This window comes from Citricoccus sp. K5, from assembly GCF_902506195.1.
In the GTDB taxonomy this organism is placed as follows: Bacteria; Actinomycetota; Actinomycetes; order Actinomycetales; family Micrococcaceae; genus Citricoccus.
The window spans coordinates 2,096,635-2,153,041 of sequence record NZ_LR732817.1; the positions used below are offsets into that span (position 1 = coordinate 2,096,635).

Annotated in this window: 55 protein-coding genes (2 of these 55 running past the window's edge); 10 read left to right on the forward strand and 45 right to left on the reverse strand. The window is 69.2% G+C overall.

Annotation, left to right across the window (positions count from 1 at the left end):
• The 3 genes in view from BOSE125_RS09270 to BOSE125_RS09280 are tightly spaced (at most 35 nt apart) and all read right to left on the reverse strand, a layout consistent with a single transcriptional unit that may run on beyond the window.
• Positions 1-169 carry the beginning of a glycerol-3-phosphate dehydrogenase/oxidase gene (locus BOSE125_RS09270; protein WP_159551957.1) on the reverse strand. Its footprint begins 1,709 nt before the window's first position, so only the first 169 of its 1,878 coding nucleotides appear in the window; the start codon lies at positions 167-169; its stop codon lies off the left edge, out of view.
• 35 nt (positions 170-204) lie between these two features.
• Complete coding sequence (locus tag BOSE125_RS09275; protein ID WP_159551959.1) at positions 205-1,341, reverse strand: GuaB3 family IMP dehydrogenase-related protein; 1,137 nt, start codon at positions 1,339-1,341, stop codon at positions 205-207.
• Between the two features lie 31 nt (positions 1,342-1,372).
• Entirely contained in the window at positions 1,373-2,317 is a 945-nt protein-coding gene (locus BOSE125_RS09280) for a LysR family transcriptional regulator (protein ID WP_159551961.1), read from the reverse strand.
• A 134-nt stretch (positions 2,318-2,451) separates the two neighbouring features.
• On the opposite strand from BOSE125_RS09280, the gene BOSE125_RS09285 reads away from it, so the two are divergent.
• Positions 2,452-3,729, forward strand: coding sequence for an enolase C-terminal domain-like protein (locus tag BOSE125_RS09285; protein ID WP_159554987.1), 1,278 nt, complete (start codon positions 2,452-2,454; stop codon positions 3,727-3,729).
• 2 nt (positions 3,730-3,731) lie between these two features.
• Positions 3,732-4,814, forward strand: a complete 1,083-nt coding sequence (locus BOSE125_RS09290; protein WP_159551963.1) for a 2-hydroxyacid dehydrogenase — start codon at positions 3,732-3,734, stop codon at positions 4,812-4,814.
• Between the two features lie 97 nt (positions 4,815-4,911).
• On the opposite strand, the gene BOSE125_RS09295 is transcribed toward BOSE125_RS09290, so the two are convergent.
• The 7 genes from BOSE125_RS09295 to BOSE125_RS09325 form a co-directional block, all read right to left on the reverse strand.
• Entirely contained in the window at positions 4,912-5,292 is a 381-nt protein-coding gene (locus BOSE125_RS09295) for a hypothetical protein (RefSeq protein WP_159551965.1), read from the reverse strand.
• 152 nt (positions 5,293-5,444) lie between these two features.
• Positions 5,445-6,161, reverse strand: a complete 717-nt coding sequence (locus tag BOSE125_RS09300; protein ID WP_159551967.1) for a sulfite exporter TauE/SafE family protein — start codon at positions 6,159-6,161, stop codon at positions 5,445-5,447.
• Positions 6,162-7,361: an ABC transporter ATP-binding protein gene (locus BOSE125_RS09305; RefSeq protein WP_236557905.1), complete on the reverse strand. Its 1,200-nt coding sequence runs from the start codon at positions 7,359-7,361 to the stop codon at positions 6,162-6,164.
• The gene (locus BOSE125_RS09310; protein WP_159551969.1) at positions 7,358-8,461 is read right to left on the reverse strand and encodes an ABC transporter ATP-binding protein; all 1,104 of its coding nucleotides are present in this window, start codon (positions 8,459-8,461) and stop codon (positions 7,358-7,360) included. Before BOSE125_RS09310 ends, BOSE125_RS09305 begins: the two co-directional genes overlap by 4 nt.
• Before the next feature lie 5 nt (positions 8,462-8,466).
• Positions 8,467-9,525: an ABC transporter permease gene (locus tag BOSE125_RS09315; protein WP_159551971.1), complete on the reverse strand. Its 1,059-nt coding sequence runs from the start codon at positions 9,523-9,525 to the stop codon at positions 8,467-8,469.
• Between the two features lie 9 nt (positions 9,526-9,534).
• A complete protein-coding gene (locus BOSE125_RS09320) occupies positions 9,535-10,596 on the reverse strand; it encodes an ABC transporter permease (RefSeq protein WP_159551973.1) in 1,062 nt (353 codons plus the stop codon).
• Between the two features lie 60 nt (positions 10,597-10,656).
• Entirely contained in the window at positions 10,657-12,273 is a 1,617-nt protein-coding gene (locus BOSE125_RS09325) for an ABC transporter substrate-binding protein (RefSeq protein WP_159551975.1), read from the reverse strand.
• A gap of 331 nt (positions 12,274-12,604) precedes the next feature.
• Here BOSE125_RS09325 and BOSE125_RS09330 point away from each other — a divergent pair, with 331 nt between their 5' ends.
• The 3 genes from BOSE125_RS09330 (at position 12,605) to BOSE125_RS09340 (ending at position 14,970) form a co-directional block, all read left to right on the forward strand.
• Positions 12,605-13,603, forward strand: coding sequence for a 2-hydroxyacid dehydrogenase (locus tag BOSE125_RS09330; protein ID WP_159551977.1), 999 nt, complete (start codon positions 12,605-12,607; stop codon positions 13,601-13,603).
• Positions 13,604-13,665: 62 nt separating this feature from the next.
• Entirely contained in the window at positions 13,666-14,088 is a 423-nt protein-coding gene (locus tag BOSE125_RS09335) for a universal stress protein (RefSeq protein ID WP_159551979.1), read from the forward strand.
• Positions 14,089-14,136: 48 nt separating this feature from the next.
• Positions 14,137-14,970 carry an IclR family transcriptional regulator gene (locus tag BOSE125_RS09340; RefSeq protein ID WP_201301169.1) on the forward strand — a complete coding sequence of 278 codons (834 nt, stop codon included), beginning with the start codon at positions 14,137-14,139 and terminating at the stop codon, positions 14,968-14,970.
• 38 nt (positions 14,971-15,008) lie between these two features.
• Here the strand turns inward: BOSE125_RS09340 and guaB are convergent, their stop codons facing one another.
• Together guaB and BOSE125_RS09350 are read right to left on the reverse strand one after the other, a co-directional pair.
• A complete protein-coding gene (gene guaB / locus BOSE125_RS09345) occupies positions 15,009-16,553 on the reverse strand; it encodes an IMP dehydrogenase (protein WP_305764255.1) in 1,545 nt (514 codons plus the stop codon).
• 160 nt (positions 16,554-16,713) lie between these two features.
• A complete protein-coding gene (locus BOSE125_RS09350) occupies positions 16,714-17,439 on the reverse strand; it encodes a class E sortase (protein ID WP_159551981.1) in 726 nt (241 codons plus the stop codon).
• A gap of 234 nt (positions 17,440-17,673) precedes the next feature.
• Here BOSE125_RS09350 and BOSE125_RS09355 point away from each other — a divergent pair, with 234 nt between their 5' ends.
• On the forward strand, positions 17,674-19,050 hold the full coding sequence (locus tag BOSE125_RS09355; RefSeq protein WP_159554993.1) for a dicarboxylate/amino acid:cation symporter: 1,377 nt from the start codon (positions 17,674-17,676) through the stop codon (positions 19,048-19,050).
• 88 nt (positions 19,051-19,138) lie between these two features.
• Entirely contained in the window at positions 19,139-20,053 is a 915-nt protein-coding gene (locus tag BOSE125_RS09360; protein WP_159551983.1) for a M23 family metallopeptidase, read from the forward strand.
• Positions 20,054-20,164: 111 nt separating this feature from the next.
• On the opposite strand, the gene groL is transcribed toward BOSE125_RS09360, so the two are convergent.
• The 3 genes from groL to BOSE125_RS09375 all read right to left on the reverse strand — a co-directional run bounded on the left by groL (position 20,165) and on the right by BOSE125_RS09375 (position 23,050).
• Complete coding sequence (gene groL, locus BOSE125_RS09365; RefSeq protein WP_159551985.1) at positions 20,165-21,760, reverse strand: chaperonin GroEL; 1,596 nt, start codon at positions 21,758-21,760, stop codon at positions 20,165-20,167.
• Positions 21,761-21,964: 204 nt separating this feature from the next.
• On the reverse strand, positions 21,965-22,261 hold the full coding sequence (groES, locus tag BOSE125_RS09370; protein WP_115931766.1) for a co-chaperone GroES: 297 nt from the start codon (positions 22,259-22,261) through the stop codon (positions 21,965-21,967).
• 258 nt (positions 22,262-22,519) lie between these two features.
• Positions 22,520-23,050 (reverse strand): hypothetical protein, encoded by a 531-nt coding sequence (locus tag BOSE125_RS09375; RefSeq protein ID WP_159551987.1) that lies wholly within the window; start codon positions 23,048-23,050, stop codon positions 22,520-22,522.
• Between the two features lie 178 nt (positions 23,051-23,228).
• Here BOSE125_RS09375 and BOSE125_RS09380 point away from each other — a divergent pair, with 178 nt between their 5' ends.
• Positions 23,229-24,599 (forward strand): class I SAM-dependent methyltransferase, encoded by a 1,371-nt coding sequence (locus BOSE125_RS09380; RefSeq protein ID WP_159554995.1) that lies wholly within the window; start codon positions 23,229-23,231, stop codon positions 24,597-24,599.
• Between the two features lie 78 nt (positions 24,600-24,677).
• Here BOSE125_RS09380 and BOSE125_RS09385 read toward each other — a convergent pair whose 3' ends face one another.
• The 6 genes from BOSE125_RS09385 to BOSE125_RS09410 form a co-directional block, all read right to left on the reverse strand.
• Positions 24,678-25,625: a hypothetical protein gene (locus tag BOSE125_RS09385; protein ID WP_159551989.1), complete on the reverse strand. Its 948-nt coding sequence runs from the start codon at positions 25,623-25,625 to the stop codon at positions 24,678-24,680.
• A 294-nt stretch (positions 25,626-25,919) separates the two neighbouring features.
• Positions 25,920-26,675 carry an ABC transporter ATP-binding protein gene (locus tag BOSE125_RS09390; protein ID WP_159551991.1) on the reverse strand — a complete coding sequence of 252 codons (756 nt, stop codon included), beginning with the start codon at positions 26,673-26,675 and terminating at the stop codon, positions 25,920-25,922.
• Complete coding sequence (locus BOSE125_RS09395; RefSeq protein ID WP_159551993.1) at positions 26,672-27,820, reverse strand: iron chelate uptake ABC transporter family permease subunit; 1,149 nt, start codon at positions 27,818-27,820, stop codon at positions 26,672-26,674. The genes BOSE125_RS09390 and BOSE125_RS09395 overlap by 4 nt, the downstream gene beginning before the upstream one ends.
• Positions 27,813-28,793 (reverse strand): ABC transporter permease, encoded by a 981-nt coding sequence (locus BOSE125_RS09400; protein ID WP_371300770.1) that lies wholly within the window; start codon positions 28,791-28,793, stop codon positions 27,813-27,815. The genes BOSE125_RS09395 and BOSE125_RS09400 overlap by 8 nt, the downstream gene beginning before the upstream one ends.
• 282 nt (positions 28,794-29,075) lie before the next feature.
• Complete coding sequence (locus tag BOSE125_RS09405) at positions 29,076-30,113, reverse strand: siderophore ABC transporter substrate-binding protein (RefSeq protein WP_159551995.1); 1,038 nt, start codon at positions 30,111-30,113, stop codon at positions 29,076-29,078.
• A 161-nt stretch (positions 30,114-30,274) separates the two neighbouring features.
• Positions 30,275-32,167 (reverse strand): glycoside hydrolase family 3 N-terminal domain-containing protein, encoded by a 1,893-nt coding sequence (locus tag BOSE125_RS09410; protein ID WP_236557906.1) that lies wholly within the window; start codon positions 32,165-32,167, stop codon positions 30,275-30,277.
• A gap of 113 nt (positions 32,168-32,280) precedes the next feature.
• Between BOSE125_RS09410 and BOSE125_RS09415 the strand changes: the two genes are divergently transcribed.
• Positions 32,281-33,501, forward strand: a complete 1,221-nt coding sequence (locus tag BOSE125_RS09415; protein ID WP_159551997.1) for a glutamate--cysteine ligase — start codon at positions 32,281-32,283, stop codon at positions 33,499-33,501.
• Here the strand turns inward: BOSE125_RS09415 and BOSE125_RS09420 are convergent.
• The 8 genes from BOSE125_RS09420 to BOSE125_RS09455 form a co-directional block, all read right to left on the reverse strand.
• The gene (locus tag BOSE125_RS09420) at positions 33,498-34,610 is read right to left on the reverse strand and encodes a hypothetical protein (RefSeq protein WP_159551999.1); all 1,113 of its coding nucleotides are present in this window, start codon (positions 34,608-34,610) and stop codon (positions 33,498-33,500) included. The genes BOSE125_RS09415 and BOSE125_RS09420 overlap by 4 nt on opposite strands.
• 188 nt (positions 34,611-34,798) lie before the next feature.
• Positions 34,799-36,115, reverse strand: a complete 1,317-nt coding sequence (locus BOSE125_RS09425; protein ID WP_159552001.1) for a hypothetical protein — start codon at positions 36,113-36,115, stop codon at positions 34,799-34,801.
• 156 nt (positions 36,116-36,271) lie between these two features.
• Complete coding sequence (locus tag BOSE125_RS09430; protein WP_159552003.1) at positions 36,272-36,775, reverse strand: hypothetical protein; 504 nt, start codon at positions 36,773-36,775, stop codon at positions 36,272-36,274.
• Between the two features lie 86 nt (positions 36,776-36,861).
• Positions 36,862-38,070, reverse strand: coding sequence for a tRNA (adenosine(37)-N6)-threonylcarbamoyltransferase complex transferase subunit TsaD (gene tsaD / locus BOSE125_RS09435; RefSeq protein ID WP_159552005.1), 1,209 nt, complete (start codon positions 38,068-38,070; stop codon positions 36,862-36,864).
• A gap of 49 nt (positions 38,071-38,119) precedes the next feature.
• Entirely contained in the window at positions 38,120-38,551 is a 432-nt protein-coding gene (locus BOSE125_RS09440) for a hypothetical protein (RefSeq protein ID WP_159552007.1), read from the reverse strand.
• 108 nt (positions 38,552-38,659) lie between these two features.
• Positions 38,660-39,157: a hypothetical protein gene (locus BOSE125_RS09445; RefSeq protein ID WP_159552009.1), complete on the reverse strand. Its 498-nt coding sequence runs from the start codon at positions 39,155-39,157 to the stop codon at positions 38,660-38,662.
• An 88-nt stretch (positions 39,158-39,245) separates the two neighbouring features.
• Positions 39,246-40,544: a hypothetical protein gene (locus BOSE125_RS09450; protein WP_159552011.1), complete on the reverse strand. Its 1,299-nt coding sequence runs from the start codon at positions 40,542-40,544 to the stop codon at positions 39,246-39,248.
• Positions 40,522-42,582 (reverse strand): flagellar biosynthesis protein FlhA, encoded by a 2,061-nt coding sequence (locus BOSE125_RS09455; protein WP_236557907.1) that lies wholly within the window; start codon positions 42,580-42,582, stop codon positions 40,522-40,524. Before BOSE125_RS09455 ends, BOSE125_RS09450 begins: the two co-directional genes overlap by 23 nt.
• Positions 42,583-42,952: 370 nt before the next feature.
• Between BOSE125_RS09455 and BOSE125_RS09460 the strand changes: the two genes are divergently transcribed.
• Positions 42,953-43,942 carry a hypothetical protein gene (locus tag BOSE125_RS09460; RefSeq protein WP_159552013.1) on the forward strand — a complete coding sequence of 330 codons (990 nt, stop codon included), beginning with the start codon at positions 42,953-42,955 and terminating at the stop codon, positions 43,940-43,942.
• 75 nt (positions 43,943-44,017) lie between these two features.
• On the opposite strand, the gene BOSE125_RS09465 is transcribed toward BOSE125_RS09460, so the two are convergent.
• From BOSE125_RS09465 to BOSE125_RS09540, 16 genes are all read right to left on the reverse strand, one after another.
• A complete protein-coding gene (locus BOSE125_RS09465) occupies positions 44,018-45,148 on the reverse strand; it encodes a flagellar biosynthesis protein FlhB (protein WP_159552015.1) in 1,131 nt (376 codons plus the stop codon).
• A 7-nt stretch (positions 45,149-45,155) separates the two neighbouring features.
• On the reverse strand, positions 45,156-45,917 hold the full coding sequence (locus BOSE125_RS09470; RefSeq protein WP_159552017.1) for a flagellar biosynthetic protein FliR: 762 nt from the start codon (positions 45,915-45,917) through the stop codon (positions 45,156-45,158).
• Positions 45,918-45,928: 11 nt separating this feature from the next.
• Complete coding sequence (gene fliQ, locus BOSE125_RS09475; protein WP_159552019.1) at positions 45,929-46,201, reverse strand: flagellar biosynthesis protein FliQ; 273 nt, start codon at positions 46,199-46,201, stop codon at positions 45,929-45,931.
• A 1-nt stretch (position 46,202) separates the two neighbouring features.
• A complete protein-coding gene (gene fliP, locus BOSE125_RS09480) occupies positions 46,203-47,057 on the reverse strand; it encodes a flagellar type III secretion system pore protein FliP (RefSeq protein WP_159552021.1) in 855 nt (284 codons plus the stop codon).
• Positions 47,054-47,488: a flagellar biosynthetic protein FliO gene (locus tag BOSE125_RS09485; RefSeq protein ID WP_159552023.1), complete on the reverse strand. Its 435-nt coding sequence runs from the start codon at positions 47,486-47,488 to the stop codon at positions 47,054-47,056. The genes fliP and BOSE125_RS09485 overlap by 4 nt, the downstream gene beginning before the upstream one ends.
• 1 nt (position 47,489) lies before the next feature.
• Positions 47,490-48,212, reverse strand: coding sequence for a FliM/FliN family flagellar motor switch protein (locus BOSE125_RS09490; protein ID WP_201301171.1), 723 nt, complete (start codon positions 48,210-48,212; stop codon positions 47,490-47,492).
• Positions 48,209-49,156 carry a flagellar motor switch protein FliM gene (locus BOSE125_RS09495; protein ID WP_159552025.1) on the reverse strand — a complete coding sequence of 316 codons (948 nt, stop codon included), beginning with the start codon at positions 49,154-49,156 and terminating at the stop codon, positions 48,209-48,211. The genes BOSE125_RS09490 and BOSE125_RS09495 overlap by 4 nt, the downstream gene beginning before the upstream one ends.
• Positions 49,157-49,226: 70 nt before the next feature.
• Complete coding sequence (locus BOSE125_RS09500; RefSeq protein WP_159552026.1) at positions 49,227-50,039, reverse strand: flagellar motor protein MotB; 813 nt, start codon at positions 50,037-50,039, stop codon at positions 49,227-49,229.
• Positions 50,040-50,927 (reverse strand): motility protein A, encoded by an 888-nt coding sequence (locus tag BOSE125_RS09505; protein WP_159552028.1) that lies wholly within the window; start codon positions 50,925-50,927, stop codon positions 50,040-50,042. It abuts the gene before it with no gap.
• Between the two features lie 3 nt (positions 50,928-50,930).
• On the reverse strand, positions 50,931-51,227 hold the full coding sequence (locus tag BOSE125_RS09510) for a flagellar FlbD family protein (RefSeq protein ID WP_159552030.1): 297 nt from the start codon (positions 51,225-51,227) through the stop codon (positions 50,931-50,933).
• Positions 51,228-51,314: 87 nt separating this feature from the next.
• The gene (locus BOSE125_RS09515; protein ID WP_159552032.1) at positions 51,315-52,493 is read right to left on the reverse strand and encodes a flagellar hook protein FlgE; all 1,179 of its coding nucleotides are present in this window, start codon (positions 52,491-52,493) and stop codon (positions 51,315-51,317) included.
• A gap of 66 nt (positions 52,494-52,559) precedes the next feature.
• Positions 52,560-53,021, reverse strand: coding sequence for a flagellar hook assembly protein FlgD (locus tag BOSE125_RS09520; RefSeq protein WP_159552034.1), 462 nt, complete (start codon positions 53,019-53,021; stop codon positions 52,560-52,562).
• Between the two features lie 68 nt (positions 53,022-53,089).
• A complete protein-coding gene (locus tag BOSE125_RS09525) occupies positions 53,090-54,418 on the reverse strand; it encodes a flagellar hook-length control protein FliK (protein ID WP_159552036.1) in 1,329 nt (442 codons plus the stop codon).
• The gene (locus BOSE125_RS09530; RefSeq protein ID WP_159552038.1) at positions 54,415-55,173 is read right to left on the reverse strand and encodes a C40 family peptidase; all 759 of its coding nucleotides are present in this window, start codon (positions 55,171-55,173) and stop codon (positions 54,415-54,417) included. Before BOSE125_RS09530 ends, BOSE125_RS09525 begins: the two co-directional genes overlap by 4 nt.
• Positions 55,173-55,622: a flagellar export protein FliJ gene (locus BOSE125_RS09535; protein ID WP_159552040.1), complete on the reverse strand. Its 450-nt coding sequence runs from the start codon at positions 55,620-55,622 to the stop codon at positions 55,173-55,175. The genes BOSE125_RS09530 and BOSE125_RS09535 overlap by 1 nt, the downstream gene beginning before the upstream one ends.
• Positions 55,622-56,407, reverse strand: partial view of a FliI/YscN family ATPase gene (locus BOSE125_RS09540; protein WP_159552042.1) — the 3' portion only. It continues 588 nt past the right edge of the window; only the last 786 of its 1,374 coding nucleotides appear in the window; its start codon lies off the right edge, out of view — the gene reads right to left on this strand; its stop codon occupies positions 55,622-55,624. Before BOSE125_RS09540 ends, BOSE125_RS09535 begins: the two co-directional genes overlap by 1 nt.

Consider the following 56,407-nt stretch of genomic DNA (forward strand, 5'->3'; position numbering starts at 1 on the left):
CGACCAGTGCCGTGGACAGTCCCCGCGTGGCCGCGTCCAGGGCGCTCCCGGCGCCGACGACTCCCCCACCGACGACCAGCACATCCAATGGACGCTCGGGCGTGGTGGCCCGCAGCGCCACGAGCGTGCCGGCTCGGTGTGCGGGTCCCAGTGCGCCGGTGGTGGTCATCTCGCTCAGGCGTCTCCGGTTCCGTCAGGTCCCGCTCAGCGGTCCCCGGTCGGGGCCACGAGGACCTCGACCTTCTGGAACTCCTTGATGTCCGAGTAACCAGAGGTGGCCATGGCCCGCTTGAGGGCGCCCATCAGGTTGGAGGTGCCATTGGTGTGGTGGCTGGGTCCCCACAGCACGTCGTTCAGGCTGCCGACGGTGCCGACGTGGGTGCGGTCCCCGCGTGGCATGTCCTCGTGGGCGGCTTCCCCGCCCCAGTGCCAGCCACGGCCCGGGGCCTCCTGCGCGCGGGCCAGCGCGGCGCCGAGCATCACGGCGTCGGCGCCCATGGCCAGGGCCTTGACGATGTCCCCCGAGTTGCCCACGCCGCCGTCGGCGATCACGTGGACGTAGCGTCCGCCGGACTCGTCCATGTAGTCCCGGCGTGCCTCGGCGATGTCCGAGATGGCCGTGGCCATCGGCACCCGGATGCCCAGGGCACGGCGGGTGGTGGAGGACGCCCCGCCGCCGAAGCCGACGAGCACGCCGGCCGCACCGGTGCGCATCAGGTGCAGCGCCGGGGTGTAGCCGGCCGCACCGCCGACGATCACGGGAACGTCCAGTTCGTAGATGAACTTCTTCAGATCCAACGGCTCACGGTTCTGGGACACGTGCTCAGCGGACACCGTGGTGCCGCGGATGACGAACATGTCCACCCCGGCGGCCAGCACGGTCTCGTAGTACTCCTGCGTGTGCTGCGGGGTCAGGGACCCGGCCACCACCACGCCGGCCTCACGGATCTGGGCCAGGCGCTCGGTGATCAGCTCGGCCTGGATCGGCTGCGAGTAGATCTCCTGCAGGCGCCGCGTGTTCACCGGCGAATAGTTGCTGGGCTCGAAGGAGGCGATCTCCTCGAGCACGGAGGACGGATCCTCGTAGCGGGTCCACAGGCCCTCGAGGTTGAGCACACCCATGCCGCCGAGCTGGCCCAGGGCAATGGCGGTGTCGGGGCTCATGACCGAGTCCATCGGGGCGCCGATCACCGGCATGTCGAACTTGAAGGCATCGATCTGCCAGTTGATGGACACGTCCTCGGGGTCCCGGGTCCGGCGCACGGGCACCACCGCGATGTCATCCAGGGCGTAGGCCCGACGTCCCCGCTTGCCGCGGCCAATTTCGATCTCGTTGCTCACGCTTTCCAGCCTAGTGCAGGCACTGGACGGGTTAGTCCCCGGAGACGGGGGGCGCACCTTCCCCGAGGACGCCCTGCGGCGAGAGACTCCCCAGGATGAGTTCACGCAGCCGCTCGGCGGCGGGATTGTCCCCGTTCTCATTCCACGCCAGGTGCAGGTCGGCACGGTTGAGGTCCTCGAGCCCGGCGTGCCCCTTCAACTCCTCGGCCACCACTCCTGGAGGGGCGAAGTCCATGGCGGAGGCCGGCACCATCGTGATGCCCAGCCCGGCCGCCGCGAACGCCAGCAGAGCGGGCACCTGGCTGGCCAGCTGCGTGATGGTCGGCGTCATGCCGGCGCTCTCGTAGAGCCGCATCACGAGGTCATAGAAGTACCGCGCCTCAGCGGTCGAGTACATCATGAGCGGATGACCGTCGAGGTCCTTGAGCCGCACCCCCTGGCCGGTGGCGAGCGCATGCCCCTCCGGCAGAGCCACCACGAGCCGGTCCTTGAAGATCAGCTCGGTGCGCACGCCGGGGCGGGACACGATCGGACGGAGCAGTCCGAGGTCCACGGCACCGCGGGACAACGCCTCCAGCTGGTCGGCGGACACGGCCTCCCGCAACACGAGGGACACGCCGGGCATGTGCTCCCGGGCCAGCCGCAGCAGCCACGGCAGTGCGGCCTGGCCGGCGATCGCCGTGTAGCCCAGCACGATCGAGCCGGCGTCACCCGTGGAGACCCGGCGGACGTCCAGCTCGGTCTTGGTGCACAGGTCCAGGATCCGCCGGGCGCTGGGCAGCAGGGTCTGGCCGGCCGCGGTGAGCTCGACCTTCCGGCTGCTGCGCACGAACAGCTGGGCGCCCAGTTCCCTCTCCAGAAGCTGGATCTGCCGGCTCAGCGGCGGCTGGGTCATGTTGAGCCGGGTGGCGGCCGCGCCGAAGTGCAGTTCTTCTGCCACCGCCACGAAGGACTCCAGTTGGATGAGCGAGAACATCAATCCACTCCTTGAATGATTGTGTGCACATATTAGCTTGGACGAGCATCGATCCACCGACCTAGGTTGAAGGGGTGAACGCACCGAACCCCGCCCAGGACACCGCCCCTCGCCGCCTCGCCAATACCGGCAGCATCACGGGCACCGGCCCCGCCATCACCGGCACCACCATCACCCCGGTGGCCTTCGCGGACCCACCCCTGCTGAACACGGTCGGCGTACACGAGCCCTTCGCCCTGCGCGCCATCGTCCAGGTACACACCGACGCCGGGGTGACCGGCCTCGGCGAGACCTACGGGGACGCCGCCCACCTGGCCCGGCTGGAGCTCGCCGCCCGCGCGGTGATCGGCGCGGACTCCTTCAACACCAACGAGCTACGCGCCCGGATCGCCCGGGCCCTGGCCGCGGACACCACGCAGGGCGGCCACGGCATGTCCGGCATGGTCACCGGCTCCGCCACCGCGGACCGGGTCCTCTCCCCCTTCGACGTGGCCTCCCTCGACATCCAGGGCAAGGTCCTCGGGGTGCCCGTCAGCGCCCTGATCGGCGGGGCCGTGCGGGACTCCGTGGACTTCAGCGGCTACCTGTTCTACAAGTGGGCCGGGCACCCCGGTGCGGAGGCAGACCGGTACGGCGAGGCCCTGGACCCGGCCGGCGTCGTGTCCCAGGCCCGCTGGCTCGTGGACACCTACGGCTTCTCCGCGCTCAAGCTCAAGGGCGGGGTCTTCGCCCCCGAGGCGGAGTGCGAGGCGATCGAGGCGCTGCGCGCCGAGTTCCCGGACCTGCCCCTCCGGATCGACCCGAACGGCGCCTGGACCGTGGAGACCTCCGTGCGGGTGGCCGAGCGCCTCGGCGGGGTGCTGGAGTACCTCGAGGACCCCACTCCCGGCATCGAGGGCATGGCCGAGGTCCGCCGCCGCACCGGCATGCCCCTGGCCACCAACATGTGCGTGGTGGGCTTCGCGGACATCCCACCGGCCGTCGCCGCCGGGGCGGTCGACGTGGTGCTTTCCGACCACCACTTCTGGGGCGGATTGCGCCGGTCCCAGATGCTCGGCGGGATCGCCGAGACGTTCGGCTGGGGACTGTCCATGCACTCCAACTCGCATCTGGGCATCAGCCTCGCCGCCATGGTCCACCTGGCCGCCGCCACGCCCAATGTGGACTACGCCTGTGACACGCACACCCCGTGGAAGGAGCCGGAGGACGACATGGTGGTCCCCGGCGTGCTGGACCTGAAGGACGGTGCCGTGGCGGTGCCGACCGGGCCCGGGCTCGGCGTCGAGCTCGACGAGGACGCCCTGGCCCGCCTGCACGAGCAGTACCTGCGCGCCGGGCTGACGGAGCGGGACGATACCGGCTACATGCGCCAGTTCCAGCCCGATTTCGACCCCTCCCCGGCCCGGTGGTGACGGTGGCACCGGCGTCCGGAGCCGCGGCGACCCCTCCGGAACACCAGGGCACGACGCCGGCCCGCCGGCTTCGCGTGCTCGTCACCGACCCGATCATCGCCCGGTGGTCCACGGTGCTCACCTCGGGTGCCCCGGGCCACGACTGGGCGTTCCTCACCGACACCCCGACCACCGCCGACGGCGAGGACGGCGAGGCGACCCAGCGGGCCGCCGTCGCCGACTGTGATGTCCTGATCTGCTCGCGACTGACCGACGCGGTGGCCCCGCACGTGCGGGCCGCGCTGGTGCAGGTCACCGGCGCCGGGCTGGACCGGGTGGCGGTGGACGCCTTGCCCGCCGGCACCGAGGTCACGACCACCGCCCACCATGAGCGCTCGATCGCCGAGCACGTGCTGCTCTCCGTCATGGCCCTCGAGCGGCAGCTGCTCGTCCGGGACCACGCGCTGCGCTCCGGGACCTGGCGCACGCTGGCCACGGATCCCGCGGTGCCGGCCTTCCGCACCCTGGACACCATGGTGCTGGGCGCCGTGGGGCTCGGCGGGATCGGCGCGGAGACACTCCGGCTGGCGAGCGCCTGGGGCATGGACACGATCGCCGTGCGGGGCAACCCGGCGGCCGCGCTGCCGGCGGGGGTGGCGCCGACATGGGTCGGCGGCTCGGGTGAGCTGCCGCGCCTGCTGGCCGAGGCCGACGTCGTGCTGGTGTCCGTTCCGCTCGGTCCGGACACCGAGGGGCTCATCGGAGCCGATGAGCTGGCCACGATGAAGCCGGACGCCTACCTGGTCAACGTGGCCCGCGGGCCCGTGGTGGACCAGGCCGCGCTCTACGCTGCGCTCACCGCAGAGGCCGGGAGCCCGACGGCGATCGGCGGCGCCGCGATCGACGTCTGGTGGGGTGCCCCGAGCCCCGGGCGCACTCCCCCGGCCGACCACGACTTCGCCGCCTTGGACCATGTGGTGCTCACCCCGCACTGCTCCGGCCATGCCGACTCGACCTTCGCCGGGCGAGCCGCAGACCTCGCTGCGAACGTGGAGCGGTTGGCCGCGGGTGCGCCGCGGACGGGCGTGGTGCGGTCGGATACCTGAGCGCGGGTCAGGAGACTGACAGTGACCACGCCGAGATTGGCGCCGCCTGGGATGAGGTCATCGACCGCAGTCGCACTCACCTCGGGGTCAGGCTGCGTCAATACGGCAGTTCGCTGGGGAAGCAGGATCGATAGTCAGGCGCGGGCGTGACGACGAAGCGCACAGCATCGATCTGGGCCCGACCTTCCAGCAGGGCGCGCGCGATCCGGTGCATGCCGTCCATGAGCCGACCATCCTGGCCCAAGATGATCGGGAAGGAGATGTCGACCTCGCTGATCAGCCGAGCATGCTCGACGACCTTGCGAACCGTGGCCACTTCGTCACTGCCCTCGAACCAGTACGCGGTGTCGATCTCGCTGATCGCGTCCACAGCCACGCGTTCGATCGGCAGGCCTCGACTCAGCACGATCAGACGATCGACGTCCCAGGCATCGAATCCCCGCTCGGCTGCCGGCCAGAAGTGGTATTGCTTGCGCATCTACCCAGTCTCGCTGACGGAACTGGACAGCGCCTCCCAGTGGACGATCTCCACAGACAGAACCAGCAATTCCAGATGTCGCTTGCACGAACCGCAGCCGAAGTCCGAGGGCGTGGGCGTGGGACACCTTGATGACGCTGGCGAGACTGGGGTTACAGCAACAGCCGCATCACCAGCAGCGCCGCCCCGCCGAGGGCCAGGATCAGGCCGGCCAGGCGTAGCCGCTCGGCGTTCATCCACCGGTTGAGACGGCGGGACAGGAGGAAGCCGGCGGCCACGGCGGGGATGAGCCAGAGGACCACCTCCACCGCGTGCCACGTCACGGAGCCCACGAGCGCCAGCAGCAGCACGGAGGTGACGGAACCCACGAGGAAGAACGCGCTCATGGTCCCGCGCAGCCGAGCCGGCTCCTGGCCCTGCCAGACGATGGCCATGGGTGCGCCGCCGATCGAGGTGGAGGTGCCCATGATCCCGGACAGGGCTCCAGCGGTGACCAGCGCCGTGCGGGTGGGGGCGGGGCGCCACCCCAGGAAGGCCGAGCCCACGCCCACGATCACGGAGGCGACCACCACCCAGGACAGCGCGGCCACGGGCAGCACCAGCACCAGCAGGGCTCCGAGGACACTGCCCGGCAGCCGTCCGGCCAGCGCCCACGCGGCGCCGCCGAGGTCCAGGTGGGCGCGCTCGCGCAGCGTGACCATCAGCGCCAGCAGGCAGGCGAACATCACCACCAGGGCTGGCAGCAGTTCAGGTTCCACGAGGGCGATGACGGGGGCAGCGACCATGCCGGCGCCGAAACCGATAGAGCCCTGCAGCGCCGATCCGACGAAGACGACCGCGGCGATGAGTGCGAAGGAGCCCGGGTCCACCTAGCCCACCGTAGCGGGCTGCTCCGGTGCCGCCGGTTCCTCCATCGGGAAGTGGCATTCGGCCAGGTGCGTGAAGTCCGCCATCCCCACCTGCTCCGGCACGGGAGTGCCGTCCGGCCACGCAGTGCCGGTGCCGGGTCCGGCACCGTGACCGGATCCCAGGCTCCACACCGCCCCGGGCTGGCGGAGCCCGGGAGCCGGCAGGGCCGCCGTCGTGCGCCCGGCCTCTTCCGCGGTCCGCGCGGCGGGCCGCTCGGTGGCGCAGATGTCCTGGGCCTTCCAGCAGCGGGTGCGGAACCGGCAGCCCGAGGGCGGGTCCAGTGGGGAGGGCAGCTCGCCGCGCAGCACGATCCGCTCCGCAGGCCGTTCAGCGGGGTCCAGCTTCGGCGAGGCGGACATCAGCGCCGCCGTGTAGGGGTGCAGCGGGCGCTCGAAGACGTCCTCCGTGGTGCCGGTCTCGATGATCCGGCCCAGGTACATCACGGCCACCCTGTCGGCGACGTGGCGGACCACGGAGAGGTCGTGGGAGATGAACAGGTAGCTGACCCCGAGCTTCTGCTGCAGCTCGTTGAGCAGGTTCAGCACCTGGGCCTGCACGGAGAGGTCCAGGGCGGAGACAGGCTCGTCCAGGATGATCAGGTCCGGGTTCAGGGCCAGCGCCCGGGCGATGCCGATGCGCTGACGCTGCCCGCCGGAGAACTCCTGCGGGGACTTCTTCAGGTCCGAGGGGCGCAGGCCCACGAGCTGGAGCAACTCGCGCAGCCGGGCGTCCCGCTCCCGGGCAGTCTTGTACAGGCTCCGGTGGGTGGCCCACGGCTCGGAGATGATCTCCCCGGCCGTCATGCGCGCGTTGAGGGAGGCGAAGGGGTCCTGGAACACCATCTGCACGCGGCGGCGCCAGGCCATCAGCTCCTTACCGCGCAGCGAGAACGGGTCCCGCCCCTCGAAGGTGATGGACCCGGAGTCCGGGGTCTCCAGCAGCATCAGGGTGCGGGCCAGGGTGGACTTGCCACAGCCGGACTCCCCCACCAGGCCTACGGTCTCGCCGCGGCCGATCGAGAGGCTGACCCCGTCCAGGGCCTTGAGCCGATCATTGCCGGACGCGCTGCGCTGGACCTGGAAGGTCTTGGTGACGTTCTCGACCTCGAGGGCGGTGCCGGAGGTCGGGGCCGGGGCGCTGTGGGTCAGGGTGGCGGTCATGCTCGGACCTCCGGTTCGGTGGGTGCGGCAGGGTCGGTGGGTGAGCCGGGCGTGGCATCCGTGGTGGTGACGGCCGGCGGGTGGTCCGCGAGCAACTCCTCGGAGAAGTGGCAGGCCGCGAACTGGCCGGGCGTGGTCTCGCGCAGGGCGGGCCGCTCGGCGCGGCAGACTTCCCGGGCCAGCGGGCAGCGGTCCTGGTAGACGCAGCCCGGCGGGATGTCCTTGAGCTCGGGTGGGTTACCCGGGATCGAGTTCAGGTCCCCGCCGCGCTCGGCCCCGGTGGGCACGGAGTCCAGCAGGCCTTTGGTGTAGGGGTGGGTGGGGGTGGCGAAGACCCGCTCCACCGGCCCCTGCTCCACCACGTTGCCCGCGTACATGACGCACACGGTGTCCGCCTCCTCGGCCACCACGGCGAGGTCATGGGTGATGAGCACCACGGCCATGTTCTCCTCCGCGCGCAGCCGGCGCAGCAGCTCCATGATCTGGGCCTGCACCGTGACGTCCAGGGCGGTGGTGGGCTCGTCCGCGATCAGCAGCCGCGGCCCCAGGGCCACCGCCATGGCGATGAGGATGCGCTGGCGCATGCCGCCGGAGAACTGGTGCGGGTAGGCGTCCACGCGGGACTCCGGCTCCGGGATGCCCACGCGGCGCATCAGCTCGATCGCCTCGACCTTGGCCTTCTTGGCGTTCAGGCCCCGGTGGATCCGGAAGGCCTCGCCGAGCTGGGTGCCCACGGTGTAGACCGGGTTCAGCGCGGTCAGGGCGTCCTGGAAGACGATCCCGAGCTCCACCCCGGCGATCGCGCGCCGCCGCTTGGCACTGACGGTGTTGAGGTCCTCCCCGCCCAGCATCACGGTACCGCCGGCCACGTGGGCCACGGCCTCCAGCTGGCCGGCGATCGCCTTGGCGGTCATCGACTTTCCGCAGCCGGACTCGCCCAGCAGGGCCAGGGTGCGCCCGGCGAAGGCGGTGAAGCCGACGTCGCTGACGGCCCGGACGGTGCCGGCCGGGGTGCGGATGTCCACGTCCAGGCCGGTCACCTCGAGGACGGTCTCCGGGCCGTGCGTGCCGTCTCGGGTGGGGGCGGGTGCGGAGGTCATGGTGATCACTGCTTCTCCTGGGTGGTCTGGGTGGACGCTGTGGACGCGGTGGCCACTGCGGCCGGATCAACGGCGGCGGTGGCGGGCACGCGGCGGATCAGCCTCTTCCGGCCGGGCAGGGACAGCCGCCAGCGCTGGGCCGGATCGGTGGCGATGCGCAGCCAGGCGGCCAGCATGTTCGCGGCGATCGCCGTGATGACGATGGCCAGTCCCGGCAGGATGGACAGCCACCAGGCGGTCTGCAGGTACTGCCGCCCCTGGGCGACCATCAGGCCCCAGGAGACGTCCGGCGGCTGGATGCCGATGCCCAGGAAGCTCAGGGAGGACTCCGCCAGCATCACGTAGCAGAATTCGAGGGTGGCCAGCGTGAGGATGGTCGGCGTGACGATCGGGATCACGTGCCGGCGGATGATCGAGTTCGGCCGGGTGCCGAAGGTGCGGGCCGCGTCCACGAACGTCCGGCTCTGCAGCTCGGCGGACTCGGCGCGGGCGGTACGCAGATAGATGGGGATGCGCGTGATCGCCAGGATCAGCACGATGTTGGCGATCGAGGGGCTGAAGACGTACAGCACCACCACGGCCAGCAGCAGGGACGGGAAGGACATGATGATGTCCGCGATGCGCATGGACACGGTCTCGCGGACCCCGCGGTGGTAGCCCGCCCAGACCCCCCACAGGGAGCCGATGACCATGGCGATCAGCACGGCGGGCAGAGCCACCAGCAGGGTGGTGCGGGTGGCGACCACGAGGCGGGCGAGCATCGAGCGGCCCAGGGAGTCCGAGCCCAGGATGAACTCCCAGCCGTTGGACAGGTCGAACGGCGCCTGGTTGGCGAACATCAGGTCCTGCCGGGTGGCGAGGTCGCCCATCAGCATGGGGCCGAACACGGCGGTTGCGCCCACAACCAGCAGGATGAGCGCGCCCGCGGTGGCGAACGGGTCCCGAAGCAGCATGCGGAACATGCTGGGACGGCCCGAGGGCTTGGACGAGGCGGCCTTCTCGAGCTTCCCGGTCTGGTTGGACTTCTCGGCCGGGGTGGCCGGCGAATCTGGGGTGGTGGACATGGTTGCCTCCTAGGCCCGTGCGGTGGTGAGGTCGGTCGGGGAACCCGGGCGGGCCGGCGTCGGGGACTGATCTGTGCCATCCGTGCCGGAGGGCACGACGCCGGCCCCGTCACCTCCGGCGTCCGAGTTCGCCTTCCGACGCCGGCGGCCGGCCGCGGCGGGCCGTACGCGGGGATCCAGCAGGGCGTAGAGCAGATCGATGACGATGTTGAGGATGAAGATGGCGATGGCCGTCAGCAGCACGCAGGCCTGCAGGACGGCGAAGTCGCGCTGCAGGATCGAGTCGATCATCAGCTTGCCGATGCCGGGCCAGCCGAAGATCGTCTCCACCACCACGGCCCCGTTGACCAGACCCACTGTGAGGTCGCCAGCGACCGTCAGCCCCGGGGCCGCTGCGTTGCGCAGGGCGTGCCGGGTGACGACCCGGGTCTGCGAGGCGCCCTTGGAACGGGCGAGCTTGATGTACGGCTCGGACAGGGCGGAGACCATGGCCCCGCGGATCACCTGGACCAGGGCCCCGAAGGGCCGCAGGGCCAGGGTGGCGATCGGCAGCACCCACGCCTCGGCGCCGATGACGCCGGAGGTCGGCAGCCAGCCGAGGGTGATGGCGAAGATCCAGATGCCCACGATGGCCAGCCAGAAGTCGGGGATGGAGGCAGCCGCCATGGAGAAGAAGCTCGCGATCCGGTCCACCACGCCGTTGGGCCGCAGGGCCGCCCAGCTGCCGACGATCACGGCCAGCACGATGGCGATGACCATGGTCGTGGCCGCCAGCTGGAGGGTGGCGGGGAAGGCGCGCAGGGCCATCTCGCCCGCCGCCTCCCCCGTCCTCAGGGAGGTGCCGAAGTCCAGCCGGAGGACCCCGCCGAAGTACTCTCCCATCTGCACCCAGAGGGGCTGGTCCAGGCCGTTGCGGCTGATGAAGTCCTCCCGCATCTGCTCGGTCGCGTTCAGGGGCAGGTAAAGCGCCGCGGGGTTGCCCGTCATGCGGGCCAGGGCGAAGACGCCCACCACCACGACCACGAGGGGCAGCGCGCTGGAGATGATGCGCTTGCGCAGATACGTCAGCATGGGTCCTCCCAGGGATCCTCGTTCAATGCGGGTGTCGGCCGGTCCGTCTCAGTCAGCCGGTCAGCCGGCCGGGGTGACCTCGGCCAGGCGCAGCTCGTCGCCCGAGGAGGAGTTCGGCTCGTAGCTCACCGACTCCGCGATGCCGAGCATGCCCGTCTGGTGGGCGAGATGGGCGAACTGCACGACTTCCTCGTTCTGGTACTTGAAGACCTCCTCGTAGGCCGCGGCCCGGTCCTCACCGCTCTGCTGGCCGGCCTCCGTGATCATCTGGTCGAACTCGTCGGTGCCGAAGGCGCTCTGGGCGCCGTCGGAGAGCATGTACTGGTCCACGGTGAAGGCGGCGTCACCGGCCTGGTTTCCGTGCTGGGTCAGGTGCAGGATGGCTCCCTCGTCCTCCACGAACGGACGGACCTGGTACGTCAGGTGCTGGCTGGTCTCCATCATCTTGAGATTGACGTTCAGGCCGGCCTGGCTGAGCTGCTCCTGCAGGACCTGGCCCAGTTCCTCGACCCGCGGGAACTGCGCCGAGCGCACGATCAGGCTGATCGGGGCGGAGGTGTCCACCCCGTCCGCCTTGGCCTCCTCGACCAGCTTCTTGGCCTCGTCCGGGTCATACGGCCAGCCCTCCAGGGACTCGTTGTGACCGACCACGCCTTCCGGCACCAGCTGGGCGGCCACCGTGTCCCGGTCCCCGTAGAGGCTGGAGACGATGCCCTCCTTGTCGATCGCGAAGTTGACGGCCTGGCGGATCCGGATGTCGTTGAACGGCTCCGATTCGGCATGCATGCGCAGCGCGATCGTCTCATTGTTCGGGTACGGCACGCCCAGGTCGCCGATCTGGTCCTCCGGGCTCAGGCCCGTGGCGATCTCGGCCTCACCGGAGGTGATCATGGCGGCCCGGACGGAGGACTCCTCGCGCCACTGGTACTGCGCCGTCGGGAAGGCCGGAGCCTCGCCCCAGTACTCCGCATAGGCCGAGACATCGATGCTCTGGCCGGCGTTCCATGCGTCCAGCTGATAGGGGCCGGTGCCGATCGGCTCGCGCACCTTCTCCGTGTCCGAGGTCTCCGCCGGGACGATCTCGAGGAAGGACAGGCGCAACGGGAGGATGGGGTCTGCCTGCGCGGTGGTGACCTCCAGGGTGGTGTCGTCCACGACCTCGACCTCGAGGTCGTCGTCACCGAAGACGTAGCCCTCCACGTTGCAGCCGAGGTCCGAGTTCACGGCCCGCTCGATGGTGTGGGCGGCGTCCTCGGCGGTGAACTCGGAGCCGTCGTGGAACGTCACGCCCTCGCGGAGGGTGAACGTCCACGTGGTCTCGTCCTCCGAGGACCATTCGGTGGCCAGCTTGGGCTCGAGCTCTCCGGAGGTGGGGTTCCGCTCCAGGAGCGGCTCGGTGATGGTGGAACGGTCCACCACGCCGGTGCTGGTCAGGTTCGCCTCGCACGGTTCAAGCGTGGGGGGCTCCTGCTGGAGGACCACGCGGAGGGTCTCCGGCGTGCCCCCTTCGCCCGAGCCGCCGGCGGCATCCTCCGAGTTGGCCACGCCGCAGCCGCTCAGGACCAGACCGGAGCCCATGGCCACGGCCAGGGCGGCCAGCGGCAGGCGACGGTTTCGCCGGACGCCGGCGGTACGGGTGCTCACGGTGCGGGGTGTCACGGTGGTGTGTTCACGCATGATGGTCTTCCTTCGAAACGGTGGAACGGGTGCGAATGGCGGGAGTGAGGTGTACGGCGAGCGAATGCGGGGCATCTGCGGTCTACAGATGTAGACGTCCGATGCGGACTAGGCACAAGCCTGTGATGCCCATCACGGCGAGTCAAGGCCTCTGACCGGTCGATCTGACGCCCCACGGCGCCGAGTTCCCGGAGAAGCCGCCCGCTCTGCCCCCGCACCGCCCGGAGAGCCGCGAGATTCCGCGGTTGACGGGTCAATCATGCCCTCGGGGTATTGATCAATGCGTTCTACGTGTTGGACGCGGGCTGGACCACGTTCCTAGGGTCAGGGCATGACCACTCACACCTCCGCCGCCGGCGTTGCCGCCACGGCTCCCACCGCCGCCACCGCCCAGCACATCCTGCGCGTCGGTCCCGTGAACCCGCAGGTGGCCCGGGCCCTCGACGAGGAGTTCGACGCCCTGGTGCTGCCGACCGACCCGGCGGAGCGGGCCGCGTTCCTCGCCGAGCAGGCCGACGGCATCCGGATCGCCGTGTGCTCCGGCCGCATCGGCGTGGACGCAGAGCTCATGCGCTCCCTCCCCGCCCTGGAGGCCATCATCAACTTCGGCGTCGGCTACGACGCCACCGATGTGGCCCAGGCCGCCGAGCGAGGCATCCCCGTGAGCAACACCCCGGATGTGCTCAACGACTGCGTGGCGGACACCGCCCTCGCCCTCTACCTGGACACGCTGCGACAGGTCTCCGCCTCGGACCGCTTCGTCCGCGACGGCCGGTGGGCCGCCGGCGAGGGATTCCCCCTGACCGCACGCGCCAGCGGACGCACCGTGGGCATCCTCGGACTGGGCCGCATCGGCACCGCCATCGCGCAGCGGCTGGAAGCCTTCGGTTGCCGGATCCACTACCACAACCGCAACGAACGCCCGGAGTCCGGCTACACCTACCATGCCTCCGCGCGCGAGCTGGCGGAGGCCGTAGACGTTCTCGTCATTGCGGCCTCCGGCGGGCCGGACAGCGTGGGGATCGTCGGCGCAGCCGAGCTCGCCGCGCTCGGCCCGCAGGGGTACCTCATCAACATCGCCCGCGGCACCGTGGTGGATGAGAGTGCCCTCGTGACGGCCCTGACCGAGGGCAGCATCGCCGGTGCCGGACTGGACGTCTACGCCCAGGAGCCGCAGGTCCCCGAGTCCCTGTTCGGGCTGGACACCGTGGTGCTCCTGCCCCACGTGGGCAGCGGCACCCGTGAGACCCGGTCGGACATGGCGGAGCTGGTCCTGTCCAACCTGCGCCAGTACCTGGCGGACGGCACGCTGGTCACCCCGATCAGCTGACGCTCCTCGCCCGCCACCACCTGTCCGAACCGCAGCCGTTCTCGTCACCCCGGAGGTTCTTCGTGAACATCGTCGTCGGCTTCACCGCCACCCCCGAGTCCCAGGCCGCCACCTACGCGGCGATCGATGAAGCGGCGCTGCGCGGGGCCGGCGTCGTGCTCCTTCCGGAGCAGGCAGCACCGGCGCAACAGACGGGGAACGACGCCGGCCCGCCGGCTTCCGCTGCCACCCCGGATCCCGAGGTGGTGCGGTATGCGCAGGAGCACGGGGTCGGCCTGTCCGTCAGCGAGCTGCCCACCGACGCAGATTTCGGGGACGCACTCATCGATGCGTCCTACCAGGAGGACACGGCCATGATCGTCATCGGGCTGCGCCGCCGCTCCCCCGTGGGCAAGCTCTTCCTCGGCTCCACCTCTCAGCGGGTGCTGCTCGAGGCCGGCTGCCCGGTTCACGCCGTCAAGGTGAGGGTGGGTCCGCGCCGTTGAGCACGGTGCTGAGCCTAGGATGAGCCCACCAGCGGAAGGAGGGCGACGTTGACCACACAGCACACGTCATCCCAGCACGCGCATCTGCCGCCCTCCGGTCCGCCCGGCCCACCCCACGGCGCCCTCCACGGGGTGCGGGAGGTCAAGTCCGCCGCCCGGACCATCGAGGTCCTGGAACTGCTGGCCGAGCGGGGCAACGCTCCCGTGACCATCCGAGACCTCTGCGAACGCATGGGCGCCCCGCGCAGCAGCGTCTACGCCCTGCTCCGCACGCTCGTGGACGCAGGGTGGGTCCGGACCGACGCGCTGAACACCGAGTACAGCATCGGCATCCGTGCCCTGTTGGCGGGCACCACCTATCTGGACGCGGATGCCACTCTCACCGCAGTCCGGCCCATACTGGCCGAGGTCGGCAAGGAATTGAGTGCCACGGTGAACTTCGGCCGCCTCGACGGCGGAGACATCGTCTACCTCGCCACGTGGGAGGCGCCCGGGCGTGAACGGTCCGCGCCGCGCGTGGGCCGCCGGCTGCCCGCCCACGCCACCGCGATCGGCCAGGCCGTCCTCAGCGCAGTAGAGGACCCGGGGTCCCGGCTGGTCCCCCCACTGGCCCGGCTCACCGACGCCACCGTGACCGACCCGGTGGAACTGCGGCGCATCCTGCAGGTGACCCGGGAACGCGGTTACGCCCGTGAAGACGGCCAGAATAGTCCCGAGATCGCCTGCGTGGCCGTCCCCATGCCGGACACGACGCCGGCCGAGCGCCCCCTGGACGGGCTCTCCGTGTCCTTCCGCGCGGCCTCCCTGACCGCCGCCCGCGAACGGGAGGCAGCCCTGGTGCTCCGCGAGGCGGCCCGGAGGATCCTCGACGGGCTGAGCTGACGGGGTCCCCGCAGGGGTCTACGGTGTGTCTGGAGGGGTCAGCGCGTGCGGTAGTTCGGCGCCTCCACCGTCATCATGATGTCGTGCGGGTGCGACTCCTTCAGCCCGGCCGGGGTGATGCGCACGAAGCGACCGTTCTGCTTGAGGTCTCCGATGGTGGAGGCACCCGTGTAGAACATGGTCTGGCGCAGACCGCCGACGAGCTGGTGCACCACGGCGGACAGCGGGCCCCGGTAGGGCACCTGGCCCTCAATGCCCTCGGGGATCAGCTTGTCCTCGCTCGGCACATCGGCCTGGAAGTAGCGGTCCTTGGAGAAGGAACGCTGGCCGTTGCGGGTCTGCATGGCACCCAGGGAGCCCATGCCGCGGTACGCCTTGAACTGCTTGCCGTTGTAGAACACCAGATCACCCGGGGATTCGGCGGTGCCGGCCAACAGCGAGCCGAGCATCACGGAATCGGCACCGGCGACCAGCGCCTTGCCGATGTCACCGGAATGCTGCAGGCCGCCGTCGGCGATCAGGGGTACGCCGGCGGGGATGGTGGCCTTGGCCGCCTCGTAGATGGCGGTGATCTGCGGGACCCCGACGCCGGCCACCACGCGGGTGGTGCAGATCGACCCCGGGCCCACGCCCACCTTGACGGCGTCCGCGCCGGCGTCGACGATCGCCTTGGCACCGGCATAGGTGGCGGCCTGGCCGCCGATGACGTCCACGTGCGCTGAGGCCGGGTCCTTCTTCAGGCGGGCGATCATGTCCAGCACGCCTTGCGTGTGGCCGTTGGCGGTGTCCACCACGAGCACGTCCGCGCCGGCCTCCACGAGCGCCATGGCCCGCTCGTAGCCGTCACCGAAGAAGCCGACGGCGCCGCCGACGCGCAGTCGCCCTTCCTCGTCCTTCGTGGCCTCCGGGTACTGCTCGGCCTTGTCGAAGTCCTTGACCGTGATCAGGCCCTGGAGCTTGTTGTTGCCGTCCACCAGCGGGAGCTTCTCGATCCGGTGCTCGGAGAGCAGGCGGACGGTGTCCTCTCGGGAGATGCCGACCCGTGCGGTGATGAGAGGCATCCTGGTCATGGCGGAGGCCACGGTGCGGTGGTCGAACTCGGCGTCGGGGATGAAGCGGATGTCCCGGTTCGTGATGATGCCCAGCAGCGTGTTGTCCGCATCCACCACGGGCAGGCCGGAGACGCGGTAGCGGGCACAGAGGTCATCCAGCTCGGCCAGGGTGGCCTCCGGACCCACGGTGAGGGGGTCGGAGATCATGCCGGATTCGGAGCGCTTGACGCGGTCCACGTGGGCGGCCTGGTCCTCGATGGACAGGTTGCGGTGGATGATGCCCATCCCGCCCTGCCGGGCCAGGGAGATGGCCAGCGGGGCCTCCGTGACGGTGTCCATGGCAGCCGAGACGATGGGGGTCGTCAGGGTGATGCGCTTGGTCAGGCGGGTGGAGGTGTCCGCCTCGGCCGGAATGACATCGGTCATGTTCGGGAGCAGGAGGACGTCGTCATAGGTCAGGCCGACGAATCCGAAGGGATCGGCGGCGGTGGCCACCGGGTCTACCGAGGGACCGGGAATCTGTGCACTCACGGGCGAGGGGCCTTTCAGTCAGCGGGGTTGGGCCCAGTCTAGGCCCGCCAGCAGTGAACGGACTGTTCGAAGTAGTGGCTCGTGCAACGCCCCGGACCGTCCCTCGTATTCCGGCGGTGAGCCGTGCCACAGAAACCCCACAGGCCCGGCCCGTTTCCGCTCAGGAGGCCAGGGCCGGCGGCAGGCCTTCGCTCTTCGGGGTCCAGTAGTCGGCCTCGGCCCAGACGATGTAGCGGTCGGTGATGCCGAAGATGGGATCGCACGTGGTCAGGGTGAGGTAACGGCCCTGGGTGGCGCCCTCGAACGGCGGGATGGGATCCAGCACCTCGGACTGGTGCGGCTTGACGATGTCCTTGGCCACCACCTTGTAGACGAACCAGTGGTCCGCGGACTCGACCACGATCTCGTGGCCCTGCTCCAGGTGGTGGACCTCGCGCAGGGGCTTGCCGTGAGTGGTCCGGTGGCCGGCGAGTCCGGCGTTGCCCATGGCACCGATCGGCTGGGTGGCGTCATAGTGGCCCACCTGGCCGGCGTCCAGCACGTCCGCGCCGTCGCCGGAGCCGATCGGGACCTCGAAGTCGTCCCCCCAGCTGGGCACGTGCAGCATGCCCAGGGTGCCATCGCCCTCGACCACCGGGAAGTCGTCCCGGTACTCCGCGCCGATGCCGTCATCCACCGGGGCCTGCTCGGCGCGCCACTGCGTGGCGACCTCGGTCCGGTCCGACTCGGCGATGACATCCGTGATGAACAGCTCGTAGACGCCGTACAGACCCACCAGGATGCCGAGGATGATGAACAGCCTTCCCAGCACGGATAGCACCCCGCGCCGCGGCTTCTTCCGCCGAGAGGCCCGGCGCGAGGGCGGCCGGTCAAGGGTGCTGGTCATGCCTCGAGGGTACCCTCGCCGCGTCCGCTCACCTTCGTCGAATGAGACGGTGACGAGGTGGCTCCATCCGCACCAGCTCGGCACCTGTCGCCGTCGTCACAGCCGCGTCACATGAAGACACGTACCTCCACAGACGTGGTATAGGAGGTCTACGCTAGGCCGGTGAGTACTCCAGCAACCTCCAGCGCAAGCCAACCTGTCCAGCCGTCGCCCACCCGGCGCCTGCCCGGCTGGATGACCAATTTCGGCGTGCAGATCCTCGCCGCCCTGGTCCTCGGCCTGGTCCTGGGCCTCACGGCCCGTTCCACCGGGCACACGGCGGACACCCCGAACGGCCTCGGCACCACCCTGGAGGTGCTCGGCTCCAGCTACATCTCTCTGTTGCGCGCCGCCGTCGTGCCGCTGGTGTTCTTCGCCGTGGTCGCCTCGATAGCCAACCTGGCCAAGGTGACCAACGCTGCCCGGCTGGCCGCCAAGACGCTGCTCTGGTTCGCCATCACCTCGCTGATCGCCGTGGTCATCGGCATCGTCCTCGGCGCCGTCATGCAGCCAGGTGTCGGCACCGGACAGTCCGCGCCGCCGGAGTACGAGGGCAATACCGGCAGTTGGTGGGCCTTCCTGCAGGGGCTGATCCCGTCCAACTTCCTGGGGCTCTCGGCCAGCACCACCGCCGGCGAGGACGGCTCGCTGTCCACCTCCGTCAGCTTCAACGTGCTGCAGGTGCTGGTCATCTCGATCGCCGTGGGCGTGGCCGCCCTGAAGCTCGGCGAGAAGGCCAAGCCGTTCCTGGACTTCTCCGCCTCGATGCTGGAGGTCATCCAGAAGGTGCTGTGGTGGATCATCCGCATCGCCCCGATCGGCACCGTCGGCCTGATCGGCAATGCCGTGGCGTCCTACGGCTGGGACACCATGGGCACGCTGGCCAAGTTCGTGGCCGCCATCTACGTGGGCCTGGCGATCGTGCTGCTCGTCGTCTACCCGCTGCTCGCGAAGTTCCACGGGCTGTCCATCCGCCAGTACTTCACGGGTATGTGGCCGGCCTTCCAGATGGGCTTCGTCTCCCGCTCCTCCATCGGCACCCTGCCGGTGACCCAGCGCGTGGCCGAGCGGAACTTCGGCGTCCCCCGCGGCTACGCCTCCTTCGCCGTCCCCCTCGGCGCCACCACCAAGATGGACGGCTGCGCCGCGATCTACCCGGCCATCGCCGCGATGTTCGTGGCCCAGTTCTTCGGCATCGACCTGGCCTGGAGCGACTACCTGCTGATCATCCTCGTCTCCGTGCTGGGCTCCGCGGCCACCGCGGGCACCACCGGCGGCGTCGTGATGCTCACGCTCACCCTCTCCACGCTGGGACTGCCGCTGGCCGGCGTCGGGCTCCTGCTCGCCGTGGACCCGATCGTGGACATGGGGCGCACCGGCGTGAACGTGGTGGGTCAGGCGCTCGTGCCCGCGCTGGTGTCCAAGCAGGAGGGCATCCTGGATGAGGAGAAGTACAACGCGTCCCGCACCGGCGGCAACCTGCTCGCCGATGATGAGGCCCCGCTGGAGACCAATGACGACGGCGGCGCCGGCACCGGTGCGGAGCGCGAGAGCGAGTCGTCCCGCGCCTGAGTGACCCGGTGGTCGCTGTGGGCCGGACGTCTACGGCCGTTACTGTGGAACTCATGAGTCCGCAGAGAACCGCGTCTGACCAGACCTGATGCCGACCAGCACTCCGGGGGGCGGCGGCACGTTCCGACGGGCTATCGCCCGATGGCAGACCTGGTGGGTCCGGCTCTTCATCCTCATGGTGGTGGTGATGTCCGTGGCGCCGGTCCCCCGCCTGTGGGCCCTGGTGTGCATGGTGGTTCCCCTGCTGCTGTTCTGCGTGCGTCCACCGGCGCAACGGCCGAAGCCGGTCACCGTGCATGTTCCCGTGCGCGGCCGGTGGATCGCCTGCAACAGCCCAGGTTCGAAAGTCCCCAGCCACGGGGTGCGTGCCCACGGGCAGATGTATGCCGTGGACCTCGTCCAAGAAGCCGCGGACGAGGCCACGGACACAGTCCCATCCCTGGGCTGGTCCCTCCGCGGGCGCAAACCCGAGGACTTCCCGAGCTACGGGGCGCCGGTCTTCGCCATGGCCCCCGGAACGGTGGTCCACGTGACCGGCCAGGTGCGGGACCACCGGGCCCGCGACTCCTGGCCCACCCTGATCTGGATGCTGACCCTGGAGGGTTTCCTCCGCGTCCTCGGTGGGGCCCGGAACATCCTGGGCAACCGGGTGATCGTCCAACACGGCGATGGCACCTATGCGGCGTACGCGCATCTGCGGCAGGGCTCTGCAGTGATCCGCGCCGGCGACCGCGTGGACACCGGGCAACAGCTCGGGCAGGTCGGCAACACCGGGAACACCTCCGAGCCGCACCTCCACGTCCAGCTCATGGATCGGCCCCACCCGGAGACCGCTGCCGGCCTGCCGATGCACTGGACCGGAGTGGAGATCGACGACCAGCGGCTCAGCCATCGCTGGGCCACCGGATACGCGAAGCCCAGCGCAGTGCCGGGCTTCCCGGCCAATGGTCAGATCTTCGAGGCCACAACCCCGCAGGGAGCCGCGTCCATTGACGCCACCTGACGCCCGAGCCGGCTCCGGCTGCCGCGAGGCGGCCGGACAACACAGAGGGGCCCCGGCATGCGCGATGCATGCCGGGGCCCCTCTGCGTTGGACCTCAGGCGGGACTCGAGGTTACTTCTCGTCCTCGTCAGCCACCTTGTCCGCCACCAGGGTCTCGGTGGTCAGCACCAGCGCGGCGATGGACGCGGCGTTGAGCAGAGCGGAGCGGGTGACCTTGACCGGGTCGATGACACCGGCGGCCAGCAGGTCGCCGTACTCGCCGGTCTTGGCGTTGAAGCCGAAGTTCGGCTCCAGCTCCGCGACGCGCGAAGTGACGACGTAGCCGTCCTCGCCGGCGTTCTGGGCGATCCAGCGCAGCGGCTCGACCAGAGCCCGGCGGACGATGCCGACGCCGGAGACGGCGTCACCGGACAGGGCCTTGATGGCCTCGTCCTCATCCAGGGCGGTCAGGGCGTTGATCAGCGCGGTACCGCCGCCGGCCACGATGCCCTCCTCGAGCGCCGCACGCGTGGAGGACACGGCGTCCTCGATGCGGTGCTTGGCTTCCTTCAGCTCCACCTCGGTGGCGGCGCCGACCTTGATGACGCCCACACCGCCGGCCAGCTTGGCCAGGCGCTCCTGCAACTTCTCGCGGTCCCAGTCCGAATCGGTGTTCTCGATCTCGGAGCGGATCTGCGAGACGCGGCCGGCCACCTCATCGGCGGAGCCTGCGCCCTCGACGATGGTGGTGTTGTCCTTGGTGACGGTCACGCGGCGGGCGGAACCGAGCACCTCGAGGCCGACCTGGTCCAGCTTCATGCCGAGGTCCGGGGAGACGACCTGCGCACCGGTGAGGGTGGCGATGTCCTGCATCATGGCCTTGCGGCGATCACCGAAGCCGGGGGCCTTGACGGCCACGACGTTCAGGGTGCCGCGGATCTTGTTGACCACCAGCGTGGACAGGGCCTCGCCCTCTACGTCCTCGGCGATGATGAACAGCGGCTTGTTGGCCTGGAGGACCTTCTCCAGCAGCGGCAGGAACTCCTGCACGTTGGAGATCTTGCCGGAGTTCAGCAGGATGTAGGGGTTCTCCAGGACGGCTTCCTGGCGCTCGGCGTCGGTCACCATGTACGGGGACAGGTAGCCCTTGTCGAACTGCATGCCCTCGGTGATGACCAGCTCGGTGGAGGTGGTCGAGGACTCCTCGATGGTGATGACGCCGTCCGTGCCGACGGTGTCGAACGCGCGGGCCAGCAGCTCGCCGATCTCGTCCGACTGGGCGGAGATGGCGGCCACGGCGGCCACCTGGTTGCCGGAGACATCCACGGCGTTCTCGCCCAGACGCGTGTCGATGGCGGCCACAGCCGCCTCGATGCCGCGCTTGATCTCGTTCGGGGCGGCACCGGCGGCCACCTGGCGCATACCCTCGTTCACGAGGGCCTGGGCCAGCACGGTGGCGGTGGTGGTGCCGTCGCCGGCCACGTCGTTCGTCTTGGTGGCCACTTCCTTGGCCAGCTGGGCGCCCATGTTCTCGTACGGGTCATCCAGCTCGATGTCACGGGCAATCGTCACGCCATCGTTGGTGATGGTCGGGGCGCCCCAGGACTTGTCGAGGACCACGTTGCGGCCCTTGGGGCCGAGCGTGACCTTGACGGTGTTGGCCAACTTGTCGATACCGGCCTGCAGTGCGCGGCGGGCCTCATCGTTGAAAGCAAGCTGCTTCGCCATGAACGAAGCTCCTTTCGTAGAGGAAATCTGCGAATTCCAATGAAAACTGCGGGGAAAAGCTCAAGGTGCGCGGCCGGCGTCGTGCGCTGGTTCGGTTCAGAACCACCACGGACGACGGCGGCGCGGGACGCCCGCAGGCCCGGCCGGCTCAGGTGCCTGGCCGGGCCTGGGCGCGTCAGCCGGACGCTCGGGTCCGGCGAAGAGTCACTTGGTGACGATGGCCAGCACGTCGCGGGCGGAGAGCACGAGGTACTCCTCGCCGCCGACCTTGACCTCGGTGCCGCCGTACTTGGAGTACAGGACCACGTCGCCCTCGGCCACGTCGACCGGGATGCGGTTGCCCTTGTCATCGATGCGGCCGGCGCCGACGGCCACGACCTGGCCCTCCTGCGGCTTCTCCTTGGCGGTGTCCGGGATCACCAGGCCGGAAGCGGTGGTCTGCTCGGCTTCCAGCGGACGGACAACAATACGATCCTCAAGGGGCTTGATAGAGACAGACACGTCTGTACTCTCCTTCTTTTGGGTGGGCCACCCGAGCGTGCGGGCAGCCAGCGTCTATGGATGGTGTTGTGCGCCGGAGGCTGGCCAACCGTCGTCGCGGGAGCCGGATGGCAGGTCCTTCAGGCTTAGCACCCGGTGCCCCGGAGTGCCAGAAATGACTCTAGGCCGGGTTTAGCACTCGGTCAAGGTGAGTGCCAGAGAGCGACGTCGTGGACAGGAGCGTGGTCGGCTGACCATGGAGTCCGCCACACGAGACGGTCAGGCGTTCCGGCGGGCCCGGAAGATCCCGACGGCGGCCACGCACAGTCCCGCGAACGCGGCACCGAGCACGATGAGCGGTCCGGCGAGGGGAACCCAGACCACGTCCCGGCGGATGGCATCCGCCGCCTCGGAGTCGGAGAGCATGTCCCCGCCGCCGAGCGTGAAGGTCCCGGCCACGAAGACCTGGGCGATCACGGTGACGATCAGCAGCAGTGCCGCCACCACGCCGACGGCCATGGACGCGTACAGCAGGATCTTGCACCACAGGGGTGCGGTCGCCGCCTGCAGGGAGGCGCGGGAATCACGCCCGACGTCGGCCCGGCCCGCACCCGAGGCGAGGTCACCGAAATGGTGGGGGCCGTCGTCGTACCCGTCCTGCCGGTGCTTCGTGTCCCGGTGCTCGTCCTCGAAGCGACCGAAGAAGTCGAAGCGCGGCTCACCGTCCCCGTCATGGTCCAGATCCGGCCGGTCCTGGTCCGGGCGCGCAGAGTGAGGCAACGGAGGGCGCGAGGCGGGACGGTCAGGCATGGTTCCAGCCTACCGGTGGGCCCGCGGCGGCGGGTGGACATGTGGACTGCCGGGCGGGGCCTGCCGGTACCGTGGATCCGTGGCTTCCTCCTCGCATGACCCTCACTCCACCCACCCCGCTCCAGGCGGTCCGGCACGCGCCTCCGCAACGGACTCCACGCAGGAGGAGACGGTGCTCATGCCCGTGCTGACACCGGAGGGGTGGTCGTTGCTGAACTCGCTGGAGGGCTACCGGGAGTCTGAGGCACTGACACTGTCGACTCGCCTGCGGGGCGAGGGGCATGCACCGGAGCTGGTCTCGGCCGTGCTGACCCAGTTGAAGTTCCGTTCGAAGGCCGCGGCCAAGTTCGGGCCGTTCGCCGGGCACATGGTCTTCACGCGGGCCGGTCTGGAGCAGGCCACGCGGATGAATGTGGCCGCGTTGCACGCCGGGCGTTTTGCTGCCGCCGGCGTGGGTTCCGTGGCCGACCTGGGCTGCGGGATCGGCGCCGATTCCATGGCCCTGGCCGCACTCGACCTGGAGGTCACCGCCGTGGAGCGGGACGAGACGGTGGCGGCCGCCGCGACGATCAACCTCATGCCGTTCCCGAATGCGTCCGTGGTCTGCGCCGACGCCGAGGAGTGGCTGGCGGCGCTGGCCGGGTCCGGTGGGGACGGTGCGGCCGTCACCAGCGCACGACCCGAGGGGTTCTGGCTCGACCCGGCCCGACGCGTGGTGTCCTCGTCCGGCTCCTCCCGGGTCTTCGACCCCGAGGCCTTCTCCCCTCCCCTGTCCTTCGTGGAACGGCTGGCGGACACCGGGGCGCCCATGGGCGTGAAGCTCGGGCCGGCGTTGCCGCACGACTCCGTGCCGGCCGGTTGCGAGGCACAGTGGGTGTCCGTGGACGGGTCCCTGACCGAGGCGGTGCTGTGGTTCAACGCGCTGGCCCGCCCGGGAGTCCGCCGGTCGGCGCTGGTCTTGGGTGGCGGCTCTGTGGCGACCGGCGGTGACGGCGGGCCGGCAGCGGGAGGCGCGGGGCCGGCGTCGGGCGCTGAGGGTGGCAGGTCTCCGGCTGAGCTGTCCTCCGCCGCCGACTTCGGAGACTCCCCCACCGTTCCCGTGGCCGGGGCGGAGGGACTCACCGGCTTCCTGTATGAACCCGATCCGGCTGTGATCCGCGCCGGGCTCGTCGCGGACCTGATCGACCGGGAGTTCACCGCCGTGGGCGGGCGGCTGCTGGACGAGCACATCGCGTACTTCTGCGCGGATGATGCCGTGGAGACTCCCTTCGCGACGGGTTACCGAGTCCTGGAGGTCATGCCGTACAAGGTCAAGGGCCTGCGGCGCTGGGTCAAGGAGACCGGCGTGGGGCGGCTGGACATCAAGAAGCGCGGCGTGGATGTCACGCCCGAGGAGCTGCGGCGGCTGCTGATGTCCGGCCAGGGCAAAGGCGGCAAGGGCGGCAAGGGCGGCAAGGGCGCGAGCCGCCACGCGACCCTGGTGCTGACTCGCATCGGCGAGGACCGCGTGGCCGTGGTCGTCGATCCTCTGCGTGACACCCCACGCTGAGTGGTCACTTACCGTGGCCTATCACCGGCCATCCGCCACAGGATCTGACCACCCACGGGGACTGTGGTGCGCAGAGGCTCACTGCCCGAGCTCGCGCGAGGCGAATGACCGCCGCAGATCCCTGACGAAGGCGTCCCAGCCTCCAGGGGTGAAGACCTGCTTCGTCACCCTCAGGACGATCCACCCGTCGAACTGCATCCTCCGATCACGTTGGATGTCCCGGTCCCACTGCTTTGCGTCACTGCGATGGTGGTCTCCCTCGTACTGGACACAGATCTTGACGTCTTCCCACACCAGATCCGGAGGGACCCGCTCTCCGGTGGACAGGACAACCTCCGGGTTGACCACGGGCTCGGGGAATCCGGCGTCGACGATCCGGATCCGCAGCCGGCTCTCCTGTGGTGAGTCCGCGCCCTCCCGCAGCAATTCCACTGCCTGCCGCGCACGTCTGATCCCCTTCACCTTCGTCCGTTTGGTGATGACATCCTTGATGTTCTGGATCGACGACAGCGGATGCATACCCGGCTCGCGCTCGGCCGTCGGTCCGTCGCTGCTTTGCAGGAGGCTGTCTCCCGCAGCCACGAGATGCTCCAGGCTCAGGTCCGTTCCAGCGAGTTGCACCCACGTCCAGGCTGGCTCGGTCACACGAACACCCGTGACGCGCTGGATGACGGCGTCCGTGGGGAGCAGATGACCTTGGACCCGTTTGCGGCGAGGTCGCGGTCCGGCTTCACGAGCCTTGGCCACGTGGACCGGGTCGAAGGGCTTGCACCACGGGGGCAGCCACATCCCCCAGACAGCCGCGGCAGTCTCGTGGGTGAACACGCCCATGCCGTGGATATCCTGCAACGCCGCGAGGTGCGCCAGGTCATCGCGCGGGATGGATGACCGCCGACGGATGCCTCGGCTGACCACCTCAAGATCGGGATGCCGCAGGTGCTGTGCTTTCAAGCCCTCGGCGAGCACCTGCTGCGTCGAGAAGATTGACGGGATCTGGTCCGGCAGAGGTCGCTTCTGAGGGGGCATGAAGCCAGCCTGATGAGCCGCCGCGTTTCACGCTGATCACGCGGAACGAAATGTGGACGCACGGACGTAACCGGACAGCAGTGGAGTACTGAGCTATGGAGTCGTGAGTGCGGCGAAGACGGGGCTCCACCGCATCATGAGTGGTCAGGTTGCGTGCCGAAACGCCCCGTGACCGCCACGGCAACTGACCACTCACCGCCCGAGGTCTCCTCCAGGCCCACTGGGTGGTCAGTTGGTGCGCCGGTCTGCCCTGCGACCGCCACGATAACTGACCACCCACGGAATCGGAGGGGATCAGTAGTAGACAGCCAGGCGGCTCTCGGGCCCCTCGATCACGCGCACCGGCGTGGAGAACACCCGCGTGAGCACCTCGTCCGTGATGATCTGTTCCGGGGTGCCGAACTCGGTGACCTTGCCGTCGTTCATGGCGAGGATCCAGTCGGCATAGCGGGAGGCGAAGTTGATGTCATGCAGCACGATCACCACGGTGCGGCCCAGCTCGTCAGCAGCGCGGCGCAGCTGCTTCATCATCTGGACGGAGTGCTGCATGTCCAGGTTGTTCAGCGGCTCGTCCAGCAGCACGTAGTCGGTGTTCTGCGCCAACACCATGGCAACGTAGGCGCGCTGGCGCTGGCCGCCGGAGAGCTGATCCAGGTAGCGGTTCTCCAGCTTGTCCAGGTTGAGGAAGTCGATGGCCTCGGAGATGTACTTCTCGTCCTCCGCCGTCAGCCGGCCCTTGGAATAGGGGAACCGCCCGAAGCCCACCAGCTGCCGCACGGTCAGCCGGGTCACGAAGTGGTTCTCCTGGCGCAGGATGGACAGGATCTTGGCCACGGCCTTGGACGGGGCGTTGACGATGTCCTGCCCGGCCACCTGGATCTGCCCGGCATCCACCTTGAGCAGCCGCCCGATCATGGTGAGGATGGTGGACTTGCCGGCACCGTTGGGGCCCACCAATGCAGTGATCCCGCCCTGGGGCAGTTCCACGCTGACGGGCCCGATCTGGGTCTCGTCGCCGTAGCTCTTCTGAACGCCGTCGAGTGTGATCACAGTCGGCCCTTTCGCATGATGACAATGAGGAACACGAGGCCGCCGACCAGCTCGATGATGATGGTCACGGCGCCTTCCGCGTAGAAGATGTTCCGGAGGACGAAGTAGGCCACGGACAGGATCGTGTAGCCGATCAGCACGGCCACGGGCAGGATGAGCCGGTGGTCGTAGGTGTCCGTGAACTGGTAGGCCAGCGTCGCCACGAGGAAGCCGAGGAACGTCATCGGCCCCACGAGGGAGGTGGTCATGGCCATGAGGATGGCCACCAGGGTCAGCACGATCATGGTCTCGCGCTTGTGGTTCAGCCCCAGGTTGTTGGTGGCGTCCTGGCCCAGCGACATCACGTTCAGCCGCCGCGCCCGGATGAATAGCACGGCCGCGCACACCACCACGATCGGGATGGCGTACGGCAGGTACTCGGTCTGGGCGTTGGAGATGTTGCCGAACAGCCGTGCGGTCAGCACGTCGAACTCGTTGGGATCCAGCACGCGCTGCATGAACGTGGACAGCGCGCCCAGCCCACCGCCGAGCACCACGCCCACCAGCAGCATGATGTGCATGTTGCCGAAGCGCCCGGACAGCAGCCACGAGTACAGCAGCACGGCGAAGACCACCATGAGCCCGGCCTGCAGGAAGAACTGCGGCAGCCCGACCACCATGGTCACACCGGCCACACCGAAGAAGAACACGGCGGCGGTCTGCACCACCGTGTACAGGGACTCGAAGCCCATGATCGAGGGGGTGATGATGCGGTTGTTCGTGGCGGTCTGGAAGCTCACCGTCGCCACGGCCTGGCACACGGCGACCACCAGCATCACCACGATCGACTCCACGCGCAGCTTCGCGATGATCCAGAATCCCTCGGATCCGGGTGGCATGGGGTTGTCCCACGCGAGGTTGCCGTAGGTCGCCAGCGCCGCGAGCACCAGTAGCCCGCCCACCAGCCAGAGGTAGCGACGGCGGTGCTTGGGCTCCCCGAAGGGCCCGGACTGGCGCTGGGGACGGCTTCGCTGCGCCGAATCCCCGGGCCCGACGCCGGCCGGTGCCTCGGCCGGCGCGGGACCGTGCGCTTCGGCCGGGTCAGTCACCGAACCGGTGGCCGGTGCGGTCAGGATCCGACCGTCGGAGGAGGTGTTCTCAGACATGCGTGCGCCTCCTGACGAGCAGACCGATGAAGACGACGGCGCCCACCACCCCGAGGATCAGGGAGACCGGGACCTCGAACGGCATGATGACCACGCGGCCGACGATGTCGCACACCATGACCACCCAGATGCCCACGAGGCAGACCCAGGGAAGGTTGGTACGCAGATTGTCCCCGCGGAACATGGAGACCACGTTGGGCACGATCAGCCCGAGGAAGGGCAGGGCACCGATCACCACGGTGACCACGCCGGTGACGATCGCGATCATGGAGACGCCGGTCAGCAGCACCATGTTGTAGTTCAAACCGACGTTGGTGGCGATGTCCTTGCCGAGGCCGGCCACGGTGAACCGGTCGGCCAGGAGGAAGATGAGAATGCCGACGGCCAGCACGATGAAGAGCAGCTCATACCGGCCGCGCACCACCCCGGTGAAGGAGCCGGCGAACCAGATGCCCAGCTGCTGGAGCATGTCCGTCTGCAGGGCGAGGTAGGTGGAGACGGCCCCGACCACGGCGCCGAGCATGATGCCGATGATGGGCACGATCAGCGAGGACTTCAGCGTCACCCGCTGCAGGAAGAGGAAGAAGACCATGGTGCCGATGAAGGCGAAGAGGATCGAGCCGAGCATGCGGTCGAAGATCGTGGCACTGGGGACCACCAGCATGGTCACGAGCAGCCCGAGGCCGGCCCACTCGGTGGTGCCCGTGGTGGTCGGCTCCACGAAGCGGTTCTGAGTCATCAGCTGCATGACGAGCCCGGACATGGCCATGGCCGCGCCGGCGAGCACCAGGGCGATGGTCCGTGGGACGCGGGTGATGAAGAACATCTCCCAGCCACCCTCGGCAGTGGCGATGTCGTAGACGCCGACGAACAGCGAGGCGACGATCAGGCCCAGGGTCAGGACCACCCCGATGAGCAGCGGCCCCGCGGTGCGCCACGGCCGGCGGCCGGTTCCGCTTGCCTCCGGGGGCAGGCCGTCATGGCCCCCGGGATGGACGGTCTGATAGTCGGCGCCCAGCGGGGCCGTCTGGGCCTCCGGGTTCCGGTGTTCGTATGGTGCTGTCACTGGTGTCCCTGTCGGGGTCAGCCGGAGGTGGCGTTCCCTCGTCGTGCCTCGGTGGTCGGATGACCCCTCGGCGCTTCACGGCTCAGCCCGGATGCGCCGGGCGGGCGGTTGAGCCCGCCCGTCACATCCGGGCCGAATGGTGTTGATCTCCTGGTTGACGTGGCCGTTTTCGTGCCACGCCCGGAAGGATCAGGCGCCGAAGGCCTCGGCGAGCTCGGTGAGGAAGGTGGTGTAGTTCTGGATGTCCTCGTGCACGTAGAAGTCCTCCGGCAGGTAGACGATGTTGCCTTCCTTCACCGCGGTGACGTTCTGCAGCGCCTCGGAGCCCTCGATCAGCTCGGCGGCCGGCTGGTAGCCCTCCTCCTCGGAGGAGGAGGTGGCGGCGTCGCGGTCCATGACCAGGAGCCAGTCCGGGTTGGCCTCGGCGATGGCCTCCACGGAGATGTCATCACCCTGGTGGTTGGTGGAGCCCTCACGCTCCAGCGCGGGGGTCAGCCCGAGCATGTCGAACACCGGGCCGATGGCGCGGCCGGTGGACGGGGCGGCGTAGGAGAGGTCGCCGCCGGTGGCGATGAGCCCGACGACGGTCTGCTCGGCATCGTAGGCACCCTTGGCCTCTTCGATGGCCGCGTCGAAGTCGGCGACCAGGGCCTCGGCCTCAGCCTGCTTGGCGAAGATGTCACCCAGCAGGGTGGTCTGGCGGCGCAGCTCGCTCTCCAACGGCTCACCCTCCACCACGTTGGTGTCGAGGAAGGCGGCGTCACCGATCAGCGGCTTGATCGCCTCGGTCTGGCCGGAGAAGCGCTGCCCGTTCAGGACCAGGTCCGGCTCGGCCTCAACGAAGCCCTCCATGTTGGGCTCGCGATGGCTGCCCAGGTCGATGATCGAGTCGTCGGACGGGTAGTCCACGGTACCCTCGTTCATCAGGCCCAGCGGGGCGGCGGACAGTTCCACGCCCCAGTCCTCGAGGGTGCGGAAGATGCGGTTGTCCGTGGCGATGATCGAATCGGCGGACTCGATGGTCACCTGGTTGCCGGCCATGTCCTCGATCTCCAGCGGGAAGGACTGCGCTTCAGCGCTGGCGCCGGCCGAGCCCGAGGCGCTCGAGGAGGCGGAGGCCGAGCTGTCAGTGGTCTCGGCTTCAGAACCGCCACCGCAGGCGGTGAGGGCGAGGGCGGCAGTGGTCACCAGGGCGGCCAGGCCGAGGCGTCGATTCGTGATCTGCATGCGAGTGGAACTCCTTGGGAAGTGCAGTGCTGCGAGCGCAGGCGTGGCGGAGACATCCTCGTCCCCGGTCCCCTGCATTTGGTAAGCCTAACCTTAGGTGATTAGGTCACGCACTTCGTCGCTTATTGCGGCTACATGTCGGGAAGTGATGCAGATCTCACTCAGCAACCGGTGCCGGCGGGCCAGTCCCCCACCTCGACGGGCAATGCCCCGGGCGCCTCGGCCTCGCCGGTCAGGACGGCCACCAAGGCTTCGAAAGCGCCGGGGGTGCGGCCGTACAGCGCGACCTTCGCGCCGCCGTCGGGCACCGAGGACCGGTCCAGGCCGAACGGCGCGTCCAGGGCGACCACCACGTCCCCCTGGCCGGACCCGCGAGCGCTGCCGACGAGGGTCACCACGGGGCCGGCGCCCACCGTGAGCCCGGCGGCCTCAGCGGCCTCGGCCAGCCGGGCACGGTCGATCTCGTTGCCGCCGGTGACCTGCAGGGAGTCCTCCACCAGCGGTGCGCCGCAGGCGCCGTCCACCACGGTGATGGCCGCCGCGGACAGGTCCCGGGAGACCTGCTCCGGGCCGGCCCCTGTCCCGCTCTTCGTCCCGTTCTCCGTCCCGTTCTCTGTCCCGTTCATGGTCCCGACGCCGGCCTGCTGCTTCTCCTCGTCCGTCGCCTCCTCGAGTTCCTGCGCCAGATGATCCCGCCACATCAGCATGGTCACCACCCGCTCGGCGGCCTTCTCCAGGCGCTCGGCCGGGACCTCGCCGGCGTCCACCGCCTCGACCAGGGCGTCCCGGGCCCCCGGCAGATCGGAGGGCATCAGCAGCAGGTCGGCGCCGGCCGCCAGCGCCCGGACCGGGGCCTCGTTCGCGCCGTACCGCTCCACGAGGGCGCCCATGTTCAGTGCGTCGGTCACCACGACGCCGGCATACGGCTCCGCGTCCGAGCCCGCCACGCCACGCAGGGCCTCATAGGCGGGTGCGGACACCGAGGACGGAACGTCCGGCTCCAACTCGGGCACGATGACGTGCCCCATCATCACCATCGGAGTGTACTGGTCCCCACCCAGCAGCTCCCGGAACGGCAGCCAGTCACGGGCCTCCAGGTCCGCCACGGAGGCGTCCTGCACGGGGGCGGTCACGTGGGAGTCATCCGTGACGGAGCCGTGGCCCGGGAAGTGCTTCGGCGCGGGCAGCACCCCGGCGTGCAGCAACCCGGCGGTGGCCGCGGTGCCGAGCGTGGACACGGTCTCCGGGTCGGAGGAGAACGACCGTGCGCCGATGGCCGGATCGCCCGCGCCGATCGTCACGTCCACGCTCGGTGCGAAGTCCAGCGTGAAACCCAGCTCCGCCAGCTGGGCGCCCATCAGGGCGTGGCCGTCGGTGGCGAGCTGGGCTGCGGTGTCCTCGCCCTCGCTCTCGCCCTCGCCACCGTCCTCACCGTCGGCGCCCTCCGCACCCGCCATCCCGGCGGCTGCGGCTCCGTAGCTCATCGGCGTGGGCCACTCCACCAGCGGCTCCTTGATCCGGGCCACGAGCCCGCCCTCCTGGTCCACGCTGATGATCCCGGTCCAGTCCCGGTTCGCGCTCAGCGCCTCCTGGGTCTCGGCCAGTCGCGTCTTGAGGGCTTCCACACCATGGGTGCCGTCCGCGGCCACCGGGACGGCGTCTCCCATGACGATGATCCCGCCCAGGTTCAGCTCCTCGATCGAGGCCGGATCGGTCCCCGCCGCCCCAAGCTGGCCGACCAGGACCTGCCCGGCCATCTCGGCGGTCTCCATTCCGGCCACGGCTTCAGCCGCGGCCGCCTCCAGGTCCGCCGAGGGACCATCCAGGGCCAGCTCCAGGGCGCTGGGTTCTGGTTGACCCGCTCCCCCGGCACCCCCGGTGCCGTCCGTGCCGGAGCCGGGGGCCGGCGTCGTGCCCCCGCTGCTGCCGTCCGGGCCGGCGGGCGTGGTGCAGGAGGTGAGCGTCAGTGCCGCAGCCAGGACAGCGGTCAGGACAGCGGTCAGGACAGCCGTGGGAGCAGCGGCGGACGGGCGCGGGCGGGATGAGGTCTTCACCTGACCATCGTAGGGATCCCTGCCCGGCCCTTCGCCCCCCCGCTCATCCCTCACTTGTTCCTCACCTGCCTGTCTGGCCGAGAGAGCCCGGTCTGGAGTTCTAGGATGAGTCCATGAACCTTCCCTTCGCACGGTCCGAACAGTCCACCCTGGGCCTCGAATGGGAGCTGGCGCTGGTGGGCGCCACCGACGGCACGCTGAAGCCGGTAGCAGACGAGGTGCTGGCCGGAGTCGCGGACCAGGCGGAGCTGCACCTCGGGCAGGAGCACCCGCACGTCAAGCCCGAGCTGCTGCTGAACACGGTGGAGCTCGTCACGGACGTGTGCCACTCGGTGTCCGAGGGGGTCGGCCAGCTGCGCGATTCGGCCCGCACGGTCCGGCAGGTCACCGATCCCATGGGTGTGGACCTGTACTGCCAGGGCTCGCACCCGTTCGCGGAGCCGACCCTGGAGCGGGTCACCCCGGCGGACCGCTACGGCAAGATGATCGACCGGACGCAGTGGTGGGGCCGGCAGATGCTGATCTACGGGGTGCACGTGCATGTGGGGTTGGATGATGTGCGCAAGGCCATGCCCGTGGTGGACGGGCTCGTGAACTACGTGCCGCACTTCCTGGCGCTGTCCGCATCCAGCCCCTTCTGGGCGGGCGTGGACACCGGTTACCAGTCCCAGCGGACCCTGATGTTCCAGCAGCTGCCCACGGCCGGGCTGCCGTTCCAGTTCCGTGAGTGGTCCGGGTTCGAGCAGTGCGTGGCGGACCTGACCAAGACCGGTGTGATCGACGACGTCACGGAGTGCCGCTGGGACGTGCGCGCCGTGCCGCGACTGGGCACCGTGGAGATGCGCGTGTGCGACGGCGTGGCGACCCTCGAGGAGATGGGTTCGATCGCGGCCCTGACCCAGTGCCTGGTGCAGGACTTCTCCGACACCCTGGAGGCGGGCGGCACCATCCCCACCATGCCGCCGTGGCACGTGCAGGAGAACAAGTGGAGGGCCGCCCGCTACGGCCAGGACGCCATCATCATCCTGGACGCGGCCGGCGAGGAGACACTCGTCTCCGAGCACCTGCGCGCCGAGCTGACCCGGCTCGCGCCCGTGGCCGAACGGCTCGGCTGCTCGGCCGAGCTGGCCGGCGTGGAGGACATCCTCGCCGGCGGCGGCGCGGCGGCGCACCAGCGGCGGGTGGCCGCGGCGGTGGAGACTGCCAGCGGTGTCGGTAGTGCGGAAGGTGCCGGGCCCGCGTCGGGCACGGACGTGGTGCACGACGCCGGCGCTCCCCTGCGCGCGGTCGTCGCCGATGCAGTGGCCCGGACGCGGGTGTCGATCGGGGGCTAGGATGCCGTCTCGGGTCCTGTGCCCTGCAACAACTGACGCTGATAGGGGCCCGGGACGAAGCCCGCCAGATCGGGCATCAGCAAGGTGAAGAGCTGGGCTCCTTGGATCGGGCGCACCGTCACATCGTCAGCACCGGCGGGCGTCACCAGGTAGGTACCCAGGGAACCGGCGTTCAGGATCATCAGTGGCAGGATGGACGCAGGAGTACGAGAACGGTCTGACTCCACGAGCCATAGGCCGAACCCCTCGTGGGCCCACAGGTCTTGCCAGCGCTGATGACCGGCCAGGCGTGTTGGCAGCGGATACCCCGAGTCCATGGAGCGCCGGACCAGGTCACTGAGGGAGACCAGTTCCTGCTCGAGTCGGCCGGAGAAGGCTGGTACGACACCCATGGCGCGGAACATCATCTCACCACCTCGAGTGGCCGAGACCGTTCCGATCCGAGCCGATGAGCACCCCTTCGGAACCACCACGACCGTGGCATCCGACTGGCGTGAGAGTTCGAGCCGAACCTGCCGGCCCTCGCCGCTGAACGCTGTGAGACTAGCGGTGTCTTCGGGCCCCTGAAGGATACTGGCCACCCGTGATGCCCATCGTCCCCAACGCAACCCGTCCCCGTCGCTCAAGCCGAGCTCCGTGGCTTGGTAGGTGGCCTCGGAGTGCAGACGTCCCCAGGACTTACCTTCGGGGTGATGGCGAAGCAACTCCAGCAGAGGACCCTGGATCACGGCCAACGGCACCGCATCCCATCCGTCCGACTCGGCGAAGCCATCCGAGGGATCGCCGGTGGTGGCGGCTACTGGCCTGTCATCCATGCGCAGGAACTCGTCCTCGGGGCCGCCACGTCCCAAGGCAGGCTCCCAGTCTCCAGGAAGGCGCCCGACGAGAGTGTCCAGGATCGAGTCCATCAGGGGAAGGTCCTCCAGGCCCAGGGTGGCGATGACGCACAGGACCGGGTCGTCATTCCAGACATCCACGGTGGCCGAGCCGGTACCGTCCGGGTCCGGCCAGAGCATCCAGCGGATCTCGGCCGCAGCCGATGACCCGTTGACGGTGGCGGCGCGCAGGAAGCGGAACCCGAACCAGGCGCCCTCGCGCCAGTGGTCCATGCCCACTGGCCACGCACCGTGGTCTTGAGTACGGCGGAGATCGAGGCCGGATCGTGTTCCCTGTCCTTCGCCCCATCGGAACACCATGAGGGTCGGCCGCAAGGGCCGCCCCTCAACACGCGGGAGCATCCCCAGGTCCATTCCCGGGAGGGCGATCGTAGTCCAACGCGGTGGGAGGGACAGGGCCATCAGACGATGTCCCCTTCGGCGTACGCCTTCTGGCGTTCTTCCTCGGTCCAGGTCTCGTCGAAGGACTCGTCGATGACCACCGTGGCCAACTGGCCACCACCCCAGGAGATCAAGGCGACGAGGAGCCAACCGGGCACACCGCCGACTCCCAAGGCAGTCACCCCGGCCCCCGCACCGGCGTCGACGGCGCCCGAGGCCATGAACGTCAAGATCTCCTGGGCGAGAACCCGGCGAGTCTGGGTGGTGACCTGTTCATCACTGAGGAGCGGATTCTGTTCCGAGAACTCCTTCTCGAACTCCTTGGTGTTCCATCCACTGGACACCAGTCCCGTAATGACGGTGACGTTGACGTCGAAGAACTTCTTGCCAGCAGTATCCAGGCCGATGCTCTTGTACGCGGCGTCGAAGATCGCACTCTTAGGCACTCCCTCGATCTTCCCGCTGGCAACGTTGATGCCCTGTGCAGCCAGGTACTCCACCATGTTCGGGGGATCCGCGAACGACGAACCGTCCGGGGCGGTGACATTGGTGAGTTCGATGTCGTTGTAGTCCTCGTCCTGGGCGATCGCCAGCTGGACCGCATAGGTCAGGTAGGGATCCTCCGCGGAGCCGGATCGGACCAGCTCGCCTGCCTCGTTGTAGGACCACTTCACGCCGTCGGCGTCCATGTAGTCGTAGGGCAGGTCTTCGAGCGGAACGGATTCGGCGATCTTGAGGTAATCGGCTTCCGAGAGGCCGTCGATCCCACCGAAGAAGTGGCTCCCTTGGAGCAGTGTTGCCAGTTCCTCGGGCGACTCCATGATCTCCAGTGCCGAGGTCCGGCTGACGTAGGCGAGTTGGGACAGCTCATCCATATCGATGGCGGACACCGCATCTGCCATGGTGATGCGGGCCTCTTCAATCGTCAGGTAGATGTCAATGGCCGTCTGCTGGTGTTCATGCCGTTCTTGCTCCAGGGCAGAGAGGTGGTCCGTCGGCGTCCTGCCGTGCTTCTGGACGTAGTCCTCCTCTTCCCATTCCCCGGTATAGACCTTGTTCTTGTCCCGGTCATACTCGTAGAAGCGGGTCAGCCAACCCCGAGCCCAGTAGTCATACGGTTCCTTCTTGCCCTGTTGCGTCTGGATGGTCGCATCGAAGGTGGTCGCCGCAGAGGCGAAGATCTCGGCACCGTGCAGTAGTCCACCGAGTTTCTCGGCCACCGGGGTCATCGCAGCGAAGACCGTCTCCTTGTCAGCGCCCCCATAGACGTCTTTGAACCGGGACCACTGACGTACAACGTCCATGAGGACATCATGGGTCTTGCGGACAGCTTCCATGGTGTTTTCCGCCCCCACGGCAACTCGCGATGAGGGAGGTAGGGGCACGGCCCATGACACGAAGTTGTCATGCTCTTCAGGAAGGATGTTGTCAGGGACCGACGCCTCTTGCCAACGTATGGTCTCGAATCTCATGGTGCTCTATCCGTCGCTGCCCTACGGGGCGTCGTGGGCGGTGGTGAAGGGTTGAGGATTGTAGGAACCGGGCGTCTCAGCATCGGACGGCGGCGTGTACTCCCATGCTCCGTTCTCTGGATCGTCGGGCGTTGGCCGTGAGTTGTCCGGCTCACCGTGTTCTCCCCCGGTGCGGAACTCCGGATATACGTTCTCCGCGCCGGCGGCATCAGCAGCCATCGCAGCATCCCCTGATGCGTAGTAGACGACCACGTCCCGCATTGCATCGATGAGGCTGCGAATGTCACTCTCGATCGATTTGTAGTGGGGAATCAACTGCTCATCGTAGAACTGCTTGTAAGCTGCATTAGTCCGTTCGGCGCTGTCTTGAATCTGGTCAGTCTCGTCCGTCCCGTAGGTCCCGGTGTCCACCGAGTCCTTGTCCACGTCCAGGCCAGTGAAATGCTTGTTGTCGTTGGAGAGGATCCCCTCAAGGTCATTGATGACCTGCTGGCATCCGTCCAGATCAATCCAGTAGGAACTCATGTGCGAGCGCCACCCTTCCTCGTCTCCTCCAGACTAGGAGGACCCGGTAAGAGGCAACAATGGGGAGAACTCCCCATCCGCGCCGCTCAGGCCACCAGCGAGATGCTCTCCACCGGCTGGCCGGGATCTGCGGCGAAGTCCAGGCCGGACGGTGCCACCCCGTCGGCCACAAGTTGCGCGCCCAGGGCGGCGACCATGGCCCCGTTGTCCGTGCACAGCCTCACGGGCGGCACCGTCAGCCCGATCCCGGCGGTTTCGCACCGCTCGGCCAGCAGCGAGCGCAGCCGGGAGTTGGCGGCCACTCCCCCACCGAGCAGCAGGTGGGTGATGCCGTGCTCCGTGCAGGCGCGGACCGCTTTGGCGGTGATCACGTCCGCGACCGCCTCCTGGAAGGACGCGGCGATGTCCGCCGTCGGGATCTGGTCCTCCGGCACACCGGCGGCCTCGAACTGCTCGACGCACCGGGCCACGGCGGTCTTCAGCCCGGAGAATGACCAGTTGTGGCGGTGCTTGCCGGGCTCTTCCGCACTGCCCACGAACTTCGGCGCGCTGAGGCCCCGCGGGAAGCGGAAGGCCTTCGGATCGCCCTGCTGGGCCAGCCGGTCGATCACGGGTCCACCCGGGTAGCCGGCGCCCAGGAGCCGGGCGACCTTGTCATAGGCCTCGCCCGCGGCGTCGTCGATGGTGGAGCCGAGCAGAGCGACATCCGTGGTGAGGCGGTTGACCTGCAGGATCTCGGTGTGCCCGCCGGAGACCAGCAGGGCACCGAGGTTCTCAGGCAGCGGTGCCGACGTGCGCTCCACGGACTGCTCGCCGTCCGTGTTCCCTTCCCCGAGCACGACGGCGGCCGGCCCGGTTCCGCTCTCGGCCACCCCGTCCAGCATGCCGACCCCGACGTGGGCCACCAGGTGGTTGAGCCCAAAGAGCGGCTTGTCCGCGGCGAGCGCGAGGGCCTTCGCTCCGGCCACTCCGACCATGAGAGCGCCGGCGAGTCCCGGACCGGAGGTCACGGCGATGGCGTCGATCTCCTCCAGCGTGACGCCTGCGGTGTCCAGGGCCTGCTGCAGGGTGGGGATGAACTCCTCGAGGTGGGCCCGAGCCGCGATCTCGGGGATGACCCCGCCGAAGCGGACATGCTCCTCCATGGAGGAGGCCACCGCGTTGGCCAGCAGCTCGGTCCCGCGTACGATGCCGAATCCGGTCTCGTCACAGGAGGTCTCGATACCGAGGACCAGCGGGGCGGCAGGAACATCAGCGAGGACATCGGAGGTCGGGTCATCAACCGTGGAGAGCATGCCCACCATTCTAAGTTCCCCCTGGGGGAAGCTGATCGGCCCTGGCGCATCAGTCCCGTGGAATCGGGTACCAATCGAGGTCGGTGGGCGCCCTTCCGGCACCGAGAGCAGCGCTCGGACCGGCATGGACTTCCGCGGAGTGCACGGCCGTCGGGAACACCATCTCGGGAGACATGGACCACTTGCCGAAGGGTGAGAGCACGCGCCAGTCGCCGTCCGCCTCGGCCGGGGCCAGCACGGAGCCGACGGTGGCGAGGATCTGGCCTTCACCGGCATGGATCACCTCGGCGATCAGGCCGTTGACGCGCACGGTGCCGGCACCGGAGACCACCGCGTCCTCGAGCACACCGGTCACCTCCACGGTCACACCGGCGGGGACCTCTACCAGGCCGGAGACCGAGCCGGTGAGGGTAGTCGACTCGGCCGGGGTCCCGTTCAGGACGGTCACGCCCCCCAAGGGGGTCTCGGCAGAGTTCCACATGCTGTCCACGCTAGGCAGCATGGCCTCAAGCGGCGATGGGCAGGCCTACCCCTTGACGGTTTCCCTCATTGCTGATACGAGCTGCTGATAGGAGGCGCGGTAGTTGGGTCAAGCGGGGCCGGCCGCGTCCCCATCGTCGACGGTCGAACCATCCTCTGGACCATCCCAACCGTCCGCAAGACCGTCCCGGCCAACGCGGCCATACCGGTCCACGGCCCAGGAGGCATAGTCGTTCAGCGCCACGATCTCTCGGTGCCACGCTCGCCCGTCCTCCCGTTCATACAGCCACGCCGGTGCTCCGAGTTCGAGAACGGAAGCCGCCATCTGCGCCTGGGCCACCGTCTCGGCCAGCGAATACAGCTCGTGGACCCGGCGCCGGTAGCGCTGGGTCCGGCGGGACAGGGCGAGTTCGCCGGTGCTGGACTCCCGGGCGGACCGATCGGAGAGGGCCTCGGCCAACTCCAACAGGATCTCGTCCACGGCGTCCACCACGGAGTGTGGGCCGCGGTGGTCCGCACGGTATTGGCCTGCGATGTCCTGCCACGTCTCCGTGGTTCCTTCCGGGAGAACGTCCGGGAGGTCATCACGGGAGGGAAGGTCGTGCACCGTGGGCTCCTGGGGATACTCGGTCCGAGTGCGGTTCATACCCTCTGACATGCGCAGAACGCCGGGCCCGGGCGTCTGTTCTGCCCCCTCACCGGTGCGTGTGCTGGGCAAACTCGGAGAACTCAGACGGGGTGTGCAGGCGGTGACCCAGGTCCCTCACGGTTCCTGGGGTGCCCGTCACGGTGCGCGGCACCGCCACCACTGACGCCGGCTCGACCACCTTCGCCACCTGCCGGACCCAGGCCTGTGTATCGGCATGCTTGCGCGAGGAGTCGATCGCCAGCACCAGGTGCATGGGCGCGTACCGGAGCAACCCCTCGGCCAGATGCGCTGTGTCGGATCCGTCGCCGAGCCCGTAGCAGACCACGGTTGCCCCGGCCCGTCCCCCGTTGAGGACGCCCGCAGCCGACCACGTGTGGTGGCCGGTCCGCTCGGCGGCCTCCACGGCGTCGTCGAGCAGGCCCGCGAACACGAGCCGGATGCTGCGCGGCATGGAGGAGTTGCGGGGCTCCTCGGCGTGCGGCGTGCCGTGCAGGGTGTCTGGGAGATCTGCCGGTGCGGCAGCATGGTCCAGCATCTCGTGCAGGTGGGGATCCTCGGTGGAGAACACCGGGACGACGGCGGCCGTGCGGTGTCCGGCAGCATTCGGTCCCGGGGAGCCGCTCGCACCGGAACCGGCCACGGTGCCAGCCACTGCTCCGGTCCCCCGTCCAGCTCCCGCCCCGGTGCCGGGTGCGGTGTCCGGTGGGCTACTCGGATCGGCTCCGGCATCGAGGCCGTCCATGAGCAGGCCGTAGGCCGTGTTCAATCCGGGTCCGCCCTGCAGGGCCGTCGTCGGGATCGGTCCGGGGCCCCAGCCGGGGATCTCCTGGACGGTGTCCGGGTTGACTGCGCCCACGGAGCCGTTGCGCGTGTGCGCGCGACCGGACTGACCGGCGTCGGAACCACTCGGAGGGGTGCTCAGAGGACCACTCGGAAAGCCGTTCGCATCGCCGCCCCGTGGACCGGCTCCCGGCGCGGCGATGCGCCCGGACATCGATCCGGTGGCCACACGGTTGCCTGCGGTGCTCGACCGCGCGGCACTGCCGCCCGGCAGCTGGTCGGCATCCTGCGGGGCCTCCGGGCCGTCGTCGTGCCCGACGTTGCGGCCGACGCGCGTGCGCCCGTCCTTCGGGGAGGACGATCCGCGGGACCGTGTCCTGTGTTGGCCGGGTTCCTGTGGCGGGTGGGCGTCCGCGCGGTAGGTGACGCGGTCCTCGCCGCCACCCTCTTCACGGATGCTGAAGATGGAGTAGGTGGTGCCGGGTCTGAAGTGCAGTTCGGCCTCGTGCTCGAGCTCCTCGAGGGAGTCGGCGAAGACGGACTTACGCCAGCGCACGTTCGCCACCCACTGTCGCGGCCGTCCTCACCTGGAGGCTGGGCTGGGATGAGGCCTCGGTGTAGGACAGCACGGCCACCTCCACGGACCAGGAATCGAGCTTGCGGGCCAGGTCGGCGCGGAGGGACTCTCCGCACACGAGCACGGGCTGCTCGCCTTCGGCCACACGGGCGGCCACGGCGGTTCGCACGCCGTCCGCGAGTCGGTTGAAGACCTCGAGGGAACCGGTGATGGAGGAGCCTTCCGGGCCGGTGCGCAGGCCCTCGAGCAGACCCTGCTCGAAGACCGGGTCGAGGGTGATGGCCGTCAGCACACCGTCCACACTGGCCCGTTCGGCGATGACCGGGGCCAGGGCCAGCCGACACGCCTCAACCAGGTGCTCGATCAGCTTGGAGGTGCCGGCACGCTGGGCGATAGTCTCGAGGATGCGGGGCAGGTCGTTGATGGGCACGCCCTCGGCGAGCAGGCCCTGCAGCACCTGGTGGACGGTGGAGGCGGGCACCAACCCGGGCACCACGTCCTCCACGGTCTCCGGAGAATCGGCGGCGACGGCGTCCAGCATGGTCTGGACGTCCGCGCGTGACAACAGCCGGGCGGCGTGGCGCTCCAGCACCGAGGCCAGTTGAGTGGTGACCACGGTGGTGCGGTCGAACACGGCGGAGCCGGCCATCTCGGCGATGGTGCGCATCTCCTCCGGGATCCACTTGCCGTCCAGGCCGAAGACCGCCTCGCGCGTGGGGGCGCCGGACAGGGCAGCGAGGTCGCCGCCCAGGGCGAGCAGCCGCCGGGCGGGGGCCTGCCCCTCGGCAGCAGTGGTGCCGGCGATGAGAATGCGGTAGGCGCCTGCGGGCAGCTCCACGTTGTCCCGGGTGCGGACCTGCGGGATGACGACACCCAGGGACAGGGCCATCTGTTCACGCACGCCTCGAATGCGGGCCACCAGGTCATCCGGTGAGCCATTGGCCAGGTCCACGATGTCCGTGGCGAGATGCACCTCCACCGGGGAGGTCCGCATGCGCTGGATCAGGTCCTGGCCCGGGTCCTTGACCGGTTGCTGGGCTGCATCTCCGGCGGCCTTGGCACTCTCGGCCTCCTCCGCCTCCTTGGCCCGTGCCTTGCCCGCGGCGCGGCCGGCCAGGATGAGGGCGGCCCCGAGCAGCAGGAACGTCAACAGCGGCATCCCCGGGATCAGTCCCATGGCGATCGCGGCGACGCCGGCCACCACGAGCGGCGTGGAGAACTGGGAGAGCTGCTTGGTGGTGGCGGTGCCCAGGTCCTCGTCCGCCGTGGAACGGGTGACGATCATGCCGGTGGCGGTGGCCATCAGCACGGACGGGATGATGGTGACCAGGCCGTCGCCGATGGACAGCAGCGCGTAGGTCTCCAGTGCCTCCATGGCATCCATGCCGTGCATCATCATGCCGACCACCACGCCGCCGACGAGATTGATGACCAGGATGATGATGCCCGCGATGGCATCGCCCTTGACGAACTTGGAGGCTCCGTCCATGGCGCCGTAGAAGTCAGCTTCGGCGGTGACCTCTCCGCGGCGGGTGCGAGCCTGGTCCTCGGTGATGAGGCCGGCGGCGAGGTCCGCGTCGATGGCCATCTGCTTGCCGGGCATGGCGTCCAGGGTGAAGCGGGCGCCGACCTCGGAGACGCGTTCGGCGCCCTTGGTGATCACCACGAACTGGATGATCACCAAGATCAGGAACACCACGAAGCCGATGACCATGTTGCCGCCCACGGCCACCTGACCGAAGGCGTCAATCACCTGACCGGCGTGGGCCTCCCCCAGCACCAGTCGGGTTGAGGCCACATTGATGCCCAGCCGCAGCATGGTGGCGGCCAGCAGCAGCGAGGGGAAGATCGAGAAGTCCAGGGGTTTCCTGACGAACATGGTGTTCAGCAGGATCACCAGCGACAGTGAGATGGACACCACGATCAGCACGTCCAGCAGGGGTGCCGGGACCGGGACGATCAGCAACAACACGATCAACACGAAGCCGATAGGCATGGCCAGCGGCTTGAGTTTTGCCAGTGTCACGGAGGCGGCCTTCCTTCGGTGCGGTGGTGTGCGCGCATGCGGTCGTGTGCGCGCTGCGTCGGTGCCGTGCGTGCATGCGGTGGTGCGGGTCCAAGGATTCCCTCGCGACCCCCTATGCCCGGCGCCGGACCGCGGGCGTCCGGTTTCACGCAGGCGGTGACGGGCTGGCGGCTGATGGCCCCTGCAACTGAGTCGCAGAAATTGCCCCAATTCAACGGGTGTGAAGGGGTAGCTTCTGCGACTTAGCTGCAGGCGGGGGTGCGGGTGCGGATGCAGGCAGGCTACTGCACAGGTAACCGATGCGGTGGAACCCTCCACCGCAGCCCTTGCCTGCCTCCCGCTGCCGGCACGGGTGTCCGTCAATGGGGTGATGAGACCCCACAACCCACAGCCCGTTCCGGACCTCTTCACTCTGGACGAGGGTCGCCGTCTCCAGTTCTCGCGCAAGCGCCTCTACTACTCAGGGCTGGTCATCCCCCACCGCGGGCTGCGGACCGCTCCTCTGCATCCGTCTGCAGCAGACCGGCACAGCAATTCCGAGATCGCGCGGATGCTGAGTCGACAGGATCCGTCACTGATCATCAGTCACCAGACCGCTGCCGAGACCTGGGGACTGTGGTTACCGGCACGGATGCGTACCACCCGAATTCATCTGTCCCGGGTCCGTCGTACTGCCGGCATCCCCCGGTACCTGAACACCGTGGGGCATTTCATCCGCCCCCTGGAGCGTGATGTGAGGAAGATCGGCGGCTTCCACATCACGTCGCCGGAGTGGACCTGGGCGGACCTGGCGTCGCAGGGACTCACCGTGGAGGAACTCGTGGCGGCCGGCGACGCCCTGTTGCAGCGACCCGACGGATTTCCCCGATCCGAGAGGTTCATCGGCAACAACCCGCTAGCCACCAAGGAGTCCATCGTCGAGGTTGTCAGCCGGCGCAAGGGTTCTCCCGGCATCAGGAAACTGCGGGTGGCTGTGGAACTGCTGCGCGAACGAGTCGATTCGGAGAGGGAGTCCAGGCTCAGATTGAAGATGGTCAACGCCGGCTGGGATGAGCCCATCGTGAATCCTCGACTGCTGTTCGCCGACGGCTGGGAATGCACTGTTGATCTGGCCCTGCTGTTGTGGCGCGTCGCCCTGCAGTACGAGGGCAGGCACCACTTCACGCTGGAGAAGCAGTACCGCTCTGACATGAACCGGGACGAGCAGATCCGGGCGCGCGGCTGGGAACCTATCCGGGTGGACTCCGAGGTCTTCACCAGACAGGGGTGGCGGAACTTCGAGCTCCGCCTTCACCGCGCCATTGAACGCCAGCAACGTCAACCGAAGGACTCGTGGGTTCCCTTCGAGATCGGCTCCTGAATGCCTCCTCGCCCCGACCAACTGAGTCGCAGAAATTAACCCCTCTCCACGCCGATCCGGGGTAATTTCTGCGACTCAGTTGTCAGGGGAGGCAGGGCGCTGAAACCCCTCCGGGAGGCGGAGATCCCCCAGATCATGGATGCGGCCCCGCCGCCGGCGCATCAGCTTGGCGTCCAGCTTCAGGGTGAAGGCGATGACCACGGCCACCGCCCCGTACAGCTCCTCGGGCACCGGCGCGCCGATCCGGCAGTGGTCGTGCATCATCCAGGCCAATCCGATGTTCTTGACCAACGGAACCTCGGCGTCCACGGCCCGTTCACGGATGCGCGCGGCCATCTCGCCCTTCCCGGCGGCCACCACCACAGGGGCCGCGTCTCCCTCCTTGTACCGCAGGGCCACGGCCACGTGCACGGGGTTGACCACCACAGCATCGGCACTGGAGACCTCGGAGATCATGCGGTTGCGGGACATGGACAGCTGCCGCGAGCGCCGCTGCGATTTCACCAGCGGATCGCCGTCGGAACTCTTGTGCTCCCGCTTGGCCTCGTCCTTGGTGACCTTCGTCTGCTTGCGGTTCCGCTTCGCCACCACGAACACGTCTGCGGCTGCCATGACCAGGCCGGCCAGCACGGAGAACCACAGCAATTGCAGCGCGGCGGTGGACACCACCGACGTCACGGCCTCCAGCGGCAGCAGACCCGCCCCCATCAGCCCGGTGGCCACGGCTTGGATCACCCAGTACATGAGCAGTCCCACGGCCGCCGACTTCGCCAGGGCCTTGGCCGCGTTCCACCACGCCTGCGGACCGAGGATCTTCTGGGCGGCGGACACCGGGTTGAAGTGGTCGAACTTCGGGGCCAGGGACCGGAACGTCACCGGCCCCTGAAGGAACGGTGTGGCCACCGCGGCCAGCATCGCCACGGCCATGAGCGGCAGGATCGAGGCCCCCAGCGCCCCGCCGGCCTGAGCCAGAACCTGCAGCGCCACCTGCGGGTCGCCCGATTGGGCGGCCCGGGTGATCTGGAACAGCGAATCCGTGGCGGCACCCTGGGCGGCGAGGATCGTCATGGGAACCATCACCGCCACGGCGGCCACCACCACCCACGCGGAGACATCCGTGGAACGCCCGAGCTTTCCCTTCTTGCGGACCTCTCGCATCTGCCGGTCGGACGCCTGTTCAGTGCGCTCACCGGTCTCGGAACTCACGAGCCCATCACCGCAGCACCTCCTGGATCAGTTCCACGGCGGAGTCGGTCAACTGGTCCAGCGCCATCGGCAGCGCCGCGAACACCATGCCGCCGAAGGCCAGCGTCACCAGGATCTTCAGCGGGAACCCCAGGGAGAAGGCGTTCAGCGTGGGCGCCACCCGGGTCAGCAACCCGAGCCCGACGTCGGCCAGGAACAGCACCGCGATCAGCGGCGCCGCGATCTGGGCGGCGGCGGCGAACATCCCGGTGAAGGCGGCCGCGACCGCGGCCGCCGATGAGGACATGTCCGGCAGCTCTCCCAGGGCGATCGCGTCGAAGGAGGTGCCGAAACCGAGGAACAGCGGGATGTGGGCACCCGAGGCCAGCATCATCGCGATCATCCCATTCTGGAAGAGGCGGGTGAACTGGGCCCCGTTGACCATCGATCCCGGATCGTAGACGGTGGCCATCTGGAAGCCGGAGGCCAGGTCGATGAGGGAGCCGGCGGACGCCACCGCGGCGAACGCCACCATCACGAGCACACCGAGCACCGCGCCGGTGGCCGCCTCCGCGGTACCGGCCGCCAGCAGAGCACCGGTGTCCAGGCCGCCGTCCGGAACGTCCACCCGGCCGGCGAAGGGCAGGGCGAGTCCCAAGGCCACGAGGCCCTTGATGCGCCACGGGAAGGAGGAGTTGGAGAAGGGTGGGGCGATGGCGATGAACAGCGTGGTCCGCAGCAGCACCAGGAGGTACGCCTGCAGCCACGCCGGGTCAAGGGTGACGTCCATGAGGGTGCCCGCTAGCCGTTGATCAGATTCGGGATCTGGTCAAAACACCACTGCGTGAACGTGACCATCTCCTGGATCATCCAGTATCCGGACAGCGCCAGAACCACAGCGACGGCGATCGCCTTGGGCACGAAGGACAGGGTGATCTCCTGTACCTGGGTGGCGGACTGCAGCAGGCCGATGAGCAGGCCCACTGCGAGGGCGGTGATCAGCACCGGCGCGGAGAGCTTGGCGGCCATCAGCAGGGCCTGCACCCCGAGGTCCACCACGGCGTTCTGGTCCATCTCAGCTCCCCGCCCCGTTGTATGTGCCCACGAGGGAACTGATGATCAGTCCCCACCCGTCCACGAGGACGAACAGGAGGATCTTGAACGGCAGGGACACCATGACGGGCGGCAGCATCATCATGCCCATGGACATCAGCGCCGAGGACACCACGAGGTCGATGATGAGGAACGGCACGAAGATCACGAAGCCGATGATGAACGCGGCCCGCAGCTCGGAGATGACGAACGCGGGCACCAGCGTGGCCAGCGGGGTGTCGGCGGGGGTAGCCGGGTTCTCCAGATCGGCCGAGCGGGTCATCAGGGCGATGTCCTCCTCGCGGGTGAGCGGCAGCATCCACTCGCGCAACGGCACCTGGGCCGCCTCGACGGCCTCGGTGAACACGATCTGGCCGTCCGCATAGGGGGTGATGGCCACGTCGATGACCTCGGAGATCACCGGCTGCATGATGAAGATGGTCAGGATCAGGGCGATCCCGGCGAGCACCTGCGTGGGCGGGGTGGTGTTCAGCCCGAGCGCGTTGCGGGTCATGGCCAGCACCACGAAGACCTTGGTGAACGAGGTGCACATCAGCACCAGGGACGGGGCCACCATGAGCACCCCGATGCCCAGCAGGGTCAGCACCGAGGAGGAGGGTTCGCCGTCGGGTCCGTTGATCTCGATGTTCAGGCCCTGGCCGGTGGCACCACCAGTGCCACCGTCCGTGCCGCCGGTCCCGTCCGGGGCAGGGTCCAGCGTATCCGCGGCAGCCGGTGCCGCGGTGAGCACCGCCAGAAGCCAGAGCCCGACGACGGCCAGCAGCACGCCGGCCAGCACCGGGAGCGCTCGGGGCACCCGGGAGGCGGAGTGGTTCACGGCCGGGTGCCCTCGGAGGCTGAGGTCTTGCGGCCCAGTCCGGACCACTGGGTGCCCGCGGTCAGCGCGGACAGCGTGGCGGCGAATCCACTGGCACCGGCCGCATCACGGTGCGCCGCGGACTCACGGCGTGCGATCGGTTCACGGCGCGCGGAGACGCCGCTCACCACGGACTGAGCCTCCGCCGCGGGAGCGTCCCAGGTCTCGACGGTGTGTGCCCCGCCGTCGGTGAGGGCCACGAGATGGCGGTGTCCGTTGGTTTCCACGACGACCAGGTTCTGCGTCCTGGACACCGACTGGCGCGAGATCACGCGGAGCGCGTCCTCGCCCCCGGCGCCGAAACGGCGCCGGGCCACCCGGGCGGAGAGGTAGAGCGCCAGGGCGACGATGCCCAAGGACAGGACCACCTGCAGGATCTGGCCGAATCCCATGTCAGCCCAGGACCTCGGCGTTCTCATCCCGGATGGAGGTGATCTTCACGGCGAAGTCCAGATCCTGGACCACGACCTCCCCCGAGGCCAGCAGACGGCCGTTGACCAGCACGTCCGCCGGTGCGCCGGCCGCACGGTCCAGCTCGAGTACCTGGCCGGGCTTGATGCGCAACAGCTCGGCCACCGTCAGGGTGGTGCGGCCGATGACCACGGACAACTCCATGTCCACGCCGCGGATGCGGTGGACGTTGCGCAGGAAGTCCTCGTCCACCGCGGTGTTCCGGGAGGGGCGCTCGTAGGTGGCGCCTTCGCGGATGGCCAGCACCAGGGCGTCGGCTCCGTCCACGGTCACCACGAACAGCTGCGGCGCGGACCCGCCCAGTGAGGCGGAGAAGGGGTTGCTGCCGGCGAGGGCGGGCTCCACGGAGGAGGGGCCCACGGCGCCGGCGGTGGACAGGCCGGAGTCCACGGCGGGCTTGAGGGCCGAGCCGGGGTCGTCGGCCACGAGGTCCGGCAGCTGGGCGGCGGCGGTCAGGCCGATGACCACGGAGCCGGGCCAGCCGACGGAGCGGAAGACCAGCGGCTGGCCGGTGGCGGGCAGCTGCTCCGCCGTGGCGGCGGTGCGGGTCTCGATCTGCCCGGCCAGCGGCAGGGCTGCGGCGGTGGCGGACACGATCTTGGTGACGGTGTCCATGCGCGGCAGCGCGGCGTTCGCTTCGGTCACTGGTCCAACTCCGTTTCAACGATCTTCATGTACTTGCGGGATCCGTCCACCACGTCCACGGCGGTGGCCAGGTGCTGCCCGTCCACGGTGAGGTTGAAGGGGCGGTTCGAGGTGTGGGTCAGGGGCAGGATGTCCCCCACGGCCAGCTTCAGCAGGTCCATGGAGTTGATCGTGAGGGCATTGGTCTCCAGACGCACCTCCACGGGCGTGGCGGTGAGCTGTTCCATGGCCAGGCGCGGGGCATCCTGGTCCGTGTCCACGGGATTGGAGGAGCCCAGCCGGGGCAGGATGATGTCCGCCGGCAGGGTCAGGGTGAAGCTCTCCGGGGCCCCGGATCCGGTGGTCACCACGAAGGCGGCCACGATCATCAGGTCCGTGGGCGCGGCGGCCTGGGCGAAACCGGGGTTGTAGTGCACGCCCAGTTCCAACACGGGCGCCGCGTCCAGCACGCCGGTGAAGGAGTAGGCCAAGTCCTCCATGACCCCGGACATGGTGCGGCGGAGGACGCCGATCTCGGTGCCGGTGAGATCGCGGTGGGCAGGCAGGGACTCGCCATCGGAACCGAGCATGCGGGATACCCAGTCGGCGGCCGTCTCGATCGGCATCTGCACGATGCCCCGGGTCTCGGTGCCGGCGAAGTGCAGCAGCATCATGCAGGTCGTCGCCGGCAGCGAGGCGGTGTAGGTGTCATAGGTGGCCAGCACCGTGAGCACGGGGGTCACGGCGGTCTTGGTGCGCAGACGGGTGGTCATCTGGGAGGACCACTGGCGCGCGAAGGTGTCACAGGCCACATCGAGGATGCGCGAGTGCTCGCGCGCCAGCGTGGTGGGACGCTGGAAATCGTAGGGAAGATAGTGCGCGGACGCCGCCATCTCCCCGGCGGAGACGGACTGGCCGGTCAGCGGGTCGATGATGTCGTCCGCGCTGAGGTCCTCTAGGCCCATCGGTGCCTCCTCTTCGGCGGGTTGCTGCGTGTTCTCGCAGTTCCCTATGCCGAGGTCCGGAGGCCGGCCGTCACGTTTCGTCGCTGTCCGGATCTTCCGGCGCGGCCGCGCCGGAGGCGCCGGCTCCCGCGTCGTCCTGTGTCTGCACCACGATGTCCACGCGCCGATTCCGGTCCAGCATGTCCCGCTGCCCTTCGATCGGCCGTGTGGAGCCGAACCCCGTGGCCGAGGCCTTCTCCCCTGAGAATCCCTGGGCGTCCACCATGTGCCGCACCACCTGCACCGCGCGGTCGGCCGAGAGCTCCCAGTTGGTCTCATAGTTCAGCGGCTGGCGGTAGTCGGCATGACCCTCCACGGCCACGCTCCCTCCCTCGGCCTCGACCACCGGGGTGATACCGGCCAGCAGGTCGGTGGCGGAGTCGGACAGGCTCGCGTCATCCGGGTTGAACATGGTCTCGCCGGAGAGGATGCGGATCACCAGGGCTCCGTTCACGTGGGTGAACTCCACGGCCGATTCCTGGCCGGTGCGCGTGAGGTTGGCCTGCACGCCGGCCTGGATGTCCTCGAGCTTCTCCGCTGCTGTCTGCGGTGGCTGGGGTTCGGCCACCTCGCCGGAGGACTCCACGGCGTCCACGGCCTCGGGTCCGGGCTCCAACGCCTCGATCCCGGAGTTGAGGTCGTTCAGCTCGCTCTCCTCCTGGCCGAAGCCCTGGGCGAGGGAGTTCTTGAGCTGTTCGTACTTTCCCGCGTCGATCGAGGACATGGAGAACAGCACCACGAAGGTCAGGAACAGCACGGTCATCATGTCCAGGTAGGACACGGCCCAGCGTTCGTCCATCTCGGGGGCGTGGGGCGCCCCCTTCCCCTTGCGTCGGCGGGACATCTACGCGGCCTTCGATTTCCCGGATTTGCCGGACTTGCCCTTGCCGGCGGTCGAGCCGGTGCCGAGGTGCGTGGAGCTGGAACCGGCGGCGCCGTCGTCGTCCGCTGTGCCCTTGCCCTTGCCCCTGCCACCCTGGGCGAGCCGGTAATCCGGGACCAGGGCGTGAAGGCGGTCATTGAGGGCGGTGGAGTTCAGGCCGGACTGGATGGCCAGCGCGCCCTCCACCACGAGTTCCAGGTTGGACTGCTCGAGCTCGCACAGCCGCCGGATGCGGGTCGCGATCGGGTGCCAGAAGAAGTTGGCGGTGAGCAGGCCCCACAGGGTGGCCACGAACGCGGCGGCGATCATGTGGCCGATGTTCTCCGGCTCCGCCAGGTTCTCCATGACGTGGATCAGCGAGGCCACGGTGCCCACGATGCCGATGGTCGGGGCATAGCCGCCCATCTGGGAGAACCAGTTGGACACGGACATGACCTCGTCACGCCGGGTGTTCTTCTGGGCTTCGAGCAGATCGCCGAGGGCATCGGAGTCCAGCCCATCCGCCAGGCCGGTGATGGCCGAGCGGATGAGCGGGTCCTCGGTCTTCTCCGCCTCGGCCTCCAGCTCCAGCAGGGAGCCGCCGCGGGCCTTGGCGGAGAGCGAGGAGATCTCCTCGATCACCTCCCGCGGCGGGCGGACCCGGCCCTTGAAGGCCCAGCCGAAGACCTTGCCGACGTTCTTCAGGTCTCCCAGGGTGGTTCCCATCAGCGAGACGGCGATGGTGCCGCCGAACACGATGATCATGGGCGCCACGATGAACAGGGACGAGATGGACCCGCCCTCCATGATCACCATGACGAAGAGGGAGGCGAAGGCGGCGATGATGCCGATGATCATCAAGGGGTCCACGGCTCAGTGCTCCTTGTCGGGGACGGGCGTGAGGTAATCGGGATGGTCCGGGTGATGCCGGGAGCGCTCCGGGCGGCTGGACTGCTCGCGGGATTCTCCGGACGGGTGGGAGGCCTGCCGCAGCAGGTCCACCCGATGGTCGTGGAGGATCTCCTGGACGGCGTCGATGTCCTCGCGGGCAGTGTGGGACCGGCCGGTGATCATGGTGACCACGCAGTTCGCGCCGTTGGCACGGATCTCCTCCACGAGGTCGGGGTTGAGCCCGAAGCGTTCGCCGCGCAGGGTCGTCAAGAGGATCATGGTCACCCCTTCCTTTCCGTCTGTCTGCCCACCGTTGTTATCGGTCCGCCGGGCGCCAATTTTTCACCGGCGCCCGGACGGGGATGATCAGCGCTTCAGGTTGGTCAGCTCGGACAGGACTTCGTCCGAGGTGGTCACGATCCGGGCTGAGGCCTGGAAGCCGCGCTGGGCCATGATCAGGTTGGTGAATTCCTTGGACAGGTCCGTGTTGGAGCCCTCCAGGGTGCCGGCGGCCAGGGCTCCGAAGCCGTCGTCGCCAGGGGTGCCGAGGGTGGCCTCGCCGGAGTTGGCGGTGGCGCGGAAGGCGGAGGACCCGGCCTTCTCCAGACCGGCGGGGTTGGCGAAGGAGGCGATGGCCACCTGGCCCACGGCCCGCAGGTCGCCGTTGGAGAAGGTGCCGTTGATGGTGCCGTCCTGGGCGATGGAGAAACCCACGATGGTGCCGGCGGAGGCGCCGTCCTGGCCGGTGAAGGCGGAGGTGTCCATGCCGGCGTACCCGGTCAGCGCGGACAGGTCCACGGTGATCCCGCCGACGTTCAGGGAGCTGGTGCCGGTCTGCTGGCCCTGGGCGTTGAAGGCGACGGTGCCGGTGCCGGTGGCGCCGTTGGCGTCCTGGCCCGAGACACCCCAGCCGCCGGCGGTGCGGGTGAAGGTCAGGGTCAGCGAACGCGGGTTGCCGGCACCGTCTCGCACGGTCACCTCGCGCACGCGGGTGTCCCCCACCTCTGCCTCGTTCGGCAGGTTGCCGCCCATCTCCGCAGAGGTGGTGGCACGGGCCGGCGAGGTGGCCAGGGCGTCGATGCTCAGGGGCACAGCGGGACCACCGGGCTGGACTGTGCCGTTGGGACCGGCCACCCAGCCGTTGAGCTGCGCGCCGTCCGGGGTCACCAGGTTGCCCGCGGCGTCCAGACCGAAGGAGCCGGCTCGGGTGTAGAGCTGCTCACCGCCCTTCGAGACCACGAAGTAGCCCTCGCCGCCGATCATCAGGTCCGTGGCCTTGCCCGTGGACATCATGGAGCCGACGCCATGGTCGGTGGTGATGGCGGCGGTGCGCACACCGAGACCCACCTGCGCGGGGTTGGTGCCACCTAGTCCGGTGCCCGGGGCGCCGGCGTTCTGCGCCATCTGGGACAGGGTGTCCTGGAAGGTGATGGTGGCGGCCTTGTAGCCGGTGGTGTTGACGTTGGCGATGTTGTTGGCGGTGACATCCAGCATCTGCTGGTGCGCACTCATGCCGGAGACGCCGGTGTTCAGGGAACGGAGCATGGTGGTGCCTTCCTGGTGTGGTTCCGGGGTTGATGCCGGGATTGGTGCGGGTGTGGTGCGGGGTGTCTAGTCGTCGGTGGTGGGCTTCGCCCCGAGCGCGCTGATCTGCGCCAGCGTCACGGTCGTCTCGGATCCCTCGATCTCCAGCCGAGTCTCCCCGTTCTGGAACAGGGCGCCGGTCACGGTGCCTTTGGAGACCTCCCCGGTGCTGGCATCCATCCACTCGACGTCCTGGCCGATCAGGGCGGCGGCCGTGGACATGGAGCTGGCGGCGGTCTGGGTCTGCAGGGTCTTGGAGATGCCGTTGAGGGTCTCGGTCATGGACAGCTGCGCGGCCTGGGACACCATCTGGTTGGTGTCCATGGGCGAGGACGGATCCTGATTCTGCAACTGCGTCACCAACAACTTGAGGAACACCTCCTCGTTCATCTCCTGGGCCGGACCGGCGGCGGCCGCGCGCGCCTGGCGGGCGGCATCCAGGGCGATGGTGGGTGCGCCGGTGGCTGCCGGGGCGATCGGGTCTGGCATCCGTGGCTCCTTCGGTTCGGTGGGCGATTCGGTGTTCGATCCGGTATCCCTATGCGTCGGGATCCGGTTCAGGCGTAGACATCGAGCCCGCCCGTCCCGTCATCCGGTCCAGCGTCCGGCCCGGTGCCGGCGGTGGGGGGTTCTGCGGGGTCGGCACCGGGGACGGTGGCCCCGCCGTGGGTGTTCCCGACGCCGTCGCCCTCCTGGTCCTTCCCGTCGCCGCCGCGGCCCCCGGGTGACGGCCCAGTTCCCGGTCCGGCGGCGTTCGCATCGCGGTGCCCGGAGGAACCACCGGACAGGTCCAGGGTTGCGCCCGCCTGGGCTCCGGCCAGTTCCCGGCGCAATTCGCCCAGGACGGCGCGCAGATTCTCCCGCCCTGCCTCGGTGGCCGCCGTCATCTCCAATCGCACGACGCCGTCCCGGCTGATGGCCTCGATGGTCACCGGGCCCAAGGCCTCGGGACTGATGCGGACCGTGGCCAGGTGGGTGCCGTTCGGCAGGCTGACCGCCCGTCCGGCGGCCTGCACCACGGGGGTGGAGAGCTGCTGGACCGTCCACGCGCGCACGGCCGGGGTCGGCGTGGCCCCCGCAGAAGAGGGAGGGGGAACCACGACGGCGGCCGGGGAGCCCGCGGCGGCCGGGATGGTGGCGGCCGGGATGGTGGCGGCCGGGATGGTGGCGGCCACGGGAGGCAATCCTGCCGCCGCCGTGCCGGTCAACGAGGAAGACGAAGAGGAGACGTGGGACCCCGTCTGCACCGCCGACGGCTGGGACGCATGGGCCGGGTTCTGCAGCGGATTGAACACCATGCTGGAGGCGTTCTGGGTGCTGGTGACGATGACGCCGTTCGCCACCGCGGCAGTGCCAGCGCCGGTGAATGTGGCCATAGCACCGACCTCAGCCCCGGCGGCGGGCCCGGGAACACCGGTACTGGCATCGGCATCGGCATCGGCATCGGAGGATTCCGGCTCGACGGCGTGGACCGTCTCCGCTGTGGCGTCAACGCTGGTTTCCGCGCTGCCCTCAATCCTGGCCCCGGCAGGCGCGCCGGCCTGAGCATCATGACCCTGGCCGGCCTCGTCCGTGGAGCGCAAACCGTCCAGGGAGATGGGCCGTGAGTACTCCTGGCCTGTGCGTTCCGGGGTGTAGCCCGGCGGCAGGACGGAGGCGGCGTCGGTGCCCTCACCGGCTCCTGCGGAGGTCCGGTCAGCCGTGCTGCCGGAGGCGTCACGCAGGTGGTCCGCGAAGCGGGGCCCGGAGGCGCCAGCGCTGGCCGAGCCCGCGGAACCGGCACCGCCGGAGCGGGAGCCGGCGGAGCTGGATCCGGCACCGGACAGCGAGCGGGACGGATCCGGCGTCGGGCCGGGGATCAGTGAGTTCAGCGGTGAGCCGATCATGCTGAGGCACCTGCCAGCTGTTCGAAGGCGGCGCGTGTGGAGCCGGACTGGGAGGCGGAGCCCGATCCACCGGCGGGAGCCACGCGGCGGATGGTGTCGATGTCGTCCCACGAGAACAGGGAACGAATGGATACGTTCTCGCCGGGCTGCGGCGCGTGCAGGATCTTGTTGTCGCCCAGGTAGATGGCGATGTGGCTGCCATTGCGCATGCCGAGCAGGTCGCCGGGTTGGGCCTCGGCGAGCGAGGCGACCTCGGTGCCGACCTTGGCCTGGTCCCGTGCGACGCGGGGCATGTCCACCCCGAGTTCCTTCATGACGTACTTGACCAGGCCGGAGCAGTCGAAGCCCTGCGACGGGGAGTTGCCGCCCCACACGTAGGGGGTCCCGAGGTACTTCTCGGCGGTCTCGACAATGCTGGTGCCGAAGGCGGTTCCGGCGGCGGGGCCCCTGGAGGCGCCGCCCGAATCGGTGGCGTTCGCGGACGAGACGGCGTCGGATCCTGACGCGGCGTCCGAGCCCGTGGCGGCGCCGAGGGCCTCCTCGAGTGCCGCGGAGAAGCCGTCCGCGGCCGCTGCGGTGTCAGCTCCCGGAAGGCCGCCCGTGGTGGATCCGATGATCCCGCCGGGGCCGCTCACGCCGGTCGTGCTGGCTCCGCCGGGCAGGCCCGCGCGGGCGGTGAAGGACCGTTGCGGAGACAGCGCCTGAAGGTTCGACTCGATCTGCGCCATGCGCGCTTCAATGGCGGCCAGCGGCATCAGGACTCCTCCTCCTTCACGTCAGGGTCCGTCTCATGGCGGTCCGCGCGGTCGCGGTGGTGCTGGGCCGAGACGAGTTCGTCGAGCAGCTGCTGTTCGGCGCGGGCGTCGAGCGCCCGCAGGGTGGCGTCGTGGCGTTCTCTCAGCAGTTCGGCGCTGCGGCGGGCCTGCCGGGCGAGCATGAGGGCCTTCTCCGCGGCGTCCACCTCACCGTCGGCCACCTGCTGGGCGGCCCTGATCTCGGAGAGCTGACGGGCGGCGCTCGCCCGGGCGATTCCGGCGGCGGCCAGCACGCTCTGGCCACCGAGGTCCTCGAGCAGTTCCCGCTCGTCGGCGGCACGGCGTTGCACACCGCGGGCCGTGATCCGGGCCTGGTGGAGCCCGGCTGCGGCCTGGTCCTCCTGGATGCGGCGCACTTTGAGCAGGGAGGAGAGCTTGAAGGCGGCCATCAGGCGTCCCTCCCGGCGGGCTCGGCGCCGAGCACCGCGGCGAGCCGTCCCAGCCGGGACCAGGCCTCGGTCAGGGAGGCGGAGTCGTCCATGTCCTGGCGCAGGAACCCGTTGATCTCGTCCTGGGCGGCCAGTGCGGCGTCCGCCAGCGGCCGGGTGCCGGGGACGTAGGCTCCCACGTCGACCAGGTCCTGCACGTCACGCTGCTCGGCCATGGCCCGGCGCACCGAGGTGATGTTCACCTTGTCCGCGGCGTCGGTCACCGCCGAGGCCACGCGGGAGATGGATGCCAGGACGTCGATGGACGGGAAGTGCCCGGCCACCGCCAGGGCCCGGTCCAACACGAGGTGACCGTCCAGGATGGAGCGGGCGGAGTCGGCCACCGGGTCGTTGTGGTCGTCGCCGTCCACCAGCACGGTGTAGATGCCGGTGACGGAGCCGGCCCGGTCCGTGCCGGCGCGCTCCAGCAGCTGGGCCAGCAGGGAGAACGTGGACGGCGGGTAACCCCGGGTGGCCGGCGGCTCCCCCGCGGACAGCCCGATCTCACGCTGGGCCATGGCCACGCGGGTCAGCGAGTCCATCATCAGCACGGCATGACGGCCCTCGTCCCGGAACTGCTCGGCGATCCGGGTGGCGGTGAAGGCGGCCTTGCGGCGCATCATGGCGGGCTCGTCTCCGGTGGCCACCACCACCACCGACCGGGCCAGGCCCGCCGGACCGAGGTCGTCCTCGAGGAAACCACGCACCTCGCGACCGCGTTCGCCCACGAGGGCGATCACGGAGAC

Excerpts from the sequence above, each read along its gene's own strand:
- BOSE125_RS09485 (WP_159552023.1), bottom strand. The coding sequence starts at position 47,488 with ATGGGATTCGGCCAGATCCTGCAGGTGGTCCTGTCCTTGGGCATCGTC.
- BOSE125_RS09330 (WP_159551977.1), top strand. The coding sequence starts at position 12,605 with ATGACCACTCACACCTCCGCCGCCGGCGTTGCCGCCACGGCTCCCACC.
- BOSE125_RS09325 (WP_159551975.1), bottom strand. The coding sequence starts at position 12,273 with ATGCGTGAACACACCACCGTGACACCCCGCACCGTGAGCACCCGTACC.
- BOSE125_RS09295 (WP_159551965.1), bottom strand. The coding sequence starts at position 5,292 with ATGCGCAAGCAATACCACTTCTGGCCGGCAGCCGAGCGGGGATTCGAT.
- BOSE125_RS09415 (WP_159551997.1), top strand. The coding sequence starts at position 32,281 with ATGAACCTTCCCTTCGCACGGTCCGAACAGTCCACCCTGGGCCTCGAA.
- BOSE125_RS09520 (WP_159552034.1), bottom strand. The coding sequence starts at position 53,021 with ATGCCAGACCCGATCGCCCCGGCAGCCACCGGCGCACCCACCATCGCC.
- fliQ (WP_159552019.1), bottom strand. The coding sequence starts at position 46,201 with ATGGACCAGAACGCCGTGGTGGACCTCGGGGTGCAGGCCCTGCTGATG.
- BOSE125_RS09420 (WP_159551999.1), bottom strand. The coding sequence starts at position 34,610 with ATGGACCACTGGCGCGAGGGCGCCTGGTTCGGGTTCCGCTTCCTGCGC.
- BOSE125_RS09380 (WP_159554995.1), top strand. The coding sequence starts at position 23,229 with ATGCCCGTGCTGACACCGGAGGGGTGGTCGTTGCTGAACTCGCTGGAG.
- BOSE125_RS09430 (WP_159552003.1), bottom strand. The coding sequence starts at position 36,775 with ATGAGTTCCTACTGGATTGATCTGGACGGATGCCAGCAGGTCATCAAT.
- BOSE125_RS09460 (WP_159552013.1), top strand. The coding sequence starts at position 42,953 with ATGAGACCCCACAACCCACAGCCCGTTCCGGACCTCTTCACTCTGGAC.
- BOSE125_RS09440 (WP_159552007.1), bottom strand. The coding sequence starts at position 38,551 with ATGTGGAACTCTGCCGAGACCCCCTTGGGGGGCGTGACCGTCCTGAAC.
- BOSE125_RS09305 (WP_236557905.1), bottom strand. The coding sequence starts at position 7,361 with ATGACCGCCACCCTGACCCACAGCGCCCCGGCCCCGACCTCCGGCACC.
- BOSE125_RS09385 (WP_159551989.1), bottom strand. The coding sequence starts at position 25,625 with ATGCCCCCTCAGAAGCGACCTCTGCCGGACCAGATCCCGTCAATCTTC.
- BOSE125_RS09495 (WP_159552025.1), bottom strand. The coding sequence starts at position 49,156 with ATGGGCCTAGAGGACCTCAGCGCGGACGACATCATCGACCCGCTGACC.
- BOSE125_RS09470 (WP_159552017.1), bottom strand. The coding sequence starts at position 45,917 with ATGGACGTCACCCTTGACCCGGCGTGGCTGCAGGCGTACCTCCTGGTG.
- groL (WP_159551985.1), bottom strand. The coding sequence starts at position 21,760 with ATGGCGAAGCAGCTTGCTTTCAACGATGAGGCCCGCCGCGCACTGCAG.
- BOSE125_RS09535 (WP_159552040.1), bottom strand. The coding sequence starts at position 55,622 with ATGGCCGCCTTCAAGCTCTCCTCCCTGCTCAAAGTGCGCCGCATCCAG.
- BOSE125_RS09500 (WP_159552026.1), bottom strand. The coding sequence starts at position 50,039 with ATGTCCCGCCGACGCAAGGGGAAGGGGGCGCCCCACGCCCCCGAGATG.
- BOSE125_RS09515 (WP_159552032.1), bottom strand. The coding sequence starts at position 52,493 with ATGCTCCGTTCCCTGAACACCGGCGTCTCCGGCATGAGTGCGCACCAG.
- BOSE125_RS09425 (WP_159552001.1), bottom strand. The coding sequence starts at position 36,115 with ATGGAAGCTGTCCGCAAGACCCATGATGTCCTCATGGACGTTGTACGT.
- BOSE125_RS09355 (WP_159554993.1), top strand. The coding sequence starts at position 17,674 with ATGACCAATTTCGGCGTGCAGATCCTCGCCGCCCTGGTCCTCGGCCTG.
- BOSE125_RS09525 (WP_159552036.1), bottom strand. The coding sequence starts at position 54,418 with ATGATCGGCTCACCGCTGAACTCACTGATCCCCGGCCCGACGCCGGAT.
- BOSE125_RS09320 (WP_159551973.1), bottom strand. The coding sequence starts at position 10,596 with ATGCTGACGTATCTGCGCAAGCGCATCATCTCCAGCGCGCTGCCCCTC.
- BOSE125_RS09310 (WP_159551969.1), bottom strand. The coding sequence starts at position 8,461 with ATGACCTCCGCACCCGCCCCCACCCGAGACGGCACGCACGGCCCGGAG.
- BOSE125_RS09375 (WP_159551987.1), bottom strand. The coding sequence starts at position 23,050 with ATGCCTGACCGTCCCGCCTCGCGCCCTCCGTTGCCTCACTCTGCGCGC.
- BOSE125_RS09395 (WP_159551993.1), bottom strand. The coding sequence starts at position 27,820 with ATGTCTGAGAACACCTCCTCCGACGGTCGGATCCTGACCGCACCGGCC.
- BOSE125_RS09360 (WP_159551983.1), top strand. The coding sequence starts at position 19,139 with ATGCCGACCAGCACTCCGGGGGGCGGCGGCACGTTCCGACGGGCTATC.
- BOSE125_RS09350 (WP_159551981.1), bottom strand. The coding sequence starts at position 17,439 with ATGACCAGCACCCTTGACCGGCCGCCCTCGCGCCGGGCCTCTCGGCGG.
- BOSE125_RS09530 (WP_159552038.1), bottom strand. The coding sequence starts at position 55,173 with ATGCCGCTGGCCGCCATTGAAGCGCGCATGGCGCAGATCGAGTCGAAC.
- BOSE125_RS09280 (WP_159551961.1), bottom strand. The coding sequence starts at position 2,317 with ATGTTCTCGCTCATCCAACTGGAGTCCTTCGTGGCGGTGGCAGAAGAA.
- tsaD (WP_159552005.1), bottom strand. The coding sequence starts at position 38,070 with ATGCTCTCCACGGTTGATGACCCGACCTCCGATGTCCTCGCTGATGTT.
- BOSE125_RS09405 (WP_159551995.1), bottom strand. The coding sequence starts at position 30,113 with ATGCAGATCACGAATCGACGCCTCGGCCTGGCCGCCCTGGTGACCACT.
- BOSE125_RS09315 (WP_159551971.1), bottom strand. The coding sequence starts at position 9,525 with ATGTCCACCACCCCAGATTCGCCGGCCACCCCGGCCGAGAAGTCCAAC.
- BOSE125_RS09510 (WP_159552030.1), bottom strand. The coding sequence starts at position 51,227 with ATGATCCTCTTGACGACCCTGCGCGGCGAACGCTTCGGGCTCAACCCC.